This window comes from Crossiella sp. S99.2 (assembly GCF_023094165.1).
Taxonomy (GTDB): Bacteria; Actinomycetota; Actinomycetes; order Mycobacteriales; family Pseudonocardiaceae; genus Crossiella.
Genome location: NZ_JALMDK010000003.1, coordinates 846,874 through 904,376, shown reverse-complemented (window position 1 = coordinate 904,376; position 57,503 = coordinate 846,874). Strand labels below are relative to the sequence as shown.

General features: G+C 71.1%; 49 protein-coding genes and 1 pseudogene (2 of these 50 only partly in view). 22 read left to right on the top strand and 28 right to left on the bottom strand.

The genetic code is table 11. The features are described from left to right. Window positions 1-2,095 carry the 3' portion of a helix-turn-helix transcriptional regulator gene (locus MZC64_RS15395; protein ID WP_247756422.1) on the top strand. Its footprint begins 728 nt before the window's first position, so only the last 2,095 of its 2,823 coding nucleotides appear in the window; its start codon lies beyond the left edge, outside the window; its stop codon occupies window positions 2,093-2,095. On the opposite strand, the gene MZC64_RS15390 is transcribed toward MZC64_RS15395, so the two are convergent. Next, on the bottom strand, window positions 2,088-2,627 hold the full coding sequence (locus tag MZC64_RS15390; RefSeq protein ID WP_247756424.1) for a DUF2017 family protein: 540 nt from the start codon (window positions 2,625-2,627) through the stop codon (window positions 2,088-2,090). The genes MZC64_RS15395 and MZC64_RS15390 overlap by 8 nt on opposite strands. A gap of 148 nt (window positions 2,628-2,775) precedes the next feature. Here MZC64_RS15390 and MZC64_RS15385 point away from each other — a divergent pair, with 148 nt between their 5' ends. Further along, complete coding sequence (locus tag MZC64_RS15385; protein ID WP_247756426.1) at window positions 2,776-3,057, top strand: DUF3040 domain-containing protein; 282 nt, start codon at window positions 2,776-2,778, stop codon at window positions 3,055-3,057. Window positions 3,058-3,085: 28 nt separating this feature from the next. Here MZC64_RS15385 and MZC64_RS15380 read toward each other — a convergent pair whose 3' ends face one another. Then, entirely contained in the window at window positions 3,086-3,469 is a 384-nt protein-coding gene (locus MZC64_RS15380) for a glycine cleavage system protein H (protein WP_247756428.1), read from the bottom strand. 156 nt (window positions 3,470-3,625) lie between these two features. Here MZC64_RS15380 and MZC64_RS15375 point away from each other — a divergent pair, with 156 nt between their 5' ends. From MZC64_RS15375 to MZC64_RS15350, 6 genes are all read left to right on the top strand, one after another. Beyond that, window positions 3,626-5,017 carry an amino acid permease gene (locus tag MZC64_RS15375; protein WP_247756430.1) on the top strand — a complete coding sequence of 464 codons (1,392 nt, stop codon included), beginning with the start codon at window positions 3,626-3,628 and terminating at the stop codon, window positions 5,015-5,017. 61 nt (window positions 5,018-5,078) lie between these two features. Next, on the top strand, window positions 5,079-5,648 hold the full coding sequence (locus MZC64_RS15370; RefSeq protein WP_247756432.1) for a TetR/AcrR family transcriptional regulator: 570 nt from the start codon (window positions 5,079-5,081) through the stop codon (window positions 5,646-5,648). After that, entirely contained in the window at window positions 5,645-7,072 is a 1,428-nt protein-coding gene (locus tag MZC64_RS15365) for an amidase (RefSeq protein WP_247756433.1), read from the top strand. Before MZC64_RS15370 ends, MZC64_RS15365 begins: the two co-directional genes overlap by 4 nt. Before the next feature lie 11 nt (window positions 7,073-7,083). Further along, entirely contained in the window at window positions 7,084-7,980 is an 897-nt protein-coding gene (locus MZC64_RS15360; RefSeq protein WP_247756435.1) for an alpha/beta fold hydrolase, read from the top strand. Between the two features lie 358 nt (window positions 7,981-8,338). Beyond that, window positions 8,339-10,330, top strand: a complete 1,992-nt coding sequence (locus MZC64_RS15355; RefSeq protein ID WP_247756436.1) for a tetratricopeptide repeat protein — start codon at window positions 8,339-8,341, stop codon at window positions 10,328-10,330. Between the two features lie 50 nt (window positions 10,331-10,380). Next, window positions 10,381-12,348, top strand: a complete 1,968-nt coding sequence (locus tag MZC64_RS15350; RefSeq protein ID WP_247756438.1) for an NACHT domain-containing protein — start codon at window positions 10,381-10,383, stop codon at window positions 12,346-12,348. Here the strand turns inward: MZC64_RS15350 and MZC64_RS15345 are convergent. The 13 genes from MZC64_RS15345 to MZC64_RS15285 form a co-directional block, all read right to left on the bottom strand. Next, window positions 12,239-12,967, bottom strand: a complete 729-nt coding sequence (locus MZC64_RS15345; protein ID WP_247756439.1) for a hypothetical protein — start codon at window positions 12,965-12,967, stop codon at window positions 12,239-12,241. The genes MZC64_RS15350 and MZC64_RS15345 overlap by 110 nt on opposite strands. A gap of 19 nt (window positions 12,968-12,986) precedes the next feature. Next, window positions 12,987-13,949, bottom strand: a complete 963-nt coding sequence (locus MZC64_RS15340; RefSeq protein ID WP_247756441.1) for a class 1 isoprenoid biosynthesis enzyme — start codon at window positions 13,947-13,949, stop codon at window positions 12,987-12,989. Window positions 13,950-14,023: 74 nt separating this feature from the next. Further along, complete coding sequence (locus MZC64_RS15335) at window positions 14,024-14,806, bottom strand: DUF899 family protein (protein ID WP_247756443.1); 783 nt, start codon at window positions 14,804-14,806, stop codon at window positions 14,024-14,026. Between the two features lie 165 nt (window positions 14,807-14,971). Then, a complete protein-coding gene (locus tag MZC64_RS48665) occupies window positions 14,972-16,960 on the bottom strand; it encodes a tetratricopeptide repeat protein (protein ID WP_247756445.1) in 1,989 nt (662 codons plus the stop codon). A 55-nt stretch (window positions 16,961-17,015) separates the two neighbouring features. Then, window positions 17,016-18,479 (bottom strand): IS607 family element RNA-guided endonuclease TnpB, encoded by a 1,464-nt coding sequence (gene tnpB / locus MZC64_RS15325; RefSeq protein WP_247797704.1) that lies wholly within the window; start codon window positions 18,477-18,479, stop codon window positions 17,016-17,018. A gap of 51 nt (window positions 18,480-18,530) precedes the next feature. Continuing rightward, window positions 18,531-19,649 (bottom strand): ThiF family adenylyltransferase, encoded by a 1,119-nt coding sequence (locus tag MZC64_RS15320; RefSeq protein ID WP_247756449.1) that lies wholly within the window; start codon window positions 19,647-19,649, stop codon window positions 18,531-18,533. 172 nt (window positions 19,650-19,821) lie between these two features. Next, the gene (locus tag MZC64_RS15315; RefSeq protein WP_247756450.1) at window positions 19,822-23,007 is read right to left on the bottom strand and encodes a tetratricopeptide repeat protein; all 3,186 of its coding nucleotides are present in this window, start codon (window positions 23,005-23,007) and stop codon (window positions 19,822-19,824) included. A 190-nt stretch (window positions 23,008-23,197) separates the two neighbouring features. Then, window positions 23,198-23,557 (bottom strand): hypothetical protein, encoded by a 360-nt coding sequence (locus tag MZC64_RS15310; protein ID WP_247756452.1) that lies wholly within the window; start codon window positions 23,555-23,557, stop codon window positions 23,198-23,200. A 212-nt stretch (window positions 23,558-23,769) separates the two neighbouring features. Then, a complete protein-coding gene (locus MZC64_RS15305; protein ID WP_247756454.1) occupies window positions 23,770-25,143 on the bottom strand; it encodes an NAD(P)/FAD-dependent oxidoreductase in 1,374 nt (457 codons plus the stop codon). 255 nt (window positions 25,144-25,398) lie between these two features. Then, a complete protein-coding gene (locus tag MZC64_RS15300) occupies window positions 25,399-26,076 on the bottom strand; it encodes a hypothetical protein (protein ID WP_247756456.1) in 678 nt (225 codons plus the stop codon). A gap of 92 nt (window positions 26,077-26,168) precedes the next feature. Next, window positions 26,169-27,020, bottom strand: coding sequence for a cyclopropane-fatty-acyl-phospholipid synthase family protein (locus tag MZC64_RS15295; protein ID WP_247756458.1), 852 nt, complete (start codon window positions 27,018-27,020; stop codon window positions 26,169-26,171). Between the two features lie 122 nt (window positions 27,021-27,142). Continuing rightward, a complete protein-coding gene (locus MZC64_RS15290; RefSeq protein ID WP_247756460.1) occupies window positions 27,143-28,492 on the bottom strand; it encodes an acetyl-CoA carboxylase biotin carboxylase subunit family protein in 1,350 nt (449 codons plus the stop codon). Beyond that, window positions 28,489-29,697, bottom strand: a complete 1,209-nt coding sequence (locus MZC64_RS15285; RefSeq protein WP_247756462.1) for an MFS transporter — start codon at window positions 29,695-29,697, stop codon at window positions 28,489-28,491. Before MZC64_RS15285 ends, MZC64_RS15290 begins: the two co-directional genes overlap by 4 nt. Window positions 29,698-29,842: 145 nt before the next feature. Between MZC64_RS15285 and MZC64_RS15280 the strand changes: the two genes are divergently transcribed. Beyond that, window positions 29,843-30,928: a glycosyltransferase gene (locus MZC64_RS15280; RefSeq protein WP_247756463.1), complete on the top strand. Its 1,086-nt coding sequence runs from the start codon at window positions 29,843-29,845 to the stop codon at window positions 30,926-30,928. A gap of 22 nt (window positions 30,929-30,950) precedes the next feature. Then, window positions 30,951-31,436: a DUF262 domain-containing protein gene (locus MZC64_RS15275; RefSeq protein WP_308301006.1), complete on the top strand. Its 486-nt coding sequence runs from the start codon at window positions 30,951-30,953 to the stop codon at window positions 31,434-31,436. Here MZC64_RS15275 and tnpA read toward each other — a convergent pair. Next, a pseudogene (tnpA, locus tag MZC64_RS15270) lies at window positions 31,414-31,595 on the bottom strand (IS200/IS605 family transposase); the annotation flags it as partial. The gene MZC64_RS15275 and the pseudogene tnpA overlap by 23 nt on opposite strands. A 70-nt stretch (window positions 31,596-31,665) precedes the next feature. Here tnpA and MZC64_RS15265 point away from each other — a divergent pair. Beyond that, window positions 31,666-33,000 carry a transposase gene (locus tag MZC64_RS15265; protein WP_247756466.1) on the top strand — a complete coding sequence of 445 codons (1,335 nt, stop codon included), beginning with the start codon at window positions 31,666-31,668 and terminating at the stop codon, window positions 32,998-33,000. Window positions 33,001-33,164: 164 nt separating this feature from the next. After that, window positions 33,165-34,997 carry a DUF1524 domain-containing protein gene (locus MZC64_RS15260; protein WP_308301012.1) on the top strand — a complete coding sequence of 611 codons (1,833 nt, stop codon included), beginning with the start codon at window positions 33,165-33,167 and terminating at the stop codon, window positions 34,995-34,997. A gap of 5 nt (window positions 34,998-35,002) precedes the next feature. Here MZC64_RS15260 and MZC64_RS15255 read toward each other — a convergent pair whose 3' ends face one another. Together MZC64_RS15255 and MZC64_RS15250 are read right to left on the bottom strand one after the other, a co-directional pair. After that, window positions 35,003-35,578, bottom strand: a complete 576-nt coding sequence (locus MZC64_RS15255; RefSeq protein WP_247756467.1) for a DUF6292 family protein — start codon at window positions 35,576-35,578, stop codon at window positions 35,003-35,005. 144 nt (window positions 35,579-35,722) lie between these two features. Then, entirely contained in the window at window positions 35,723-36,499 is a 777-nt protein-coding gene (locus MZC64_RS15250) for a MerR family transcriptional regulator (RefSeq protein WP_247756469.1), read from the bottom strand. Between the two features lie 109 nt (window positions 36,500-36,608). On the opposite strand from MZC64_RS15250, the gene MZC64_RS15245 reads away from it, so the two are divergent. Then, complete coding sequence (locus MZC64_RS15245; protein ID WP_247756470.1) at window positions 36,609-37,631, top strand: NAD(P)/FAD-dependent oxidoreductase; 1,023 nt, start codon at window positions 36,609-36,611, stop codon at window positions 37,629-37,631. Here MZC64_RS15245 and MZC64_RS15240 read toward each other — a convergent pair. Together MZC64_RS15240 and MZC64_RS15235 are read right to left on the bottom strand one after the other, a co-directional pair. Continuing rightward, entirely contained in the window at window positions 37,613-38,377 is a 765-nt protein-coding gene (locus MZC64_RS15240) for a maleylpyruvate isomerase family mycothiol-dependent enzyme (RefSeq protein WP_247756472.1), read from the bottom strand. The two genes, MZC64_RS15245 and MZC64_RS15240, sit on opposite strands and share 19 nt — an antisense overlap. A gap of 97 nt (window positions 38,378-38,474) precedes the next feature. Beyond that, window positions 38,475-39,056, bottom strand: a complete 582-nt coding sequence (locus MZC64_RS15235) for a TetR/AcrR family transcriptional regulator (protein WP_247756473.1) — start codon at window positions 39,054-39,056, stop codon at window positions 38,475-38,477. A gap of 107 nt (window positions 39,057-39,163) precedes the next feature. Here MZC64_RS15235 and MZC64_RS15230 point away from each other — a divergent pair, with 107 nt between their 5' ends. Further along, entirely contained in the window at window positions 39,164-40,276 is a 1,113-nt protein-coding gene (locus tag MZC64_RS15230) for a nucleotide disphospho-sugar-binding domain-containing protein (RefSeq protein ID WP_247756475.1), read from the top strand. 1 nt (window position 40,277) lies between these two features. Here the strand turns inward: MZC64_RS15230 and MZC64_RS15225 are convergent, their stop codons facing one another. From MZC64_RS15225 to MZC64_RS15210, 4 genes are all read right to left on the bottom strand, one after another. Continuing rightward, window positions 40,278-42,368: a hypothetical protein gene (locus tag MZC64_RS15225; RefSeq protein WP_247756476.1), complete on the bottom strand. Its 2,091-nt coding sequence runs from the start codon at window positions 42,366-42,368 to the stop codon at window positions 40,278-40,280. After that, on the bottom strand, window positions 42,365-43,012 hold the full coding sequence (locus MZC64_RS15220) for a hypothetical protein (RefSeq protein ID WP_247756478.1): 648 nt from the start codon (window positions 43,010-43,012) through the stop codon (window positions 42,365-42,367). The genes MZC64_RS15225 and MZC64_RS15220 overlap by 4 nt, the downstream gene beginning before the upstream one ends. A gap of 77 nt (window positions 43,013-43,089) precedes the next feature. Continuing rightward, window positions 43,090-44,268, bottom strand: a complete 1,179-nt coding sequence (locus MZC64_RS15215) for a S8 family peptidase (RefSeq protein WP_247756479.1) — start codon at window positions 44,266-44,268, stop codon at window positions 43,090-43,092. A 405-nt stretch (window positions 44,269-44,673) separates the two neighbouring features. Beyond that, window positions 44,674-45,189 (bottom strand): helix-turn-helix domain-containing protein, encoded by a 516-nt coding sequence (locus tag MZC64_RS15210; protein ID WP_247756481.1) that lies wholly within the window; start codon window positions 45,187-45,189, stop codon window positions 44,674-44,676. A gap of 77 nt (window positions 45,190-45,266) precedes the next feature. Here MZC64_RS15210 and MZC64_RS15205 point away from each other — a divergent pair, with 77 nt between their 5' ends. Both MZC64_RS15205 and MZC64_RS15200 read left to right on the top strand, forming a co-directional pair. Next, window positions 45,267-46,649, top strand: a complete 1,383-nt coding sequence (locus MZC64_RS15205) for an MFS transporter (protein ID WP_247756483.1) — start codon at window positions 45,267-45,269, stop codon at window positions 46,647-46,649. Between the two features lie 75 nt (window positions 46,650-46,724). Further along, complete coding sequence (locus tag MZC64_RS15200) at window positions 46,725-49,709, top strand: BTAD domain-containing putative transcriptional regulator (RefSeq protein ID WP_247756485.1); 2,985 nt, start codon at window positions 46,725-46,727, stop codon at window positions 49,707-49,709. Window positions 49,710-49,727: 18 nt separating this feature from the next. On the opposite strand, the gene MZC64_RS15195 is transcribed toward MZC64_RS15200, so the two are convergent. Both MZC64_RS15195 and MZC64_RS15190 read right to left on the bottom strand, forming a co-directional pair. After that, window positions 49,728-50,213 (bottom strand): FBP domain-containing protein, encoded by a 486-nt coding sequence (locus MZC64_RS15195; protein ID WP_247756487.1) that lies wholly within the window; start codon window positions 50,211-50,213, stop codon window positions 49,728-49,730. 39 nt (window positions 50,214-50,252) lie between these two features. After that, window positions 50,253-50,522 carry a winged helix-turn-helix transcriptional regulator gene (locus tag MZC64_RS15190; RefSeq protein ID WP_247756488.1) on the bottom strand — a complete coding sequence of 90 codons (270 nt, stop codon included), beginning with the start codon at window positions 50,520-50,522 and terminating at the stop codon, window positions 50,253-50,255. 126 nt (window positions 50,523-50,648) lie between these two features. On the opposite strand from MZC64_RS15190, the gene MZC64_RS15185 reads away from it, so the two are divergent. From MZC64_RS15185 to MZC64_RS15170, 4 genes are read left to right on the top strand one after another with little or no spacing between them, the layout of a single operon-like run. Next, window positions 50,649-51,455 carry an SDR family oxidoreductase gene (locus MZC64_RS15185; protein WP_247756490.1) on the top strand — a complete coding sequence of 269 codons (807 nt, stop codon included), beginning with the start codon at window positions 50,649-50,651 and terminating at the stop codon, window positions 51,453-51,455. A 46-nt stretch (window positions 51,456-51,501) separates the two neighbouring features. Further along, window positions 51,502-53,262 carry an ATP-binding protein gene (locus MZC64_RS15180; protein ID WP_247756492.1) on the top strand — a complete coding sequence of 587 codons (1,761 nt, stop codon included), beginning with the start codon at window positions 51,502-51,504 and terminating at the stop codon, window positions 53,260-53,262. Between the two features lie 29 nt (window positions 53,263-53,291). Then, window positions 53,292-53,663, top strand: coding sequence for a hypothetical protein (locus tag MZC64_RS15175; RefSeq protein WP_247756494.1), 372 nt, complete (start codon window positions 53,292-53,294; stop codon window positions 53,661-53,663). A gap of 59 nt (window positions 53,664-53,722) precedes the next feature. Continuing rightward, window positions 53,723-54,454 carry a methyltransferase domain-containing protein gene (locus tag MZC64_RS15170; RefSeq protein WP_247756496.1) on the top strand — a complete coding sequence of 244 codons (732 nt, stop codon included), beginning with the start codon at window positions 53,723-53,725 and terminating at the stop codon, window positions 54,452-54,454. On the opposite strand, the gene MZC64_RS15165 is transcribed toward MZC64_RS15170, so the two are convergent. Both MZC64_RS15165 and MZC64_RS15160 read right to left on the bottom strand, forming a co-directional pair. Then, entirely contained in the window at window positions 54,418-55,125 is a 708-nt protein-coding gene (locus MZC64_RS15165; protein ID WP_247756498.1) for an RraA family protein, read from the bottom strand. The genes MZC64_RS15170 and MZC64_RS15165 overlap by 37 nt on opposite strands. A gap of 8 nt (window positions 55,126-55,133) precedes the next feature. Then, the gene (locus MZC64_RS15160) at window positions 55,134-56,021 is read right to left on the bottom strand and encodes a bifunctional helix-turn-helix transcriptional regulator/GNAT family N-acetyltransferase (RefSeq protein WP_247756500.1); all 888 of its coding nucleotides are present in this window, start codon (window positions 56,019-56,021) and stop codon (window positions 55,134-55,136) included. A 115-nt stretch (window positions 56,022-56,136) separates the two neighbouring features. Here MZC64_RS15160 and MZC64_RS15155 point away from each other — a divergent pair, with 115 nt between their 5' ends. Both MZC64_RS15155 and MZC64_RS15150 read left to right on the top strand, forming a co-directional pair. Beyond that, window positions 56,137-57,114 carry a TerC/Alx family metal homeostasis membrane protein gene (locus tag MZC64_RS15155; protein WP_308301005.1) on the top strand — a complete coding sequence of 326 codons (978 nt, stop codon included), beginning with the start codon at window positions 56,137-56,139 and terminating at the stop codon, window positions 57,112-57,114. Between the two features lie 20 nt (window positions 57,115-57,134). Next, on the top strand, window positions 57,135-57,503 hold the 5' portion of the coding sequence (locus MZC64_RS15150) for an HAD-IA family hydrolase (RefSeq protein ID WP_247756502.1). The gene runs 264 nt beyond the window's last position; only the first 369 of its 633 coding nucleotides appear in the window; its start codon is at window positions 57,135-57,137; the stop codon falls past the right edge of the window.

Here is a 57,503-nt window from a genome sequence, read left to right as displayed (position 1 = left end):
CCCGCACCAGCTCGCCGAAGCCGTTCCGGCCCCGGCGAAAACCGCGCTGCTGGCCGAATTCACCCGGCTGCCCGAACAGGTCCGCCTGGTCGCCAAGGCCGCCGCGGTGATCGGCGAACCGATCGAGCCGGACCTGGTCGCCGCCGCGGCCGGCCTCGGCCTGGCCGAGACCCTCGCCGCCGCACAGCAACTGATCGCGGCGGACCTGTTGCGCGCCAACGGTCCTGAGCGGGTGGTCACCTTCCGGCACCCGCTGCTGCGGGCCGCGGTGTACGAGTCGGCCAGCCCGCTCTGGCAGTCCACCGCGCACCGCAGGGTCGCCGACCTGCTGCGCGCCCGCGGCGCCCCGGCCACCCAGCTCGCCCCGCACCTGGCCCGCTGCGGCGAGATCGGCGACGACTCGGCCATCGAGGTGCTCACCCGCGCCGCGGAGAACCTGCAACTGCACGCCCCGGCCGCGGCCGCCGGCCTGCACCGCGCCGCGCTCCGGCTCACCCCCGAGAACGCCGGCCTGCCCCGGCTGCGACTGCAACTGGGCTATGCCACCAGCATCGCGCTGACCGGCAACGTGGAGGAGGCGCTGAGCGTCCTGCACGACATCCTGGCCCGCACCCCCGGCGACGACGACCTGCGGCAGACCGCCGTCGGCCGCTGCGCCCTGCTGCACCGATGGCGCGGCCAGCTCGCCGACTCCGAAATCCTGGTCCGCCGCGAACTGGACCGGGCCCCGATGACCGACACCGCCGCGGGCGCGGTGCTGTGGCTGACCAGGGGCCTGATCGAGTTCCGCCGCGGCGGCTACCAGTCCGCGCTGGCCGCCACCCGGCTCGGCTGGGCCGCCGCGATCTGGTGCAAGGACCCGTCACTGCAGATCGCCGCGCGCGCGATGGCCGTGCTCTTCGCCCCACCCGACGGCGGCGCGGAGGCCAGGGCCAACCTGGACATGGCCGCCACCGCACTGGACAAACTGCCCGACGCCCAGGTGCTGCCGCTGTGGAACACGCTGATGTGGGTGGCCATGGCCGAGCAGACCCACGACCGGCACGCCGACGCGGTGCGCCACCTCGACCGCGGCCTGCACCTGGCCCGGCAACGTCACCAGCACCTGCTGATCTGCGAGTTCCTCACCCCGCGCGCGGTGTCGCTGTCCGCGCTGGGCAGGCTGCCGGAGGCGGCGATCACGGTGCGGGACGCGATCGAGGCGGCCCGGCTGGTCGGCGCGCTGCCGCCTTACCTGATCGGGCTGACCGAGTCGCTGACCATCGCGCGCTGGCGCGGCGGCGTCGAGGCGGCCCGCGCCGAGGCGGCCGAGGTGCACCCGGATGTCTACGACAGCGATTTCCAGCTCGGCGCCTGGGTGCTGTTCCGCCGCACCGCCGCCCGGCTCGCCCTGGGCGAACCCGCCGACTTCCGCGCCGAGGTCCAGGCCCTGGGCGGACCCGAACTACCCGGTCTGCTGCACGCCTACCGGCCCGAGCACTACGAGACGCTGACCGAGGCCGCGCTGGCCCGCGGCGCGCTCATCGAAGCCTGCGACTGGGTCGAGCGCGCCGAGTCCACCGCCGAGCAGAACCGGCCGCGTGGCTGGGGATTCGCGCTACTGGCCCGCGCCAGGGTGCAGCTGGCCGAGGCCGACGGCCGGGCCGCCGCGCACACCGCGGTCACCGCCGCCCGCAGCTTCCACGCCGCGGGCGACCTGGTGCAGAACGGGCGGGCGCGGTTGCTCGCCGGCACCGGCTGGGCCGAGGCGGGCAACCGGGAGCGCGCGCTGGTCGAACTCGACCGGGCCGCCGCCCTGTTCACCGGCGCGGGTGCGGACCTGCTGCTCAAGGAGACCACCCGGCAGCAGCGCCGCCTCGGCCTGCGCCGCGTCCCGGCCGGCCCCGGCCCTGCGCACAGCGCACCGGGCGATCTGACCCGGCGGGAGTCCGAGGTCGCCGCGCTGGCGGGGGAGGGGCTGACCAACAAGGCCATCGCCACCCGGCTGTTCCTGTCCGAACGCACCGTGGAGACCCACCTGGCCCGGGTCTACCGCAAGCTCGGCGTGCCGCGCCGCTCCGCGCTGGTGGCGCACCTGCACCGCGGGGTCAGTTGACCGCGAAGGCGTGCAGCGTGTTCACCGCGTCCCACAGCCAGGCCGCGTGCTGGTAGGTGAGCTGGCGGTCCGCAGGCGCGTCGGGCAGCTCGCCGGTGGTGAGCAGTTCGGGCGCCCAGGTCGCGGTGTAGGCGATGCGCAGGTGCAGCAGCACCGAACTCCAGCCACGCACCGCGGCCGGATCGGCCGGCAGCGAGATCATCCCGGTGGACTCGTCCAGGGTGGCCAGAGTGCTGGTGACCCCCGCGCGCAGCTCGGCCAGGAAGTCCGGCTCCCACCACAACTGGATCTCGGCGGGATCGTCCCGGTCCAGCAACGCCGCGCGCAGCAACGTGCCCAGCACCGGTTCGCTGGGCAACTCCGGCGGCAACGGCATACCCAGCAGTTCGCCGAGCGGATAGCCGGTGGAGTACTGGGCGGTGCGCCAGTCGATCAACTGGGCCAGCTCGCCGAGCCGGGCGCGCAACCAGCGGATCCGGTGCGGCTGACCGTGACCGGCGAAGCAGGCGCCGGCCCGTGCCCAGCGGATCACCGCCGCCACCCCCATCCTCGCCAGAGCGCGCAGCCTACCGGTTCGTGTCCCCCGGCAGGGCGTGGGAGCTACCCGACCGGCTGATCCGGGTGGATACTGAGCGCTGATCGAGGTAGTACCCGTGAGGGCACACGGGCGGAGGCCGGAGATGGCACTACGAGATCACGAGCAACGCGCACTGGCCGAAATCGAGCGGAGGCTGGCCGAGGAGGATCCCCGGCTGGCGGAACGGTTCCTGGGACTGAGTTCGCCGTCCCTGCGCAACCGGCAGGCGGTGCTGGCCCTGCTGGGCGTGCTCGGCGCGTACGCGCTGGGCCTGACCGTGCTGGTGATCGGCGTGTCCGGGGCCTGGACCGAGTTGATCGTGCTGGGCGCGGTGATCAGCGTGAGCGTGCTGACCTGGTTCACCTGGAAACGGTTGCACCGCTGATAGTCCACTGTGGACAGTCGCGCTGGGCTCAGGTGTGCTGGCTGGTCAGCTCCAGATAGCTCAGCCCGTCGAGCAGTCGCCCCGGCTGGTCCTCCAGATCGGCCTCGAACAGCCAGCCCGCACCGTAGGGATCGCCGCGCACCAGTTCGGGGTCGTCGATTACCCGCTGGTTCACCGCGGTCACCACGCCGGTCACCGGGGTGAACAGATCGCCGGTCCAGCAGCTGGTGGCGAGCAGCCCGCACGGGGCCAGGTGCTGGACCCGGTCGCCGGGCCGGGGCAGCCGCACCTCACGTAACCCGGTCAGCCGCTCGGCGAAACACGCGGTGATCCCGATCCGCGCGGTATCGCCACCGAAACGAACCCAGTTGTGATCGGCGGTGAACTGGAGTCCCTCGAAGCTGACGATCATGTCGGCCAATTCTTCTCCAGTGAGTCGGCGACGCTGCCTGCCCTGGCTCCATCTTGCCCGAAAGTCCATCGCATCCTTCGCTAGCGTACGGACGTTGTTGAATTGTTAATGGGGTGCCGCTCCGCCATGGCGTGCCGAGTCGGAGGGGTCACTGCCATGGAGCCAGCGCGGGCCGCCGCGGCGACCGAGGACGAGGGCTACGCCAAGTCGCTGGGCAACCGCCAGGTGCAGATGATCGCCCTGGGCGGGGCCATCGGAGTCGGCCTTTTCCTGGGCGCCGGCGGCACGCTCAGCCAGGCCGGACCGGCGTTGGTGCTGGTCTACGCGGTGTGCGGGATCGCGGCCTTCTTCGTGATGCGGGCACTGGGCGAGCTGGTCACGCACCGGCCGGTGGCGGCCAGTTTCGTGGCCTACGCCCGGGAGTTCGTGGGACCGTGGGCCGGCTTCGCCAGCGGCTGGCTGTACTGGGCGAGCTGGGCGATGACCGGCATCGCGGAGATCACCGCGGTGGCCATCTACCTCCAGCGCTGGCTGCCAGAAGTACCGCAATGGGTGACTGCGTTAGTAGCATTGGCCGTTTTGCTGGTAGTGAACCTGGTGTCGGTGAAACTGTTCGGCGAACTGGAGTTCTGGTTCGCGCTCATCAAGGTCCTGGCCATCCTGATCTTCCTGGCCGTCGGCGCCGCACTGGTGATCGGCGCCGCCGACATGGGCGGCGGAATGTCCGCCGGAGTGGCCAACCTGACCGCCCACGGCGGCCTGTTCCCCTTCGGCCTGGGCGCGGTCCTGCTCACCATGCAGTCGGTGATCTTCGCCTACTCCGCGATCGAACTGGTCGGCATCACCGCCGGCGAGACCGCCAACCCCGCCACCGTCCTGCCCAAGGCCATCAACGGCGTGGTCTGGCGGATCAGCGTCTTCTACGTCGGCTCGGTCCTGCTCCTGGTCATGGTCCTGCCCTGGACGGCCTACTCCGGCGCGGAAAGCCCCTTCGTCACGGTCTTTTCTCGCCTGGGCGTGCCCATCATCGGCGACGTGATGAACGCGGTGGTCCTCACCGCCGCCCTGTCCTCCTGCAACTCCGGCCTGTACTCCACCGGCCGCATCCTGCGTTCCCTTGCCCAGCAAGGCGAAGCCCCGCACTTCACCGCCCGGCTCTCGGCCCGCCAGGTCCCGGTCGGCGGAGTCCTGTTCACCGGAGCCACCTTCGGCATCGGCGTGCTGCTCAACTACCTCGTCCCGCAACAGGCATTCGACCTCGCCGTCGCCATCGCCTCGCTGGGCGTGATCTCCACCTGGGGCACGCTGCTGTGGTGCCAGCTCCGGCTGCGGCGCGCGGCACTGCGCGGAGAGGTCCGCCGGCCGCTGTACCGGATGCCGGGCGCGCCGTACTCGGGGTGGATCACGTTGGCTTTCCTGGGTTTCCTGCTGGGGTACATGGGGTTCAGCGACGGGGTGGAGCGGTACGCGGTGTACTCGATCCCGGTGGTCGCCCTGGCCCTGTGGCTGGGCTGGCGAGTGGTCCGCCGCCGTGACCGGTTGACCTGAGGCCCCGCGACCCCTACCGTTTCCGCTACAAGTCGTAGCGTAATGGGGGTGTGCGGGCGTGATGGCGGGCCGACCACGGGATCTCGATCTTGAGCACCGGTTGCTGACGGCGGCGTGGGAGCTGCTGACCAGCAAGGGCTATGACGCCCTGACCATGACCAAGGTCGCGACCCAGGCGCAGGCGCACCGCAGCGACGTGTACCGCCGGTGGGCCACCAAGGCGGAGCTGGCCACCGACGCGCTCGCCGCGCACCTGCCGCCGGTGCGCGAGTTCAACGCCGGCTCCCTGCGCGCCGACCTGCGGGCCTACGTCGACGACCTGGCGGCGGCCTGGTCCGCCCCGTGGATCGACGGGCTGGTCGGGCTGCTGGGCGAGCTGCGCGACGGCGCCGAAACCAGGTTCCTCACGATGGCCTCGGGACGGATCCAGCCACTGCGGAACGCACTGGACCGGGCCGTGGCACGGGGCGAGATCGAGGTGGCGCCGCACGTGGACCTGGTCGCGGACCTGATCGAAGGCGCGCTGATGCACCGCAGGCTGATCGGGCGCGCGGGCTTCACCCCCGACTACCTGGACACGATCACCGGCACGGCACACCGCCTGCTCACCGGGACCATGGTGACGCCATGAGCCAGCCGCACGAGCTGTCCGCGGTGGCCCAGCTGGACGCCCTGCGCGCGGGCGAGATCAGCTCCCGCGAACTCACCGAGCACTACCTGGCGCGCATCGACCGCCTGGACGCCGGGCTCGGCGCCTTCGTCACCGTCACCCCGGAACTCGCCCGCCAGGATGCCGCCCGCGCGGACGAACGCCTGGCCCGCGGCGAGTGGTCGCCGCTGTGCGGGCTGCCGCTCGGGCTGAAGGATCTGTACGCGACCGCGGGCATCCGGACCACGTTCGGGTCGGCCGCGCTGGCCGAGCACGTGCCTGCCGAGGACGCCTGGTCGGTGGGACTGCTCCGGCAGGCGGGCGCGGTGATCCTCGGCAAGACGAACACCCCGGAGTTCGGCGCGGCCTGCTACACCGAGAATGACGTGACCGCGCGACCAGCTGTCACGCCGTATGACCCGGGCCGTTACGCCAGCGGGTCCAGCGGTGGCGCGGCCGCCGCGGTCGCCGCCGGACTGTTGCCGGTGGCCCATGCCGGTGACGGCGCGGGTTCGACCCGCACTCCGGCGGCGACCTGCCACCTGGTCGGTGTGAAACCCAGCCGGGGCCTGGTGAGTCCGGCGCCGGCGAGTTCCTTCCTCAGCACGGGCATCGAGGGGCCGATCGCCCGGACAGTGCGGGACGCGGCGCTATTACTGGACGTGCTGGCCCAGCCATCGCCGGGCGACCTGTACGGCTGGCGACCCACGACCAGCTTCGCTGCCACCGCCACCAGGCCACCCGCTCGTCCGTACAAGATCGCGATGTGGACCGAGACCGGACTTGACGGCGTGGCAGCACATCCAGAGTCGGTGCGGGCGGTGCAGCGGATGGCCGCCCTGCTCGGCGAACTTGGCCACGAGGTGCGGGAGATCGCGATCCCGGCGGGCTGCGACGGGCCGGTGCGGCAAGCGCTCAAGGACCTGTTCGTGTTCTCCCTCGGCACCACCGCCCCGACCCTGGTCCCCGCGGACCGGCAGCACCTGTTCCAGCCCTACACCCAGCACCTCATCGCCGCCGCCGAGACCATGACCGCGGCCGAGGTCGTCACGGCCCAGACCGTGCTCGCCCGGTATGCCAGCACCTTCCTGGCCGCACTCGACGAATTCGACCTCGCCCTGACCCCCACCACCAACGGCCCGCCGGTCCCGATCGGCCACTACTTCGCCAACGGGGTCGACGGCGAGGCGGACCTGATGCTCGGCTGGTCCTGTTACACGCCTTGGGTGAACCTCACCGGCCAGCCCGCGCTGTCCCTACCGTCGCATGTGGACGGTGACGGCCTGCCGCACGGCGTGCAGCTCGTGGGCAGGCCGCGACAGGACGTCGAACTCCTCGCACTGGCCGCCCAACTTGAGGACGCGGCCCCGTGGGCGGACGTCCACCCGCCCTGCTGGCACCAGTGAAAGGCCGCCCCATGCCCCACAACCGCCCCCTGGACCCCGGACCCGGCCTCACCGAAGGCAGGATCGTACTGCCCGATGGCCGCGCACTCCGCACTGTGGTGGCGGGCGAGGGCCCCGGACCGCTGGTCGTCTTCGAAGCCGGGATGAGCGCGCCCGCCGCGTCCTGGATCCATACCCAGCGCGAGATCAGCGCTCGCTGCCGGACCCTGTCCTACGACCGGGCGGGCTACGGCGGCAGCGACCTCGACCCGCACAACCGGACCCTCGAACGCATCGTCGACGACCTCACCGCCCTGCTCGATCTCCTGGGCGAGTCCGCTCCCGTCGTCCTGGTCGGGCACAGCTGGGGTGGACCCATCATCCGGCTGTTCGCCGACCGGCACCCGGAGCGGGTCGCCGGACTGGTCTTCGTCGACGCCACCCTCGCCGGGGTCATCCCACCGGAACACGCCGGCCGGATTCGCCGGTCCTTCCAGCTCATGTCGGTGCTGGCGCGCCTCGGCGGCGGACGCCTGATCATGCGGCTTTCCTTGCCACACGGCACATCCGCGGAGATCAGCCAGTCCGACCTGGCGATCATCCGGCGCGACTACGCCTCCAGCCGTGCCATGCGGGCCGGCGCCCGCGAGGCCAGGCAGATCCCGCCCGCGCTCCCGGTGCTGCAACGCCTCCAGGACACGGGCACGCCCGCGGTGCCCACGGTGTGCCTGCAGGGCGGGCGGATCGACCGCGGGATGGCCACGGTCCGGCCGGAGCTGAACCGGGTCGCGGCTGAGCTGATGTCGTTGGTGCCACAGGGAAAAGTCGTGGTAGTCGAGCAGGCGGGGCACCTCATCCCGCAGGAATGCCCCGCCGCCGTGCGGGAGGCCGTGCTGGGGGTGGTCGACGCCGTGACAGGGGTCCGCTGAGTCCCTGGCCCACTGCGTCGTTCGGAGTGAAGTGTCCGAAAGTACCTTGCCGGTAGTCCCTTTTCCGAATATCGCGTTGTCGAACGCCGTGCGGTTGGCTGATTCGGAGTTTTTCCCGATCCACGTCTTCTCGTATACGGTCATTGATGTGGTTGACCGGTGGTCATGCCGCACTTTTTCGGGGGAAGTTGTCTGGGCTTTCGCCAGCAGTGGGGAGACTTCAACGCATGGTCACCCGAGTGCGGCTGTAGCCGCGCCGGCCGGTACCTGTTTTTCGCTCGCACCTGATTCCGGAAGATGACGGCTCGTCTTTTGTCTGGACATGTGCCCGGCGCGCGCGAAGCGGGACCATGAACGGATGCAGGGGAGGCAGGAGCGGCCCGGTACCGAGAATTCGGTGTACGGCACGGTGCACGGAACGGTGGTACAGGCCCGTTCCATCGACCTGCGCCTGCCCCCGCCCCCGATACCCAGGCAACTCCCCAGCCCCGCCGCCAACTTCACCGGCCGCGCTCCCGAACTGGCCACCCTGGACGACCTGCTGACCAGGTCAGCCCCGGTGCTGGTGACCGGCACCGCGGGCGTCGGCAAGACCACTCTCGCCCTGCGCTGGTCCCACCAGCACGGTGCGGAGTTCTCGGACGGCCAGCTCTACGCCAACCTGCACGGCTTCGACCTGGACGACACCAAGATCGCCCCGGCCGACGTCCTGGAACGCTTCCTGCTGGCCCTCGGCCTTGCCCCGGAGGCCATGCCCGCCAGCCTGGACGGCCGCGCCGCCGAATTCCGCACCCGCACGGCGGATCGGCGCGTGCTGGTGTTGCTGGACAACGTCGGCACGGCAGCCCAGGTCCGCCCGCTGCTGCCCGCTGGGCCGCACAGCCGGGTATTGCTGACCAGCCGGATCCGGTTGCTGGGTTTGGACGCCGAGCACCTGTCGCTGGGCATGTTCTCGCCGGATGAGGCGATCTCGTTGCTGCGTGAGGTGATCGCGGGCCGGGTGGACCGGGATCGAGCGACTGCGATGCGGATTACCGAGCAGTGTGCGCGGTTGCCGTTGGCGTTGTGCATTGCGGCGGAACGGATCCGGCACCGCGAACACGACACCCTGGCCGACCTGGCGGCGGAGCTGGACGAGCAGCCGCTGGACGCACTGGCTCTGGCCGGGGACGAGTACCTGGCCGTGGGGCCGGCGATCGCATTGTCCTACCGGGCATTGCCGCCGGCGAGTGCCCGGATGTTCCGTCTGCTCGGGGTGCACCGGTGCGCTGACCTCAGCGCGGGTGCGGCCGCCGCGCTGGCAGGGATGACGGCGGCAGAGACTCGGGTGGCGTTGAGCGAGTTGGTCTCCTCGCACCTGCTGGAGGAGTTCCGGCGCAACCGGTACCGGTGCCACGACCTGCTCCGCGCGTTCGCCCGACGGCAGGCTGAGCAGGTCGACCTGAGCGAGGAACGGGCGGCGGCCGTCGTGCGACTGGTTCGCTGGTATGCGGCAATGGCAGACCAGGCCGACCACCTGCTGGCACCGCACCGTCCTCGCGGGCATCCGGACCTGCGCATCGGTTACCCCACGGAATTCGTGGACCAGGTGCAGGCGAGGTCCTGGTGCGAGCTGGAGTTGGAGAGCATCGTTTCCTGCCTGGCACAGGCGTGTGAACTCGGTCGGCCGGATCTGGCCTGGCAGACAATCGCGGCCCTGCACGGTTTCCTCAGTCTGACCAAACACGAGTCGAGTTGGATCCGCACCCATGACCTGGGCCAGTTTGCCGCGGCCGAGGACCGCAGCACGATGGGGCTCGCACTCATGCACTACGGACTCGGCAGTGCGTGCCGCTACTGGCAAAACCACTGGCGTGCGATCAGCTACGGGGACTTGGCGCTCGGCGAGTTCCAGCGGGTCGGGGACCGTCGGTTGCAGGGCATGGTGTTGAGCAATCTCGCGATGAGCTACTTCTACGTCGGACGGCCTCGGCACGCACTGGGTTGCCTGCGTCGGAGCCTGGTGCGGGTCAGGGAGTGCGGGGACCGGCACACCGAGGCGTGGGTGCTGTGCAACCTCGGGTCGATTCGCCGTTGGCAGGGCAAGTCCCAGCGGGCGCTGGAACAGCTGCGCGCCGCGCTGGAGATCAGGATCGAGATCGGTGATCTCGACGGGGAGGCATGGACCCATGATGAGCTGGGTTGCCTGTACCACGACCTGGGACGGCGCAGCGATGCCGAGGCGGCCTTCCGGCGGGCGATCGAGCTGCATGGCCTGCGCGGGAACCTGTACGGCCGCAAGCGGGCCCTCGCCCGGCTGGCCGAACACCTGGAGGATGACGCCGACAGTGGGTGGCCGGCAGCGCAATAGTTGACTGAATGTGATCCCCCAGGCACATACCGCGAGGGTTGAATGGACTCGTGACCCGACGCGCGACGCTGGCCCAGATAGCCGTATGGGGTGTGCTGGTACTGGGCCTCACCGTGATGTGGGTCCGGTACGGCGCGTCCAACGCGACCACCCTGCTCACCCTGCTCTCCGGCGGTGCCGCCGTGGCACAGCTCCTGGTCGCCACTCGCTGGCGCCCCGGTAGCCAGCCCAGCACGCCCGAGCAGCTCCAGTCCGCCGCCGATGCGCTCGGGTTCGAGGTGCGGCGGCAGTGGGCGGCGGAGGCTCGGCGGCGGATGCTGGAGGACGGGGATCGGTTGCCGGTGCGGTGCCGGGGGCTGGGAGAGTCGGGGTCGGTTGATCTGGGGGAGTTGATTTCCGGGTTTGGCGACGCGCCGCGGCGGTTGGTGGTGATCGGGGAACCGGGGGCGGGGAAGACCGGGTTCTGTCTGTTGTTGATCCTGGAGTTGTTGCGGCGGGGGGATCCTGGGCGGACGCCGGTGTTGTTGCAGGTTTCCGGGTGGCATCCGGCGGAGAACCTGGATGCCTGGTTGTTGCGGTCGTTGGTGTCGGCCTATCCGTTCCTGGGGAATGAGTCGCGGTTTGGGATGACGGCGGCCCGGGATTTGCTGGGACTGGGGCGGATTCTGCCGGTGTTGGACGGCCTGGACGAACTGCCCGCGGAGTTGCGGGAGGTGGCTTTGCGGGCCCTGGACAAGGATCTCGGGCAGCAGGAGCCGTTGGTGCTGACCTGCCGGAGTGCGGAGTTCGCGGCGGCCAACGCGGGTGGGGCGGTGCGGGAGTCCCAGGTGGTGGAGTTGTTGCCGTTGGCGGAGGAGGCGATCGCGGGCTACCTGCTCGACTCGACGCCGCGGGCCCGCCTCGAACTGTGGGAGCCGGTGCTGGACCGGTTGGTGGACGCCTCGGCGGATCCGTTGGCGCGGGCGTTGCGGACACCGTTGATGGTGTCGTTGGCGCGCACCGCCTATCGCGATCCGGGGACGGATCCGGGTGACCTGCTGGCCCTGGCCAGTGCGGAGGGAGTGGCGGCTCGGTTGCTGGATGAGTTCACCAGTCAGGCTTTCGCGACCCGGCCGCCCTCGCCGCTGTCGAATGAGGTGGATCCGGTGGGGCGGTGGGATCCGGTCAAGGCCGAGCGATGGCTGTCCTACCTGGCCCGCACGGGTGAGCGGGAACTGGACTGGTGGCGATTGTGGTTACGGGTGCCGCGGCCGGTGTTCCTGGTCAGTGGCGCGCTGGTGGGCGGATTCGCGGCGACGCCGTTGGGGTTGCTGTTACTGGGGTTGTTCGGGCGGCCGGGGCTGGGGGCGTTGCTGGGACTGGCGATCGGCGCCGGTGGCGGAGCCTTGCTGGGGTTGTTGCGGGCGGAGGCGCCGCGGCGGTTCGTGCCGAGGTTGTTGCGGCGGCACGAGTTGGGGCGGGATCTGGTTTTTGGTTTGGTGGGCGCGATTGCCGGGGGGATCGCGGTGGGGGTGGTGTACGGCGGGGTGTACGGGCTGGTGATCGGGTCGGTGTTCGGGCTCGCTTTTGGGGTGGTGCGGCGGTTTACCGAGCCGACCGAACCGGCGGAGGCGGTCACGCCGGCGAGTGTGTTGCGCGGGGATCAGCTCTCGGCGGTGTACGCGGCGGGGCTGGGTGCCGTGCTGGGATGTCTGACCGGGGGATTCCTGGCCGGAGTGGTGGGGGTGGCCGGACTCGGGCTGGCGGTGCCGGTCAGCAGTCCGGTGCTGATCGGGTTGCTGGGCGCGGGGGTCGGCGCGGTGCTGGGCGCCGGTGGGCTGGGGCTGACCGTGCTGGCGACCAGTGCGGCCGGGCGGTTCCGGACCACGCGGGTGTGGTTCTGGCTGCGCGGGCGGACACCGTTGCGGCTTATGCGGTTCCTGGACGACGCGCACCGGCTGGGTGTGTTGCGGCTGGCCGGGGCGAGTTACCAGTTCCGGCACGAGTTGCTGCGGGACCGGCTGGCCGGGCGAGGGTGAGCACCGCGCTGGCGCCCAGTCGCCAGAACGTGGTCCGGGCCGAGGGCTGCAACCCGTAGCGGGCCTCCGGGAAGCGGACCGTCGGTGTGCCGCCGGGGCGGGTCTCGATGCGCACATCCTTGGCGCGCAAGCGGATTCGCTCGATCCCGGCCGGGGGATGGGTGAAGTCGAGTTGCACCCAGTGCGCCTGGTCGAGGTCTGCTTCGGTGAGCTGGCGGAGCTGGCCGTCGACCAGGCAGCGGAGGACCTCGAACTCGCCGTCGCGCAGCCAGGCCGAGCGTTCGGCCAGCCAGGCCGGTTCGAAGGCGAGTTGCCGCCGCTCCAGCCAGACCAGGTAGCCGGTGCGCGCGGCCGCGTACACGGCCAGGGCCACCCCGGCCGCGGTGACCGGTCCGCGCAGCGGCGGCAGCACCGCCCACTGGCCCAGTGCCAGCACCGCCAGCGCGGCCAGCACCAGCCACAGCGTCTGGGTGTGCGCGGCGCCGAAGGCCGGCTCGCGCGGCGCGCTCAGGCCGCGGGCGAGCACGCTCGACCGGGCCACCAGCGGCGTCACCAGGTCGGGACGCGGCAGATCGCGGTCGTGGGAGCTTGGCGCGGCCACCGCACCACCATCCTCCACCCGCACGCTCCTGGACAAGTCATCGCCGCCGGTGTGCTGCCGGTTGCACCAGGTTGTCGCCGGGCCGCAGCAGGAAACCCAGCGGGCCGCGCGGAGTGCCGCCGCCACTGCCCAGGCGGGGCAGATGGCGGCGCAGGAAGGAGGCCCACAGGTAGGCGTAGACCACCGCGTACAGCGGGCGCACCCGGCCGTAGTGCGCGTACAACCGGGGCGCCAGCGCACGCAGTCCGGTGCAGACCTGGGCCAGGGTCAGGCCGTCGCGGGTGGCGGCGGTGACCACGCCTGCCCGGCGGTCGAGTTCGACGTCCTGGTAGTCGTCGAGCTGTTGCAGCACCCCGCCCAACTCGTGCACCAGCGCCAGCTCACGCTCCGGCATTCCTGGCTTGACCAGCGCGAACAGCACTACGGTGCCGAAACCGCCCTTGCCCGCGGTGATCCGGGCCAGCTCGGCGGCCGGGATGGCCGGATCGCCCTGGCGCAGCCGGGACTCGACCTGGCATCCGTGCAGCTCGCGCAACGCGGTGAAGATCGGATCGCCCCGGTCCCGGCCGAGCCGCCGCTCGACCTCGCGGAACAGCCCGTGGAAGAGCCGTTCCAGGTCCCCGGCAGGCTGGAAGTCCCCGCCCCGGAACAACTCCGCCAGGCGGCGATCCAGTTCAGGGCTGCCGAAGTCGTCGATCAGGTCGTCATAGGCCCTGGTCACCGCCCCGCTGAGGGCAGCAAGGTCACTGCGCAGCGGCAACCCCGCCATGGCCGCGTACCCGCCGAGCAGGAACCCCAGCTTCACACTGGCCGCCTTGAGCGCCCGGCCGATCCGCTCCCGCCGCGCACTGTCCACAGTGGACTCCATGATGGGCGCGATCACCCGGTCGTACTGGCCGGCGTACTCGGCGGCGCGGGCGGGCACCCGGGGGATGCGCCCGGCGAACCTGGTCCACCGGAGCAGCGCGCCGAGATCGGCGAGCAGACCTGCCCGCGCCACGCCAGCCGTCGCGTGAATCTCCGTGATCCTCTCGCCGAGGTTCCGCCCTGCCTCCTCGGAGGTTACCGGTGGCGTCAGTGGCAGTGGCCCTGCCGACCGAGGGTTTCCACCGGGGTCGCGCCGGGCCGGGTCCACTGCGGCACCGGGCGACCGGTCGGGCCCCAGGTGGAATTCCCGTCCGCGTCCGTACGCCAGGACCAGCAGGAGTGCCGTCCCTCGGGCCAGCCCTCGGGGTTGTCCTCCCACGCCTCGCCGCGGCCGTAGGGGGTCAGGTCGAGCAGGCCGAGGGCGGCATTGACCGTCTCGTTGCCGCGGGCGGTGCACGAATAGGTGCGGAACACCCGGTCGCCCACGCGCAGGAAGCAGACCAGGTAACCCATCTCGCCGCCGACCGGCCCGGCCAGGCCGCGCACCGAGTACCAGGGCTCGGTGTAGCCCATGAACTCGACGAACGGAGCCACCTCGTCCCAGCGGCCCTCGGTCAGGATGGCGAAGGAGACGCCGCGGGCGTTGAGGTAGGAGGCGTCCTGGAGGTGCCAGGCCGTGGTGGTGCAGCCCTCGCACTGCCCCTGGTGCGGCGCCCCGTCATGCCACATGTGCTGGTAGACCACAAGTTCCTCACGGCCCTCGAACAGGTCCAGGAACTCGACCGGGCCGTTGGGTCCGACCACCTCGACCGTGCCGTCCAACTCCACCATCGGCAACCGCCGGCGGGCCGCGGCCAGCGCGTCGCCCGCGCGGGTGTGCGCCTTCTCCCGGACCAGCAACTCGTCCCTGGCGGCCTGCCAGGTGGCCTGGTCGACGATCGGCGGGCGGCCGGGCAACGCGGTGGTCGAGTGCTCTGGCGTGGTGGTCATGGTGTCCTCCGTGCGGTCTGGTGTGACGGCTCTGCCGGCGAGTTGGGCCAACTGGTACGCCGGTTTGGCACAAGTGGGCGTACGAGTTGGGCCAAGTGGTACGGAACTTGCGTGGGTCACCAGGACAGACTCGCGCCGCGGCCGGAACTCATCGCGGCAGACCGGTCACAGCCCCAACTCGTCCCGGATCGCCGCCGCCTCGCCCCGGCACCGCGCGGCCTGGGCTGGATTGCCGGTGTGCGCCAACGACTCCGCCAGGGTCTCCAGACACATGGCCAGGGGCTCGCCGCCGCGCCCGAGGTCCTGGTAGCCCTGGATCGCTTCCTGGCTCAACCGGATCGCGGTGTCGTGCTCGCCGAGGCCCTGCCAGGCCAGCGCCGCGTCCAGCCAGGCCCAGGCTTGTCCGGAGCGGTCACCGGCCGCGCGGCGCAGGTCCAGTTCGCGTTCGGCGTGCCCGAGGGCCTCCTCGAACTCACCCAGGCGGGTGCAGATCGTGCTGAGGTTGCCCTCGGCCACGGCTTCCTGGCGCAGGTTGCCGGTCGTCCTGGCCAGTGGCAACGCGGCGGTGTAGTGCTCGCGGGCGGCCGCGAACCGCTGCTGTTCCAGGCAGCCCAGGCCGAGTTCGCACAGCGCGGAGGCCCGCCAGCGCGCGCTGCCGAGCTGCTCGGCCAGCTCCAGCAACCGATCGAGGTCGGCCTGGGCTTCCGGCCAGCGGCACAGCATCCGGCAGGTGGCCGCCCGCCACAGCCGCAGCAGCGCCTCGGCGGCGGGGTCCGGCTCGGCCTGGATACCCAGGGACAGCGCTTCGACGTGCTCCGGCAGCACATCGCGGGGCAGACGCAGGCGGAAACGGCTGGTGGAGGCCAGGTACCTGGTGAGGCGGTGCTCGCCGAGGTCGGCCGCGAGCCGGAGGGCGGCGAACAGGTTGGCGCGCTCGGTCGTGCACCAGGCCAGGGCCTGCCCGGGGTCGGTCAACGGGATCTCGGCGGCGGGGAAGTCCTTGGGCAGGAAGGGAAAACCGGGGAAGAGCAACTGGTCGGCGGTGGCCGAGACCTGCGCGTACCACTCCAGCAGCGCGTGCACGGCCTGCTCGCGGTCGGCGGGCGGATCCTCGGCTTCGGCGACCTCGGCGGCGTATGCGCGCAGCAGGTCGTGCAGGTGATAACGCTTGGGGCCCAACGGTTCTACCAGGTGGACCTCGGCGAGTTCGTCCAGCAACCGGTGCGCGGTGGTCAGGTCGAGTGCGGCCAGTGCGGCGGCGGCGGGCACGCTGATCTCCGGGCCCGGGTGCAGGCCGAGGCGGCGGAACAGGCGGGCCTGCCCGGCGGTGAGCTGGCGGTAGGACCAGTCGAACACGGTGCGCACCCCGCTCTGTTGATCACGCCGGATCTCCTCGATCGCCGCGTCCAGGTCGCCCCGGCGGCGCACCCGGCTGGCCGCCACCCGCAGCGCCAGCGGCAACCGCGCGCACACCCGCACGAGATCCGCGATCCCTTGCGGCGCAACCGGACCGAGTAACCGCGAGGCCAGTTCGGCGGCCTCCGCGGCGGAGGGCAGATCGAGGGTGACCGGCACCGCGGCCTCACCGATGACCAGGTCGGACAGCCCGGCCCGGCTGGTCACCAGCACCAGGCAGCCGGGCGCCCCGGGCAGCAGCGGCCGGACCTGGTCCGCGCCGGCCGCGTTGTCCAGCACGATCAACACCCGCCGCCCGGCCAGCAACGACCGGTACAACGCGGTCTGGGTGTCCAGCTCGGCCGGGATGCGTGCGTCCGGCAGCCCCAGTGCGCCCAGGAACCAGCCGAGCACTTGCCGGGGGTCCAGTGGCGAGCTGGGTCCGTGACCCCGGAGATTGGCGAACAGGGTGCCGTCCGGGAACTGTGGCTGCACGCGGTGCGCCCAGTGCACGGCCAGGGTGGTCTTGCCGACGCCCGCGGTGCCGTCCAGCACGGCGATGACGGTGGCCGCGGCCGGGCCGGGCAGCAGCGCGTCGAGCGTGTCCAGGGGTCCGGTGCGGCCGGTGAAATCCCGTACCGACGGCGGCAGCTGGCGGGGGACGGGCAGCTCGGCGGCGGGGCTGAGCACCACCTGGTTGATGGTGCCCGCCTGCACGACATGGCCGCCCACCCGGCCACTGATCTCGTTCGACCCCACGTCTAGCAGTGTGTTCCCGTTGCCGGTGGACCGCAGCCGGGGCCACCCGCTTGGCTCAGCAGGTTCCCGTTGCGAAGTGAGTGAACTTTGGTGAGTGCATCACTTGCGGCCCCGCCGTTACCAGCGGACGGTCCCCGTCGAACGTAGTTGGGGTGGACGTTTCACTGCCACCTGCCCCGCCAGGCGGGGTCTTACGGTCGGCTCCACGTCCGTTCACGCTTCGCGGCGTCAGGTCTCCGGCCACTCCGGTACCTGCCGTGCACGCCACCACGAGGGAGGCGAGGTTACGCGCGGCGTTGACGTCGCGGTCCAGGACCAGGTCGCAGCCGTCGCAGTGGAACACCCGGACCCGCAGCGGCAGTTTGGGTTTCACCGTGCCGCAGGCCGAGCAGGTTTTCGAGGAGGGGAACCAGCGATCGGCGACCCGCAGATCTCCGCCCCGCCAGGTGGTTTTGTAGGTGAGTTGGCGTCGGATCTCGCCGAACCCGGCGTCGGCGATGGCACGGGCCAGGCAGCGGTTGCGCAGCATCCCGGCCACGTTGAGGTCTTCGATCACGACGGTGCCGGTCGCGATGGCCAGGCCGGTGGTGAGTTTGTGCAGCCCGTCCCGGCGCAGATTCACCACCCGACGGTGGATCTTGTTGCGTTCCCGATTGGCTTTCCGCCACCGGTTCGACGGCTTCTGCCCAGTGCGCCGATCTGGTCCGCACCGGCGGGACACCCTGCGGGAGGCACGGCGCAGCGCACATTGTGCCCCGGTGAGGTGTTGTGGGTTCGCGACAAACCCGTCCTGGTCCGACACGCCCGGCACCGGCTCGGACAGGACCGCCAGATGATTGATGCCCAAATCCACGCCGACCACCGCCCTTGGCCTGGTCGGGGCTGGGTCGGTGCGCCGGACCTCGCAGTGGAAGGACACCGACCATCGCCCGGCCTCCAAGCGCACAGTCGCGGACAGGATACGAGCGGTGTCCTGCTCGATCCGGCGACCCAGTTTCCGGGTGGACTCGTGTGTCTTGATCAGCCCCAGCCTCGGCAGGGTCACGTGGTGGCGGTCGGGCTCGACACGGATGGCACCGGTCGCGAACCGGCATGAGGGTGCCGCGTTGCCTTTGCGTTTGCGGTGTGGGCGGCCGACACGTCTGCCCGCTCGGGTGCCGTTCTTCGACGCGGTGTAGTTCGTGAACGCCGCGCTCGCGTTGGCCAGGCCGGTGTTGTAGGCCTCTTTGGAGCACTCTCGCCACCATGGCGCGACCTCACTCTTGACCTGGTTCCATGCCTTGCGCAACGCGGGCAGCGACCACTTGACCCACTCGGTGGCCTGGTCATCAGGGATGCCGTAGGACTGTTCAGCCTTGCGCTGCGCCCAGTTCGCGTTGATCCGCGTGACTGCCCAGTTGTATGCCTTACGCGCCGCCCCGCAATGGCGTGCCAGGTCACGCTGCTGGCGCGGGGTCGGGTCCAGGGCGTACTTGTACGCCTGAACCACGAACCCCGGCCGGGGCTGGAACTTCCTCATGCCGTTGCCGCCACCTCGATGGCTATTTAGCTCCCTGTGCTCCATCACTTACTACCGCATACTCGCCACCGAGCAGTCCGGGGCCCCGTTTCCGCAAGCCGGGCAGTCCGGCCGACGCCGCCGCGGACCGGGCAGCGCCAGGTGCTCCAGCGTGACCAGGTTCAAGGCGTACCGCCGGTTCACCGGCAGCGCGGGCACCCCGGTGAGCAGGCTGAGCGCGGCATGCGCGACGAACTGCCCGGCCAGTCCCGCCGAGACCGCGTTGGCCGCGTGCACCTGCGCGCCGACCGGCAGCGGTGTCCACGGGTGGGTGGCATCGCGGCAGCGGCGGGCGGTCAGGACGCAGTCGTGGCAGGGGCCACCATCCGGTCGGTAGACGCCGAAGCTGACCTGGGGGCCGTGGTAGCCGCCGTGCGTCCAGGCGGTGCCGGTGGCCAGGCAGGCCCGGTTGGCCCAGGAGCGAATCTCGGCCGGTTCGTCCGCGGCCAGCACGAGCACCTCGGCCCGGCCGGCCAGCTCACGCAGGGCGGCCGGGCCGTCGATGCGGGTGCGCTCGCCGGTCACCGTGATGTCGGAGTTGTGCGCCCGCAACCGGGCCAGTGCGACCTCGATCTTGGGGTGGCCGATGTCGGCCTCGGTGTAGAGCGCCTGCCGGTTCAGGTTGGACAACTCCACGAAGTCCGGTTCCACGCAGTGCAGGTGCCCGACCCCGGAGCCGGCCAGGGCCAGCGCCGTCGTGCAGCCCACCCCGCCCAGTCCGATCAGCACCACCCGGGACTGCCGCAACCGCAACTGCGCGTCCCAGGCCGAGAGCCGCGGGGTCAGATCCATCCACCGGAACAACGCCCGCCCCCGCCCGTAACGCTCCCGCTCCCGGGCGGTGAGCCCATTCGGCACCGACTCGTCGGCCTCCTCCAGGTGCCCGGCCTGAGCGAGTTGCCGGATCGCCAGCCGCACATCCGCCGCGGTCCGGTGTGGACACTGCCGCACCACCTCCGCGACCACCTCGTCCATCGTCCGTCCCCCGTCCATGGCCGTCAGCAACGTCCACACCGAACCGTCCGGATCGGGCAGTTCGGCCGCGATCCCGGTCACCGAGCCGCCAATGCGCACCAGGCCGTCGGCGCGGCGGACCGGCCGGTGCTCGCTTTTCACCCGCGGTCGCAGCACGGGTCCCCCTCTCCCGGTCAACCCTGCTCGTCCCAGTCGCAGAAGATCTTCTTGGTGATCCGGCGGATCTCCACCATGGCCGCACACCTCCTCGTGTGATCGAGGCAAGGTTCTCCCGCGGGCGCGGACACCACTCCGGACAAGATCCAGGACAGCCCGGCAAAACACCTGGTCAGGACGGCAAAATTCGATCCAGTTCGGCCAGTTCCGCGGTGAGCAGCTTGGCCTGCGGCCAGCGGATCAGGGCGTAGATCGAGAGCGCCTTGCGCAGGTGCTCCCGGCCCTCCTCCATCTTGTTCAACCGCACCAGGCACCGCCCCAGCCCGGCCCCGGCCTCGGCCAGCACCGAGGGCGCGGCCATCTGCTGACCCAGTTCCAGGGACCGCGAATACAGCGACCGGGCCTCCTCCACCCGGTCCTGGCCCAGCCGGACCGCGCCCAGCCGCCACAGGGTGACCGCGGCGCCCAGGGGGTTGCGCATGTGCCGGTACAGGGCCAGCGCGGAGGTGAGGTCGCGGGCCGCGCCGGCCGGGTCGCCGGTGAGGCTGTGCAGGAAGCCCGTGGAGTTGAGCGCGTTGGCCTGGCCGAGCACATCGCCCAGGGCCCGGGACTGGGCCAGCGAGCGGGCCACGTCCTTGGCCGCTTCGGCCAGGTCGCCGGTGGTGATCCGGACCAGGCAGGAGTGGTTGAGCGCGCTCGCCTCGCCGAGTTCGTCACCCAGGGCCCGGTAGTAGGTGAGGGCTTCGGCGATGTCGAAGCGGGCGCCGGTGTGGTCCCCGGACAGGGCGCGCATCAGCGCGGTGTCCCGCAACGTGTTGGCCTGGCCCAGGATGTTGCCCAGGCGGCGGTAGAAGGTCAGCGCGTCGGCCAGGTTGCCGCCGGCGCAGCAGTTGTCGCCGTCCAGGAAGCGGGTCCAGCCGAGGTCGTTGAGCGCGTGCGCCTGGCCCAGGGTGTCGCCGATGGTGCGGTAGTGCTCGGCGGCCTCGTGCAGGTTGGTGGTGGCCGCGGCCAGGTCGCAGACCAGGTACCGCACCACGCCCAGTTCGTTGAGCGTGCCGGCCTGCCCGGCCCGGTCGTCCAGTTCCCGGTACAGCGCGAGGGCTTCGGTGAGGTGGCCGGTGGCCGCCAGGTTGTCGCCGTCCAGGCGGGCGACGTTGCCGAGGATGCTGAGCGCGTTGGCCTCGCCCCGGCGGTCGCCGGTGCGCCGGGCCACGGCCAGGGCGGTCTGGTTGAGCACCGAGGACTGCTGCCAGTTGCCGCGTCGGCGCAGGTACGGGTGCAGGGCGGTGGCCAGCGCGGTAATCAGGCCGGTGTGTTCCGGTGGCACCGGGGTGAGCACGCAGGCGGCCAGATTGCACCGTTCACTGTCCAGCCAGGACAACGCGTTGGCGCCGGTGATGGTGGGGCTGTGCGCGGGTGGCCGCGCGGGTGCGGCGGCCTCGGTGACCGGGGCGGCGACCAGGATCTGCGCGCTGGCGGCGATGGTGGTGTGCAGGTAGTAGCTCAGCAGGCGGCCCAGGGCTTCCCGCCGCTGTTGCCGCCGGTCCGGTGGGGAGAGCATCCGGGCGTACTCCTGCAAGAGGTCGTGCAGGCCGTAGCGGCCGGGCGCGGTCTCGGTGAGCAGGTGGTCGTCGTAGAGGTCTTCCAGGCCCTGACCGGCGGTGGCCAGGTCGGTCCCGGTCAGCGCGGCCGCGCCGTAGGCGTCGATCTCGGTGCCCGGGTGCTCGCCGAGTTGCTGGAACAGGCGTTGCTGGTCCGCGGACAGGCCCTGGTAGGACAGCTCGAAGGCGGCGGTGATGCACAGCTTCTCCGCGCGGATCTCGCTGAGCCGGTTTTGCTTGCAGGCCAGCAGGTCCACCAGGTGCCGCACGGTCCAGCGCGGGTGGTGCCGCAGCCGCCCGGCGGCCAGCCGGATGGCCAGTGGCAGGAAATCGCAGCGCGCCACCAGATCGGCCACCTCCCCGGCGGCCGCGCGATGTTGCTCACCGGCCAGGGTGAGGAACAGTTCGGCGGCGTCGGCTGGGGGCATCTTGGCCAGTTCCAGTGAGCGCAGGTGTTCCAGCGCGCCCAGCCGGCGACGGCTGGTGATCAGCACGAAGCAGCCGGGGCTGTCCGGCAGCAGTGGGCGGACCTGGTCGTGTCCGGCGGCGTCGTCGAGCAACAGCAGCAGCCGTTTGCCGCGGGCCCGGCGTCGCCACAACGCGGCGCGGGCCTGGCAGGAGGACGGGATGCCGCGGGCCGGGACGCCGATGGCCGCCAGCAGGTCGATCAGCGCGTCGGCCGGGTCCACCGGGCGCTGGCCGAGGGTGAAAGCGTTGAGCCGCAAGAAGAACTGGCCGTCCGGGAAGCGGGCGGCGAGCTGGTGCGCGGCGTGTACGGCCAGGGTGGTCTTGCCGACGCCGGGCATGCCGTCCACGGCGAGGATCCCGGTGCCGCCCGCGCTCTCGGCCGCCCGCAGCACCGCCTGGGTCAGCTCGCGCAGTTCGCCGGTGCGGCCGGTGAAGCTGAGCACATCCGGTGGCAGCGCGGCCACCACTGCGGCGGATTCGGCGAAGGACTCCGGTGGCGCGGGCACCGGTTCGGCGGTCGCGGGCGGGTTGGCCAGCAGGTGCCGGGCCAGCGCGCGCACCCCGGGACCGGGTTCGGCGGCGCAGGCCGCGCGCATCCGCTGGGTGGCGAAGTCCAGGAACTCGCGGATCGCGGTGTGCCGCCCGCACCAGGCCAGCGCGCGCAACCCGATCATGATCAGCTCGTCGGTGGGCGTGCACTCGTTGAGCAGCCGGGTGACATTGCTGGCCACGGTGGGGAAATCCCCGGCGTGCAACTGCTCGGCGAGCAGTTCGGTGTGCATCCGCAGCCGTTCCTGGGCGAGCATGAACCGCTGCCCCTCCACCCAGGTCCCGGTGACCGGGCTGAGCGGTTCGCCACGCCAGAGGCCAAGTGCGGCCTGGTACTCGGCAATCGCTTTCTCGTGCTCGCCATGACCGGCGGCGGTTCTGGCCTGCCGGGCGTGCGCGGCCGAGCGGTGGTGATCGACCAGCAGCGGGTCGAGGTCGAGCCGGTAGGCCCGCGCCCGGTCGGTGTGCGCGGAGCCGACACCCCTGGTGCGCAACCAGTTCTTGTCCCCGCCCGCGGTCTGGATCGCGGTGCGCACCCGCTCCACGTACTTGCCCAGACTCGCCGCGGCACTCGGCGGCGGCCCGGCAGGCCAGATGTGCTCGGCCAGGGTGTGCGCGTTCACCCACTCGCCGGGGCAGAGCGCGAGCGCGGCGAGCACCCCGCGTTCGGCCATCCGTTCCAGCCGAACCTGGCCGTCTGGCCCGTGGATACCGATCTCCCCCAGGATCCGGATCTCCAACCCGCGTTCCCTCCCTGGACCGCCGATGAAGGGGCGAGTCTGGCACGGGCCGCATGATCGATACTAGCGGTGTGCGGGGTTGTGCTGGGGATTGTCCGCGCAGGTCAACGGATGCACTGAGGGAAGGCTGTCCTCAGTGGACGGGTCGACCGATCGATGTATCCGGTTTCAGCGCGGTACTGACCGCGGGTCACACCTTGGGATCGCGGTAGCCGATGACCGAGCCGTTCTCGCCAACCTCGGTCACCTCCTGGGTGACTTCCAGCCCGGCGCCCGGCGGCAGTCCCTCCGCACCGACGATTTCGCCGCCCTGGACCCGGGTGGCGCGCTGGCCGATCCGGACCTGGCTTGGTTGCCCGGACTCAGTCGCGCCGGCCGCCCGCCACCACTCCAGTCCGGCCCACAACAGGACCAGCACGCTCACCCCGACGATGATCGTCCAGCCGGGACTGCTGGTGGCGATGTTGATGCCCGCGCTGACCGCGGCGGCGATCACGATGGAGAGCGCGGCGGCCGGTCCGCGGCCGAGCCGGACACGTCGACGCCGCACTGGACCTCCCTCTGCCGGGCGAAAGCCGTGCTCAACCCTACGCCAGCGCGACCCGCACCGTGTTGGCCGTTCTCGCACGGTGTGTTGGCCGTTGTGGACGCCGAGTTGGCCCAACTGGTACGCCGAGTTGGCTGAAGTGGGCGTACCAGTTGGCCCAAGTCGTACCAGTTCGGCCAAGACTGGGTACGACAACGGCCAACACGCCGGTGGGTTCAGCGTTGGCGGGCGCCCAGGACCCGGCGTTCGGCGGGGGTGAACGGGGGGTCCGGTAGCACCGGGCCGCCGCTGTCACCGCCGCGCACGGCTTGCCAGAGCACCCGGGGGCTGCGCATCCGGCTGGGTGGGGCGGTGAGGGCGAAGATGTCGGCCCTGATGTCGGTGACCAGCCGGCTGCGGCCGCTGCTGGCCGAGATCCAGTCGCCGAGCTTGTCGAAAACCCCGTCGAACATGCCAGGAGCCGGGCCGTTGGTGCCGGGGTAGCGGGCGTCCTGGCCGGTGGCCATGTCCCAGGCGTTCGCCGCCGCCTTGGCCACAACGCGTTGCAGGGACAGGGTTCCCGGCCTGCGCCGCCGCTCGAACTCGGTGCGCAGGGCCAGCGCGGACAGCGCGGCGGCGGACATCCCGTGCCCGTACACCGGGTTGAAGGTGGCGTAGGCGTCCCCGAGTGCGACAAAACCGTGCGGGCACGGGCGAAGTCGCTCGAAGTGCCTGCGGCGGTTGGCATCGGCGCGGAATCCGAAGGGCGTGCCGATCGGGGTGGCCGCCTCGATCAACTCGGCCAGCACCGGGTGCGGCAGCAGCGCGGCGAAGGCGCGGAAACCCTCGGCGTCCGTGCCCGGCCTGCTGCCCGGCCCGCCGGAGAGCGTGATCATCCACAGCCCGTCCTCGATCGGCAGCAGCGTCCCGTTGCGCCGCACCCCCGGTTCCCGCCGCGGACTCGATTGCAGGGTGACCGCCGGGAAATCCGGACCAGCGTCCTCCGGCGCCCGGAACACCCCGGTGGCATAGAAGATCCCCGGGTCCACAATGGACTCACGCACCGGCGGGAAACCCAGCTCGGTCAGCCAGCGCGGCGCCCGGGAACGCCGGCCGGTGGCATCCACCACCAGCTCCGCGGCCAGCAGGCCCGACCCGGTGCGCACCCCGGTGACCCCGGCCAGACTCCCTTGCAGCCCAACGACTTCGGTCCGCCCCAGCACGGTCACGTTGGGCAGCTCGCGCAACCGCCCGCGCAGCGTGGACTCCAGCAGTTCCCGGCTGCACCCGAGGATGAACTGCCGCCCGGCATAGCGCGGGAACCAGCCCCGCGAGGCCAGTCCGAGATACCGCCCCGGCAGGTTGATGTGCTGCGCCCCGGCCGCGGCCAGCTCCGCCAGCACCCCGGGCGCCAGCGCCTCCATTGCCCTGGCCCCACCGGAAACCAGCGCGTGCGTGTGCCTGGCCTGTGGCGCCCCCCGGCGCGGCACCGGCTCCCCGGCGAACCCGTCCTGCTCGACTACGGTGACTGCCTCGGCGTGCGGTGCGAGGGCGAACGCGGCCAGCATCCCACCCATCCCGCCGCCGAGAATCGCGGCGTGCTGCAGCACGACTGTCCTCCCCAGGGCTGTGTGCTCGGCGCCCTCCAGGAAACTCGTGCCCGCCACAGCTGGCGATCGGCTGTTCGGGGAGACTGCCCGAAACTGCCTGTGCTAGCCGGAAAAGTTCGGGAAAACCGCAGAACATCGGCCAGTACAGGTAAATCCGGACCGGAAGTATTGCGTTGTCGTCCTGCCTTGCTTGACCTGCCGCCCCCGCCACCGTGCCGCCGCGAGCGCCACAGCACTGGCGGACAACAAGATCGGCTACCAGTCCCGCGCCGCGTGCCGCCGCAACCGCACGATCCCGGCGATCAGCAGCGCCAGGGTGAGGCTGGCGCCGAGCACGATCAGCACGGCGCCGCCGCCGATCGACCAGCGCCGGGCCGTGGAGCCGGTGACCGTGACCAGTTCGCCCTCGCCGTCCAGCCTGGCCGGCTCGCGCGGCCCGCGCAGGTAGTCCTCCGGCGTGAGCAAGGTGTTGTCCCGCCGGAACTCCTCCAACTCGCCGCCGTAGTCCTGCCCGGTGCGGTCGAAGACCCGGGCCGGGCCGCCGGGCGCGCGGGCCACGTGCAGCGCGAGCACCTCGATCGCACCGTCCGCGCGCCGGATCAGCAGGTGGCGCTGGAAGACCTCGGTGCGGCCGGACTCCCGCATCGCGGCACTGGCCGCCTCACTGGGGGCGCAACCGACGCCGTCCTGGCACCGGCGGTGGGCGAACAGGGTGTTCTGCAGTTGCTGCGGGGAGAAGTGGGCGGCGAAGTTGGCCATCCGGTCCTCGGGCGTGCGGCTGTGCTCCCGGTACCTGGCCAGTGGATCATCGCGGACCTCGGCCGCCCGCACGTACTCCACGAGCAGGTTCGGCACCGGCCCTGGCGGCGGCTCCGGCGGGCCGCAGGCCCCCAGCGCCAGCAGCGCCCCCAGCAGTGCCCACCGAGCACGCATGACGAGCAGCCCCTCACCTGGTCGACGAATCGCCCCGAAGGTAGCCAGGTGAGGGGCCGCCCGGTCACCCTTGGCAGTTTGCGGTCACCGGTTCAACCGGGTTTGCGGGCCACGGCCAGGACGCAGTCCAGGAGATCCAGTTCGCGCCGGATCTGGTCCTGGTCCTGCCACCAGTCCGGCTTGCTCGCCCGGCCCGGGTCACCCCAGTGCCGGAACCAGCCCTCCCAGGTGTGCTCGCGGATCGACCGCACACCGACCTCGTCGAATCCGATCCCGGTCAGCTGCTCGGAGTAGGCGGCGCGGTCGTGCCAGTTCTCGTCCGGGATGCTGAACCGGTAGAGGCTGAACCGCGGCGAGCGGAACACATCCCGCGGGGTGTCGCCGTGCAGCGGCAGGGTGTCAATGGTGCCGAGCAGGCCGCCGGGCCGGAGCACCCGGTATGCCTCGGCGAAGAACGCGCTGCGCGGGTGGAAGTGGAAGGCCGCGTCCAGCGAGACCACCCGGTCGAAGCTGTTGTCCGGGAACGGCAACGTGGTCGCGCTGCCCAGGCGGAAGGCGAGCCGGTCGGTCAGCCCGGCCCGCTCGGCGCGTTCCCTGGCGGCCAGCACGTGCCGCGGGGTGACGTCCAGGCCGGTGACCGAGCGCGCCTTGTCGGTGCCCAGCCACAGGAAGTCCTGCTCGCCGTAGCCACAGCCGACATCGAGCACGTCCTGCTCCGGCCCCAGGGCCACCGCGTCGCCGAGACAGGTGGCCAGCGCCGCGCCCGCCTCGTCCAGGGTGCTGTCGGGGTACTGCCAATAGCCGATGTTGACATACCGGGTTTGCTGACCGGCGAAGTCGCTTTCCGGATCGCTGAACTCGTAGAACCGCCGTACTCGGGCAGCGGGGTCCCGAGTGGTGATGGCGCGGAGGATTTTGCCGAACGTACGGATGTCTCGCAGCATGCAGGCGGGCTCCCTGGGCGCGGAACTCGATCGGTCTGCCGCCGCGAACCGGGCATACACGACGACCTAGCGACCGTATCGCCGTGTATGTCCGGATTCTTCTAGTGTCGTATTGTCGCCAGTCAGGCGGGCAGGGCCGCTTCCAGGCCGTTGAGCACCGCATTGCAGTCCCGGCGCAGGGTTTCCGCGTCCTCGGCGGTCACGAAGAACACGCCAAGCCAGTTGCGAGATCCCCCGGACGGGTCATAAACCGGAACTGGATCGCCCTCGGGCATCTCGAACGCCTTCACCTGATCGGCCGTGGTGCCGGGGGAGAGCAGCGTGTTCCAGTCCACCCCCGAGGGGTTCCAGGGCGGGGTGGTGGCCCACGGGGCGCCCTGCGCGTCGGTGGGGATCACGGCCAGCGAGGCGGCGGCCCGCTTGCCCTCGATCATCATCGCCTCGGGGTAGTCCACCGGCTCGCCGAGCAGCTCGCGCACCAGCATGGCGATCGGATCGAAACCGAAGACCTCCTCGATCTGCTTGGTCACCATCAGCCCGGCGAAGCGGGCGCCGGTCTCGATCACCGCGCCGAAGCCGTCCGGGCCGAGCTTGATCTCGGTGTGCGTGCCGCAGGTCGAAAGCCCCAGCGCGTCCACCGCGCGGCGGGAGATGTCCTCCAGGTGCCGCTGCACCGGCTCGGGCAGCGTGCTCGGCATGGTGCTGGCGACCTCGGTGAACGGCGGGATCGCGGGCAGCTTCCCGGTGATGCACAACGGGTGGTAGACGCCGTTGGCCACGATGCCCTCGACGCTGACGTAGTCGCCGTAACCGGGTTCGGTGTACCAGCCCTCGGTCGAACCGGCCAGGATCTCCTCGACCAGCAGATCCCGGTCGGTGTCCGGCGCGTACAGCTCGTTCATGCCCACCTGATGCCCCAGCTCCAGGGCCTCGGCTACCTGCCGCCACGCGGGGGCCACGTCCTCGGCGGTGTGCAGCACCAGCTGAGCCACCGATCCGGCGCCCCAGGCCGGCTTGAGCAGCAGCGGCGGGGTCAGCTCGGTCATCGCCGCGGCCAGGTCGGCCTCGGAGTCCACCCGGCGGAACCGGGGGATCGGCACGCCCGCGCGCTCCCAGGTCTCGCGCATCAACCGCTTGTCCCGCGCGGTGATCAGGCCAGGACCGCCACCAGGCAGACCCAGCCGCTCGGCGACCTTGGCCACCAGCAGCACCGCGAACTCCGAGATCGACAGCACCGCGTCCGCACCCAGCGCCCTGGCGTGCTCGACCACCAGGTCCACCAGGGCCTCGCCGCGGGCCTCGGTGTCCAGCTCGGTGACGCTGGTGCAGGCGGGCCGCCACTCGGACTCACCGGCCTCCGGCAACGGCGTCAGCGCGAGCACGTGCAGCTCGCCCTCGCCCGCGATCCGCGGGAAGACGTGCTCCAGCGGCGCGCCGCCCTTGACGTAGAGGTAGAGGATCTTCTTGCTCATCGGGTGCGTCCTTCGCTCACGGCCTCCGGCGCGCGGCGGCGGTTCGCCCGGCGGAGGAATACGGCCAGCACGGTCATCAGCACGACGGTGCCGATGGCCAGGTGCAGGAGGAACAGGTTCAGCGCCCCGGCGGAGAGGTAGGCGCCCAGGGCGAGCACGACCAGCGAGCACACCAGTCTGTCCACAATGGACTCGACGGAGAGCACGGTGGCCCGGCGGGAGGGATCGGTGATCGCGTCGTTGACCAGCTGCCGCTGGATCGGGTAGGCCACCCCGGAGACCAGGGAGAACACGCACATCAGCGCGATGGTCGCGGCCAGCCCGGCCGGTACCAGCAGTGCGAGCAGCAGGGCGAGCACGGTGGTCAGCACGAAGATCGCCCTGGTGTCGCTGAGCCAGCGCCGCACCAGCGCCGAACGCGCCGCCCCGGCCACCTCGAAGAGCGCGTTGGCGGCCAGCACCGAGCCGAAGGCGGCCACCGGGAGGTCCTTGGCGGCCAGGATCGGCTGGAACAGGTTGGTCTGCAACACCCGGACCAGGGTGAACACCGCCACGCCCTGCACGATCAACAGCATCAGCAGCTTCGAGCGGGTGACCAGGCGGACCGCGCCGGTCAGCGCCTGGGCCAGCGGCTCCCGCTCGGCCTTGTCCGGCTGCCGCTGACCACCGGGCAGCGCGGGCAGGCGGGCGGCCAGCAGCACCGCGACGGCCGCGCCGGCGGCGGTGAGCAGATAGGGCAGCGGGGTGTGCCACTGCATGAGGAACCCGGCCAGCGGCAGACAGGCGACCCGCCCGATCAGACTGGCCGCCCGCGCGTTGCCCTCGGCTTTGCGATAACGCTCCGGTACGCCCGAACGGACGAGGTATTCGTACAGATAGGCGCTGCCCGCACCGGAGACCAGCGAGTTCGCCAGCGCCACCAGCAGGAAGTGCACCAGGAATCCCCAGAACACCGGCCAGAACACCGGCAACAGGTTCGCGACCAGCAGCGTGCCCGCCCCGGCGAGCAGGAACCGGCGATAGTCGAACCGGTCCGCGAGCGCGCCGGTGGGAATCTCCAGCAGGCAGAAGAACACGTAGTAGATGCTCTGGATGGTGAAGATCTGCTCGTCGGTCAGACCGGCGTTGCGCTGGTAGAGGTAGAAGACGGGCAGCCACCAGAGCAGTCCGGAGAACAGTTGGTAGCCGTTGTACAGTCGGGTCACATTCGCTCAACTCGGTTATTCGCGGAATCGAGTTCATCGCAAATGGCGGGGATGAACAACGGAGAAACAGAATGTTATCATCCGGTACCCTCATTGGCCAATCCGGCCGATGTGACTCTGCTCGCAACATTGAAGGATTTGATTCATGCGGGTCCTTTTCCTGGGAAGTCCCGGAGCCGGCCACCTGTTGCCGATGATTCCGCTGGCCACGGCATTCCGTGACCGCGGCCACGCCATCGCCTTCGCCACCCTGGACGGCGGCGAGGCGATCACCACACTCGACGTCCCGCACCTGCCCATCCAGCCCGGCCTGGACTGGCGGCACGAACTCCGCCGTCGGGGCGCCGAGGTGCACCCCGACCTGCTGGCCCGCACCGTGGCCACCAACTCCGCCGACCGGGCCGCCTTCGTCCCACTGGCCGCCCAGGTCAACCTGGCCGCCCTGCCCGCCACCATCAGCACGGTCCGCGCCTGGCGCCCCGACCTGGTGATCTACGAGTACCTCTACCCGGCCGCCCTGGTCGCCGCCGCCGAACTCGGCATCCCCGCCATCCAGCACGAACTCGGCTTCACCCGCACCGCCGGCCTGCGCGAGCTGATGCTCACCGAACTCGGCCACCCCGGCCTGACCCCCACCGGCACCCTGGAGATCGCCCCACGCGGCATGATCCCCGGCCCGGCCTATGGCAATCCGGTGCGCCCCATCCCCCTGGACACCCCCGGCGACCTCCCCGAGCCCACCGGCCGCCCCCGCATCGCGGTAACCCTCGGCACCGTGCCGCCCAAGGTCGACGGCCTCACCCGCCTGGACCGAGTGGTCACCGCCGCCGCGGCGATCGACGCCGACTTCACCCTGGTCATGGGCCGGATGGACATCAGCGAACTGGGTTCCCTGCCAGCCAACGTCCAACCGACCGGTTGGGTGCCGTGGCACCGGCTGCTGGAGACCTGCGCGGCCGCGGTGCACCACGGCGGCTCGGGCACCGCACTGGCCGCGCTGGCGGCCGGGGTGCCGCAGCTGGTGCTGCCGGACGGCTCCGACCGGTTCATCACGGCGGACGCGGTGCACGCGCGCGGGGCCGGGGTGAAAGCGGTTGCCGAGGAGGTGACGCCGGAGCTGTTGCGGCGGCTGCTGGCGGATCCCGGCTGGCGCACGGCGGCCCGCGAGGTCAGCGCGGAGATCGCCGCCATGCCTACCCCGGGTGAGGTGATCGACACGCTGGTGGTCTAATTCCTGCCGGGGGTGGGGACTCTTGCGTGCTTCAGAAACCACGTTGACCGGGCTGATCCAGGGCCAGCGCCAGTTCCAGGTGCCGCTGTACCAGCGGACCTACTCGTGGACGGACAAACAGCTCGAACTCCTGTGGGAGGACGTGCTCAGCCAGGCCGAGCCGCCACCGGCCGGGCCGACCCACTTCCTGGGCTCGGTGGTGCTGGCGCCCTCGCCGCGCAGCGAGGCGGGCTTCGAGCAGTGGGTGGTGGTAGACGGACAGCAGCGGCTCACCTCGCTGAGCCTGGCGCTGGCCGCGTTGCGCGACCATCTCGGCGAGACCGAGCGGATCAACGACCTCTACCTGCTCAACCGCTACAAACACGGCGACGACCGGCTGCGGCTGCTGCCCACCCAGGCCAACCGGGACAGCTACCGGAATGCGGGTCAGTGTGCCGGGCTCCAGCCCGGTGGTGAAGGCCCGCGCGGCAGGCCGGTCACCGCCGAGCGACCTTGGGCGGAAAGTTGACCAGCAGGTGCACGTGGGTGGCCTCGCCGTTGAACTCGGCCAGCTCGCACTCGAAGTCGCCACAGACGGGCCCGCATGATCTCCGCTAGCCGGGTCAGGTGTCGGCCGCTGAACACCTTGTGCCGGTACTTCGTGACGAACACCAAGTGTGTGAAGCATGAAAACACAGTGGCGACCAGCACGAACACCCTCATGATCGGCTATGAAACCAACTTCATAGAATGGCGTGGTGCAGCTGCGGTACAACTACCGCGTCGAACCGACGCCGGGCCAGCAGATCGCGTTGGCCCGCGCGTTCGGCTGCGCACGGGTGGTGTTCAACGACGGACTGCGGGCACGTCAGGAAGCGCGAGCCGAAGGGCTGCCGTACCTGTCCGAGGGCGAGCTGTCCAAGCAGGTCATCACCCAGGCCAAGGGCACGCCGGAGCGGGCGTGGCTTTCCGAGGTGTCCTCGGTCGTGCTGCAACAGGCCCTGGCCGATTTGAACGTGGCCTACCGCAACTTCTTCGCCTCGGTCTCAGGTAAGCGCAAGGGCCGCAAGGTCGCGCCGCCACGGTTCCGGTCACGCAAGGACAATCGGCAGGCCATCCGCTTCACGAAGAACGCCCGGTTCAAGGTCTTGGACAACGGCCGCCTGAGGCTGCCGAAGATCGGCGACCTGCCGGTGCGCTGGTCGCGTCGGCTCCCTGCCGATCCGTCCAGCGTCACCGTGATCAAGGACGCGGCCGGCCGGTATTTCGCCTCGTTTGTCGTGCAGGTGACGGAGGATCCGTTGCCATCCTCGGATTCTGCGGTGGGGATCGATCTGGGTTTGACCCATTTCGCGGTGCTCTCGGACGGCACGAAGGTTGCCGCACCGCGTTTCCTGCGGCAGGCCGCGCGCAGGCTCGGCAAGTTGCAGAAAGCTCTGTCGCGCAAGGCCAAGGGCTCGAACCGTCGCCGCAAGGCCGTCGTCGCGCTCGCCCGTGCCCATGCTCGGGTGGTCGACACACGCCGGGACTTCCAGCACAAGCTGTCCACGACGATCATCCGCGATAATCAAGCGGTCTACGTCGAGGATTTGTGCGTGGCCGGTCTCGGCCGGACCCGGCTCGCGAAGGCTGTGCACGATGCGGGCTGGGCCAGCTTCACCGGCATGTTGGAGTACAAGGCCGCCCGGTATGGGCGCACGTTCGCCAGGGTGGACCGGTTCTTCCCGTCCACCCGGATGTGCTCGGACTGTGGCCGGGTCGGCGACAAGATGGCGCTCGAGGTCCGGTCGTGGGACTGTCCGTGCGGCAGCACCCACGACCGGGACATCAATGCCGCCAAGAACATCAAGGCCGCCGGGCAGGCGGACTTCAACGACCGTGGAGCGCGGGTAAGACCAGCAGCGGTGCCGGCACCGCGCGGCGAAGCGGTAACCCACCCAGACGCTGCGTGTTCCACGCGCCGCGTGGAGGGAATCTCCGTCCTTCAGAGCGGAGAGGATGTCAACGGAGCTGTCTGCTGGACGGCCAGGCCACCGGCGAGGATCGGCTCGCCGCGGCCTACCGGTACTTCCGGCGGCGGCTGGAACGGCTGACCGATCCGGCCGCGCTGGACCGCGTCGAGCAGTCGCTGACCACCCGGCTGAGCCTGGTGCTGGTCACCGCGGACCGGGGCGACAACGTGCACCGGATCTTCGAGTCGCTCAACAACACCGGCCTGCGACTGAGCCAGGCGGACCTGCTGCGCAACCACCTCTTCATGTGCCTGCCCACCCAGGCCGAGCGGATCTACACCGACCTGTGGCTGCCACTGGAACGGGATCTGGGCGACCGCCTCGAACAACTCATGTGGCTGCACCTGGTGCTGACCGGCGACGAGCGGGTCCGGCGGCAGGATCTGTATGTGGCGCAACAGGAACGGCTGCACCGGGCGGGCGGCACCGAGGCGGCGGTCGAGTCCTACCTGCGTGAGCTGACCCGCCGCGCCCCGCACCTGCGCACACTGACCGAGCCCGACCGCGAGCCGGATCAGGCCGTCCGCGACAGCCTGCGGCGCCTGGCGAGCTGGCCGACTACCGCGGCCTACCCGGCGCTGATGGCGTTGCTGGAGAAGCGCGAACTCGGCGAACTGTCCACAGTGGACCTCGCCACCGCGCTGGGGTACATGGAGAGTTTCCTGGTCCGCCGGATGATCTGCAAGGTGGCGCCCAACAGCCTGGCCCGGATCTTCGAGGATCTGCCTGCCCAGCTGCCCGCCGACCAGCCGGTGGCCGACGGCGTGCGCTGGGTGCTCTCCGGTCAGCGCCGCTCCTGGCCGACGGATGAGGAGTTGCGCACCGCGATCCGGACCAAGCGGTTCTACCAGCAGGGCCAGCCGGCCCAGCGCAAGCTGGTGCTGCAACGCCTGGAGGAAAGCCACGAGCACCCGGAGCCGGTGGACTTCGCCAAGGCCAAGCTCACCATCGAGCACGTGCTGCCGCAGACTCCGACCCAGGAGTGGCTGGACGTGCTCGCCGAGGACGGCGGCGACCCGGTGGAGCGGCACCGGGAACTGCTGCACACCCTGGGCAACCTGACCCTGACCGCGGTCAACGCCACCCTGTCCAACCACCCGTTCCAGCGTAAACAAGACCTGCTGGCCGCCAGCCACCTGGAACTCAACCGGCAGATCGCGGGCACCAGCCGTTGGGGCGCCGGGGAAATCCTGGCCAGGGCGGAGGATCTGGCCGACCGGGCGATCCGGCTGTGGCCGGGACCGGTCGGCGCGCACCAGGTGGAGAAGGCCAGGGACTGGAGCCTGCTGCACCGGGCGCTGGCGGCCCTGCCGGCAGGCGGGTGGACGACCTACGGCGAGATGGCCGCGCTGATTGACTCGCACCCGCGGCCGGTCGGCGTGCACCTGGCCAACACCCCGGGTGTGGTGAACGCGCACCGGGTGCTCGGCTTCGACGGCCGGGTGTCGGCCACCTTCCGCTGGGCGGACGCGGATCGCGGTGAGGTCCTGGACGTGTTGCGAGCTGACGGCGTGCGCCTGGACGAGCACAACACGGCCGATTGGGATCAGTGGCTGTCCGCGGCCGGCATCGCCGAACTGCTCGGCCTGGACGCCACCGGCCTGGCAGGGGAGCCGGAGGATGCCGACGACTACGACATCTACTCGGGACGGTTCGAAGAGCAGCTGGAGATGTGCAACCCCGCCGATGAGGTCCAAGGCGTGGACGCCCTGCTCTCCTGCTGGCTGGAGCTGGGCGGCAGGTTCGGTTTCGGCGACGGAGCCAAGGTGACCAGCTGCTTCCTGTTGCTCGACCGGCCAGGGCGGAAACACGTCTGGCCGTTCACCATCTACCCGACCTACGGCGCCGCCGGGTACATCGAGGTCGTTTTCCTGCACCTGGCCACCCGGGAGCCGTTCACCGACCCGGCGATCCGCGACGAACTACGCCTGCGGCTCAACAAGATCCCGGGCATCGACATCCCGGCGAGCAAACTCGCCCTGCGCCCCAGTTTCCCGCTGACCGTGCTGGCCGACCCGGCCAACGTGCGAGCGCTCGGCGAGATCCTCCGCTGGTTCCGGGACACCGCCGAGCGCTGATCGGCTCAGCCGACCGAGTGCGCCGCCATCCGCTCGGCCAGGCCACGCCGGTCCGCACCGGCCACCGGGCCCGGTGAGCCGACCGCGGTCGCGCCGCCGGCCAGCGCATCGGTGACGAACCGGGCCACCAGCGCCGGGGCCGGGGTCAGGTCCGCGCCCAGGCTGGCGATGACCACGGGGGTTTCGGCCGGGTCGGTTTCGACCGCGACCAGCCAGCCGTGGCGTTCGGTCCAGGTGAGCATCAGGTCGTGGCCGGGCAGGCCGGGCCAGCGACGGGTGAGAGCCAGGTAGGCCGTTGCCGTGTCGGTGACCTCGCACAGCGCGCCGTCGGTGGAGACGCCCAGCGCGGCGGCCACGGCGTGCACGTAGCTGGACAGGGCCTGGGACAGCGGCGGAGGTTCGGGGGTGGGCTCGGGGTTGGGCAGACCGAGCATGGCCAGGAGGTCGTGGCGGTCCTGCGGATCGGTGGCGTGGCAGGCGACCGTGCGGGCGGCGCGGACCTGCTGACCGAACTCGACCCGGCTGGCGTGCGCCCTGGCTTCGGCGAAACCAGTGCTGGCTGGACGGGTGGACTCGCTCATGCTGGCTCCGTTTCCGGACTGGCCGGGTTCGCCAGCGTGTTTGATTGTGATGGGGAGACATTACCGCTGCTTGACCTGGGAGCAAATGCGAGTCCGCTCAGGTCAGCAAGCGGTAACCGTGCGGTAACGGTGTCGGCCCCGCCGTCATCGGCCCGGTATGGGCACGCCGGCGGCGCGGAGTTTGGCCTCGGTGAGCGCGGTCAACCTGGTCCAGGCCGGGGCCTTGTCCATGTTGTGGTAACTGATCAACCCGTGCCGGGCGGCGGGGTCGGTGCGGCCCTGGAAAGCGGTCACAATGGCCAGTCGCGCGGGGTTGGCGAGGTAGTGCTCGGCGGTGGCGGTGGCGAGTTCGTCCAGCCGGGGATCGTCCGGATCCCAGTCCGCGCTGGCCCAGCCGAGCCGTTGCAGTTCGACGAAGCGGGGGTCGTCCAGGGCCGCCGCTACGTTGCCGAGGTAGGTGTCGAAGTCCTCCGGGACCAGGGCCCTGGCCAGCACCAGGCCCTCCCGGACGATCGCCAGATCCGCCGCGGTCATGCCGAGTTCGGCGAGCCGGTCCAGCAGGGCGAGCGCGCGTTCGGGCAGCAGGGCCCGGTCGCCCTCGGTGAGCCGGTGCAGGGTGTCGCGGCGCGCGGTGAGGTCCTCGATTTGTTTGGTGAGGCGGCGTTTGACGTCGTCGAGGGCGGCGGCGAACTGCTCGGTGCCGGCGTCGAGCAGCGGCCTGATCTCAGCCAGGGGCACGCCGGCGGTGGCCAGCGTGCGGACCTGGACCAGGCGCAGCAACTCGGCCGATCCGTAGCGCCGGTAGCCGGAGCTGTCCCGTTGCGGCTCGTCGACCAATCCGTGCCGGTGGTAGTGCCGCACGGTCTTGATCGTGATGCCGACGAAGGCCGCTGCCTGGCCGATCGTGACGCCGTTGGTCATCCGGTGAGGATGGACCCTGCCCCGGGGTCAAGGTCAACCCGCGGCGCCCGACTTGCCAAAACAGCAAGGAACTTTGCCAAGTCTCCGGGGGTAGGCGCACGGTGGGGCCATGACAACCAACGTAGATGTCCTGGTCATCGGCGGTGGGGCGGCCGGACTCAGCGGCGCCCTCACCCTGGCCCGCGCCCGCCGCTCTGTGCTTGTGCTGGACGCGGGCGAACCGCGCAACGCCCCCGCCGATGGCGTGCACGGCTTCCTCACCCGCGAGGGCCTGCCGCCTGCCGAACTGGTCGAACTGGGCGCGGCGGAGGTGCGTGGCTACGGCGGGGAGATCCGCCAGGCCACGGTCACCGCCGCCCGCCGCACCACCACCGGATTCGAGGTCGACACCGCCGACGGCCAGCGGATCGGCGCGCGCCGGCTGCTGATCACCACCGGCCTGACCGATGAGCTGCCCGAGGTCCCCGGGGTGCGGGAACGCTGGGGCCGGGATGTGCTGCACTGCCCGTACTGCCACGGCTGGGAGGTGCGGGACCAGCCGATCGGCGTGCTCGGCGGCGGCCCCAACACGATGCACATGACCCTGCTGCTGCGGCAGTGGAGCGCGGATGTGGTGCTGTTCCGGCACACCGCACCCGAACTGAGCACCGCCGAGCGTGCACAGCTGGCCGCCAGGGACATCGCCGTGGTCGACGGCGAGGTGGCCGGGCTGGAGATCAGCGCGGACCGGCTCGCCGGGGTCCGGCTGGCCGATGGCCGGGTGGTGCCGCGGCGGGCGATCGCGGTGCTGCCGAGGTTCGCCGCCCGCGCCGGTTTCCTCACCGATCTGGGGCTGGCGCTGACCGAAAACCCGATGGGCGAACACCTCCAGGCCGACGGTCGCGGGGTGACCTCGGTGCCCGGGGTGTGGGCGGCGGGCAACGTGACCGAGCTGATGGCCAGCGTGGTCATGGCGGCCGCCGCGGGCATGGCGGCGGCCACCTCGATCAACGCCGACCTGGTCGAGGAGGACACCCGGCAGGCGGTCGGCCGCCGCGCGTTCAGCCCCGAGCACGAGTCCCGGCTGGCCGAACTGGTGCTCGGCGACCGCCGCCACGGCCTGGCCGGTCAGCTTCAGCCGAACCCGATGTGAGTCAGCCAGAACTCCAGCAACGCGGTATCGCCACTGAGGTCGATCCCGTTGCCGGAGAAGGACTTCCGCCGGTACAGCGCCAGCAGCAGGTCGGTCAGCGGGGCGCGGACGGTGACCGCCGCCGCGCTCCGCCCACGGCCGGAGACGATCACCTCGCCGGTGAGGTCGACGAACCAGGCGGCGTCGGCGTCGGTGGCCTCGAAGGCCAGTGTGCGACCGGGGGCGAGCAGCTCGCGCTTGCCCGGGTTGTAGTCGAAGTGCTGGGCCAGCGAGTCCAGCCACATCCACTCGTCGACCGTGTCCAGGGCGACCTCGGTGGCCACGGTGAACGGGATCCCGGCGGCCAGGGTCGCGTCGGCGCGGTGCATCACCGTCTCGTGCGCGAACCGCCGGGCCCAGAAGTCGGTCCCGCCGCCCGAGGTCAGCGGGGTCCAGACCGTGACGCCGGGTCCGGCTGAGCGCAGTGCCTCGGACAGTTCGGCCGCACCCTCGACCAGCCAGTCCACGGGCAGTGGCCCGGAGTCGTCGCCGTCGAGTTTGCGCATCAGGTCATCGGGCAGGAATTCGGTGGCCCGGGTGCGGATGATCTCCGCGGCCCAGCGGTGGCCGAAGCCGATGTGCCGCACCAGGCTGCCCAGGGTCCAGCCGGGGCAGGAGGGCACGGGGGCCCGCAGGTCGGCACCGGCCAGCTCACCGAATAGTTCGGTCTGGACGTGGATCTCGGCGGCGTGGCGGTGGAAGTCCATGGTGGCCTCTCGTGATCGGGTGGTTCTCACGAGCTGGTCGGAGCCGGCATGGCCGTCTCGACATCGGTCCGAAGACAATCTCCGGCCGGGACCCGCGCTATCGCCGCACCAGCGGCAACAGCACCTCGTCCACGATCTGCCCGCGCAACTCCGCCGGCATTGGCGGGCCGTGCAGCAGGAAGTGGTGCAGCACCAGCGCCGGACCGGCCGCCACGACCTGGGGCGTGATCGCCTCCGCGGGGATCTCCCCGCGTTCGGCCGCGCGCCGCAGGACCTGGGTGAGCAGGCGGTTGCGGCCGCTGACCATGGTCTCGCGCAGGTCCCTGGTCAGCTCGGGATCGCGCAGGGTGTCGGTCAGGATGCCGCGCACCGCCTCGCCGACCGGGCTGGTCAGCCGCTGGGCCAGCAGGTCGAGCGCGGCGAGCAGGTCGGCGCGCAGCTCACCGGTGTCCGGGATCGGTTCGGTGGCCTGCGCGGTGTGCCGGATGGCGGCGGCGACCAGGTCCTGCCGGGTGGGCCAGCGGCGGTACAGCGAGGCTTTGCTGGTGCGGGCGCGCTGGGCCACGCCGTCCATGGTCAGCCCGGCGTAGCCGACCTCGGCGAGTTCGGCCAGGGTGGCCTCGACAATGGCGTTGAGCAGCACCTCGCCGCGTCGGCGCGGACCGCGGCGGTGATCCACCGGCTGCTCCACCACACCCCCGCTTAGAGTCCGTTGCGTTCTCTATCGCGGCAGCCTACCGTGGGAGATAGTGAACTGCGAGTTCTCTATCTGATGGGGGAGTGGTTATGCGAGTGTTGTTCGTGGCCTCGGCGGGCGTGGGGCACGCCTTCCCGATGGTGTCGCTGGCCAGGGCGTTCGTCGCCGCCGGGCACCAGGTGCTGTTCGCCACCACGGGGGAGGGCCTGATCGTCGGCGAGGCCGGGTTGCCGGTGGCCGACGTGTCGCCCGGCATGAACCGGTCGGTGATGATCGCCAAGATGCGGGCCGAGCACCCTGAGTTGGTGCAGGCCATGCAGGCTGGCCGGATCGGCGATTTACGGGAGACGGCCGCGCTGATCGGCGTCCTGGTGCGGCTGCAGGTCGACGGGGTGATCGAGGTCGCCCGGCAGTGGCGGCCGGATCTGGTGGTGCAGTCCCAGGCCCAGCACACCGGACTGATCTGCGCCGGCGCGCTGGGCATTCCCTTGGTAGAGCACAACTTCGGCCTGGTTCGCGCGACCGGACTGGACGAGGCCCTGCGGGAGAGCCTCGCCGACGTCTTCGCCAAACACAGCGCGGAACTGCCCGAACGCCGCACCATCCTGGACGTGGCGCCGCCGAGCATGGTGGAGACCTCGGTCGGCCGCCCACTGCGCTACGTGCCCTACAACGGCGCCGCCCCCGCTCCCGACTGGCTGGCCGAACCGGCGCGGCGGCCGCGGATCGCGGTGACCCTGGGCTCGGTCGCGCCCACGGACAGCGGAATCGGCCCGGTGCAACGGATCCTGGCCCTGGCCGGGGAGATCGACGCCGAGTTCGTGCTCGCCCTCGGCGCGGTCGACCCGGGCCCGCTGCCCGCCAACGTGCGCGGCACCGGCTGGCTGCCGCTCAACGCCCTGCTGCCCACCTGCGCCGCGATCGTGCACCACGGCGGCGCGGGCACCACGATGACCGCGCTGGACGCGGGCGTGCCGCAACTCGTGCTGCCCAGCGGCTCGGACCGCTACGTCAACGCCGCCGGGGTGCACGCCAGGGGAGTCGGGTACGCCGCCGAGGAGTCCGAAGTGGACAGTGCGCTGCTGACCCGGCTGCTCACCGAGGACAAGCTGCGGGTCGAGGCGGCGGCGGTGCGGGCGGAACTGCGCGCGATGCCCGCCCCCGCAACGGTCGCGGCCGAACTCGCCGAGTGGGCCAGCTGACTCAACCCGGCCAGGGGCAGGCCAGATCGCCACCGCACCGGCAGGCCACCGCGACGCAGCGCGCGCACAGCGTCCGGTGGCAGTGCCCGCAGACCGCCAGCTCGGCGAGCTGTCCGGCCGCCCGGCAGTCCCCGCAGTGCCGGGTGCTCGCCAGCAGCGCGGGCGCCGGGGATCCGCTGTGCGCCAGCAGTTCCAGCGCCACCGGCGGCAGCCGCCCGGCCCAGCGCTGCGCCGCGATCAGGTCCAGGCGGAGCAGCGGATCATTCGGCCGGCCGTCGGCCACCCACAGCTCCGCCCGGTTGACCAGCCGCGCGGTCAGCCCGCGATCGGCTGGATCACGGTGCAGCGCAACGGCTTCCAGCATAGCGCGGTCGCGGTGGTGGACCGGCAGGCGGGCGAGTGCGCGGCGCCGGGCCAGCTCGGCGCGGCCGGCGGCGTACTCGTACTCGCCGCGCTGGAAGGCGGCCTCGGTGAGCAGCGCGAGTTTCGTCAGCGAGGTGCTGCTGCTGATGGTGCGGAAGTGCTCGCGCAGGCCCCGCCACTGCGCGTCGGCGGTCACCGGACCGCGCCGCCCGGCCAGCACGCAGTCGATCAGGGCGATCATGTCCAGGGGAGTCGGGCCCAGCACGTCGAGCAGGTGCGCGAGTTCCGCGTGCTCGTCCGCGGCCAGCAGATCGCCCAGCCGCAGCAGCAGCCAGCGCGTGCTTATCCCCGGCGCCGGGTCCCGCACCGGCTGGGCGGCGACCGTGGCGGCCATGCCGGGCTCGCCGGAGATCAGGTAGTACAGCCGCATCGCGGCCCGCGCCGAGGAGTTCTCCCGGTCCGCGGCGTAACTCCGGCGCACATACGGCAGTGCGCGCTCGGGATTGTCCAGCAGCAACCACGCCTGGGCGAGCACCGCGGCGTCCGGCTCGTGCTCGAACTCGCCCACCCGCTCCCACTCCTGCGCCGCCGCCAGCAACCGTTGCAGGTCAACGGCTTCGCCGGTCATCTCGACCAGCTCCACCAGCGCCTTGACCCACAGGCAGAGGAACCCCAGTGCCACCGCGTGCGGCAGGCCGGCCTCGCGCAGGGCACGGGTGCTCAGCTCCTCGATCCGCAGCAGCGCGGGCACGGTGCCCAGTTCGTAGAGCCGGTGGCATTCGGGCAGCCAGGCTGTCCAGCCCATCGACTGCCGGATCATGGCCACTCCGGGCCGCCGCGGCCAGGAGTCCAGGAGGTCCGGCAGGGTCTCGATCGGGTACCACGCCACCGGCCGGTCCGCCCCGAGCAGCGGCCCGTCCGCGGTGCCGAAACCCAGGTGCTGTCCGCACACCGCGATGATCCGCTCGACATCTGGCCGCGCACCCGGCTCCTCAGTCAGGGCCTGTCCGACCAGTTCGGTCAGCCAGTCCCAGCCGTCAACCAGGTCCAGGCCGTCGCGCAGGGTCCGGCCCCAGGCCCACACGTCCATCGCCGGATCGGCCGCCGCCCCGGCCAGTTGCTCGGGCGCGGCGTAGGCGGCGGTCAGCCGCCAGCTGGTCGGCCCGCCCGCCGGGACCATGGTCTCCAGGTCTGACAACACCGTGCGCCAGCGCGGTTCCCGCCCGGTGAAGCCCTCATCGCCGTGATCGAACAGCACATTCTCCGGTTTGACATCCCCGTGCACCAGCCCAATCCGGTGCAACTGGTGCAGCGCACAGGCCAGCGCCAGCCCGTGATAGGCCAGCTCATCGACGCTGATGTCCTTGCCCGCCAACCGATCCCGCAGGCTGCCGCCAGGGCAGTGCGGCAGGCACAGGTGCTGCACCGGCCCGCCCGGCACCCCCAGTACCTCCTCGATCGTCAGCACTCCGCCGAACCCGTGCCGGATCAGCCGCAGTGCCTCGGCCTCCCGCCGGGCCAGCTCAGCCGCCGTGACGACCTCGGATCCCTTGAGCACGAACAGTTTACCGTCCGAACGGCGTCCTAAAAGGACAGTCGGGGCCAGTTCCGCGACGATCTCGTAGCCGCCGATCCGGTCCAGCGCCGGGGCCTGCCGCAACGCCGCCGCGGTGGTCAGCGCGCGCGGGAAGTACGGCGCGGCGAAGGGATCGGCGAATCGTCCGCTCATGCGACGTGCAGGGCCGCGAAGGCGGTGCAGACCACGGCCCAGCGTTGCTGGTGGAAGGTGATGGTGTCCTTGATCAGCCCGCTCAGCTCCTGGCCGAGTTCCCCGTCCAGGGCGCGGTAGAGGTGGTCCAGCACCGCGGTGCCGGAGGTGCGGGTCGACACGGTGATGGCGGCCGCGGCGCCCTGCGGTGGCCCGGTGCGCGCGATCTCCCCGGTCGGGAAGTACTTCAGCACCGCCACCGCGAACGCCCGCTCCGGCGCGCTCAACGGCGCCTCGCTGAACGCCGCCGCCAGCGCGTGCACCCGCACCCGCACCGGCTCGAAGTCCACCCGCAACCGCCGCAACGACTTGGCCACCTTGCCGACCTGCTCCGTGAACCCCGCCTCGCCGTGCGCCCAGGCGTCCGGGGTCTCGTCCAGCACCGAGTTGAACATCAGCAGGTAATCCCGGTGCACCGCTTCCAGATCGGCCATTAGCCGCAGCAGCGCCGGCTGGGAATCGAATGCCTGGCCCAGCTCGGCCAGCGCCCGCCCCGCGTGCAGGTGCACCCCACCGTGCACCACCCCGGCCTGCACACTCGTCCCCGACACCTCACCGGTGATCGAGTTGTCGACCTCTGGTGGCTTGGCCCCGTCCGTGCTCATGGCGACACGGTAGTTGACCGAGACGTGGAAAACCCTGCCGCCGGAACAACTTCCGGCAGCGGGGTTGCCCAGGCAGGTCAGAGACCAGCGGTGAACAGCAGGCGGTTCACGGTGCCGCCGGTGGCGCCACCGGAGACCACGTTCGGGGTGGCGTTGCTGTTAAGCCAGTTGTGCACGGTGGCCGAGGGGGCGTCACCGAAACGGGCCTTGTACAGCGCGGCCACGCCTGCCACGTGCGGGGTGGCCATCGAGGTGCCGCTCATCGAGCCGCTGCCGCCGGTGCGCAGGGTGGAGATGATGTTGCCGCCGGGGGCGTAGAGGTCGACGCAGGCGCCGGTGCTGGAGAAGGAGGAGCGGGCGTCGCTGATCTCCGAGGAGGCGACCACGGTCGCGGTCTCCACCTTGCGCGGCAGGCGGTCACAGGAGTTGCCGCCGGTGTTGCCCGCCGAGGTCGCCAGGAACACGCCGGAGGAGATCATGTTGCGGATCGCGGTCTCCAGCGCCGCGCTGTGGTTGAAGTTCCACGAGGTGTTCGCCACCGCGGGCTTCTTCGCGTTCGCGGTCACCCAGTTGACGCCGTTGAGCATGGAGGTCGCGGTCGCGCCGCCGGAGCAGTTCATCACCTTCACGCCGTGCAGGCTGGCCTTCTTGGCCACACCGTAGGTCTTGGAGCCGATGGTGCCCGCCACGTGCGTGCCGTGGCCCTGGCAGTCGGTGTTGTTGGTGTCGATGGCGTTGTGGTCGAAGGTGGCCCGGCCCTCGAAGTCCGGGTGCGAGGGCGTGATGCCGGTGTCGATGATGTAGGCGTGCACACCCGCGCCGGTGGCGTTGTAGGTGAAGCTCTTGGACAGCGGCAGGTTGCGCTGGTCCACCCGGTCGATGCCCCAGGACGGCGGGTTGAGCTGGGTGGCGTCCAGGGCGTCGGTGACCAGCACGTCCTGCTCGATGCTCTTGACCGACGGGTCGCGGCGCAGCTGCCGCAGCTGGCCGGGGGTCAGCTTGGCGGAGAAGCCGGTGACCGCGGCGCTGAACTCAGCGGCGGGCTTGATGTCCAGCGAGCTGGTCAGGCTGCGACCCCGGGACTTGGCCGGATCGGTCACCACGATGTAGGTGTCGGCGATGGGCTGGGTGGTCGCCGAAGCGGTGGCCAGCGAGAGCGGCGCCTGGTAGGCGGGCTCGGCCAGCGCGGTGGCGGCGGTCAGGGTCGACAGGGCCGCAGCCGAGAACACGGCAAGCACACGATTGAGCGGATGCACGTAGTGGCTCCTTAGTGCACCAGCGACCGGGCGTGTCCACCGCAGGGTTGGTGAACGGACTGCCACCCGATCGTGGGTCATCCAGCAGACTGACGAGTTGGTCTGCGCAGGTCAATGGGCCTGATCAAATGTCCATCACGGTCCATCCGTTCTGCGGTGCCGCTGCCATCTTTCGGCCGAGGTGGTTCGGGGGATTGCGGGGACCGCCCCCATAAGCAGGTCCCAACCCACCCGCCCGGCCACGCTCCGTCCCCGCGTCAGCAGCCCCGCACCACTTGGGCCAACTGGCACGCCCACTTGGGCCAAACCGGCGTACCACTTGGGCCAACTCGCCGTACGAGAACGGCCAACACGCCGTCCACAACGGCCAACACGCCGTCCGGAACGGCCAACACGGTGGCGGGGCTAGGGGAGTGGGGTCAGGAGGGTGTGGCCGTCGCGTAGGGCCTGCTCGACCTGGTCTGGGTTGGGGTGGTGGGGGCGGCCTGGGCCGCGGCGGATCTCGATCTCGGTTAGCGGTGGGACCGTTTCGCAGGTCTGGCATGGTGCGCCGGGGCGGAGGTCCTGGCCGCAGACGGTGTGCCGTTGCAGGACGCGGGGGCCGTTGGGGGAGAGGTGTTTGTCGCCCCAGGCGAGCATCGCGGTCAGCACCGGCCACAGCTCCTGGCCGCGTTCGGTGAGCAGGTATTCGTGCCGCCCCGGCTGGTACTCGCTGCGTTCCAGCACGCCCGCGCCGACCAGGGATTCCAGCCGGGCGGACAGCACCGCGCGGGGCAGGCCCAGGTGGCGGTGCAGGTCGGTGAAGCGGCGGAGGCCGAAGAAGCAGTCGCGCAGGATCAGCGGGGTCCAGCGCTCGCCGATGATCTCCAGCGTGCGCGCGATGGCGCACTCCTGGTTCGCGTAGTCCGACTTCAGCGCCATGTCCCCATGCTAGCTGTCGGTTCAGTGAATGAACCACGCCTGCTACGGTTCATTCACCAGACCGAGGGAGGCTCGTGGTGACCGCCACCGCACAGTCAGCTCCGCCCGCACCCGGACTGCGCCGCACGGTCGCGGTCGCCGGGTTCGGCACCCTGCTCGTGATGGCCGTCTTCACCGCGCCACTGGCCACCCCGCGCGAACTCGCCGCCGACCTGGGCGCCGGACCGGCCGGGCAGACCTGGATCCTGAGCGCGATGAGCCTCGGGCTCACCGTGGCCATGCTGACCGCGGGCGCGCTGGCCGACGATTTCGGCCGCCGCCGGGTGTTCCGGCTCGGCGCGGTGGTGCTGCTGCTCGCCTCGGTGGTCTCCGCGCTGGCCACGGTGACCTGGCTGTTCGTCTTCGCCCGGATCCTGGCCGGACTCGGCGCGGCCGCGGTGCTGGCCTGCAGCCTGGCCCTGATCGGGCAAGCCGCCCCGTCCGGACCACACCGCGCGCAGGCCATGGGCCGCTGGGGTGCGAGCCTGAGCCTCGGGCTGGCGCTCGGCCCGGTGCTGGCCGCACTGGCCACGGAGTTCCTGGACTGGCGGGTCATGTACTGGGTGCTCGTGCTCGGCGGCGCCGTCCTGGTGACCGCCGCCCGTGGACTCACCGAATCGGTCTCCGGCCACCGTCGCCCGCTCGACCTGCCCGGCGTGCTGCTGCTGGCTGCCGGACTCGCCGCGCTGCTGGCCGGACTCACCCTCGGCCGCGGCGGCTGGCTGGCCCCGGCCACCCTGACCCTGCTCGGCGGCGGCCTGCTCCTGCTGCTCGGTTTCCTGCTCCGCCAAGCCTTCGCGGCCGAACCCATGATCGAGTTGAGTCTGTTCCGGAGTCGCGGACTGCTCTCGGCCACCGTGGCCTCCTTCGCTGCCGGCGCCGGGGTCACCGCGCTGATGTCCTTCCTGCCCATCGTGTTGCAGCGCGCCCTCGGTCTCGGCCTGATCACCACCTCGGTGCTGGTGGTCGTCTGGTCCGGCACCAGCGCGGTCGCCGCACTCGCCGTCCGGCGGCTGCACCGGCTCGATCTTGACCTTCGGCTGGGGCTCGGCATGATCATCCTGGCGGTGGGACTGTTCGCACTGGTGGCCCCGTCCCGCGTCGGGCAGGGCCTGGATCTGTTGCCGGGCTTGCTGATCGCGGGCATCGGCACCGGCATCAGCAACGCCAGCCTGGGCGTGGCCGCGGTGGCCGGCGTGCCCCCGGCCAAGGCGGGCCTGGGCGGCGGCCTCAACCAGACCGTGCGCTACCTGGGCGCGGCGATCGGGGTGACCGTGGTCTTCGCGCTGAGCGTGCGCTCGGCCGGGGCGCCGATCAGCGAGTTGCTCGACGGCTGGCGCGCCTCGGTCTACGTCTGCGCGGGCGTCACCCTGCTCGGCGGAGTCGCCGCCCTCGCACTGCGTCCGCGAGCATCGCGATAACGGGTTTACCATCGCAGTGCCGGTCGGATTACTCCGATCGGCACTGTCTGCCATTACCCGGAAGTAGGGCGCTGAGTGAGGCCAGGACTGACATTCGCGGTGCTCGGGCCGGTACGGGCCTGGCACGACGGGGTCGCCCTGCCACTGGGCTCGCCGCAGCAGCGGCTGACCCTGGTGGTGCTGCTGCTCGCCCAGGGACGACTGGTCAGCACCGAGGAGATCGCCGCCGCACTGTGGGAAAACGAGGTGCCCAGGGCCGCTCGCGGCACCATCCGCACCTACGTGCACCGGCTGCGGCAGACCCTGGAAATCGGCGGTGGCGAACCCGTGCTGACCTCGGCCACCGGCGGCTACGCGCTGCGGGTGAATGCCGACGGCCTGGACCTCAGCCGCTTTCAGACCTTGGCCCGGAATGCCGAGAAATCCATTTCTCAGGGGGATCTGGAAAGCGGTCTCCAGGACCTGCACGCGGCCCGGCTGGAATGGCAGGGTGAGGCACTGGCCGAGTTGCCATTCGAGTACGCGGCCAGGGAACGGGCCCGGCTGCGCCAGCGCAGACTGGCCGTGATCGAGCAGCTGGCCGCACTGGAGATCGACCGCGGTCGCTGTGCCGGCCTGCTGGACCAGCTCGCCGCCGAGGCCGCCGCCGAACCCCTGCGCGAACGCCTGCAGGAACTGCTCATGCTCGGCCTGTACCGGGCGGGCAGGCAGGCCGAGGCCCTGGAAACCTTCGACCGGGTGCGCCGCGACCTGGCAGGCGAACTCGGCATCGACCCCGGCCCGGCCCTGCGCGGCCTGCACGAGCAGATCCTGCGCGCCGACCCGGCCCTGCTCGGCGCCCGAGTCGAACGGCACCGCGCGCAGCCCCCGCCACCCGCCCAGGTCACGCCCGCCCAGCTGCCCGCCGACCTGCCTGTGTTCACCGGCCGGGACGCCGAACTCGCCCAGATCCGCGCCCGGCTGCGCCCCGGCCCCGGCAGGCCCGCGGTCGTGGTGGTGCACGGCATGCCCGGGGTCGGCAAAACCACCTTCGCGGTCCGCTGCGCGCACGAACTGGCCGCGGACTTCCCGGACGGCACGCTGTATGTAGACCTGCGCGGATTCGAGGCCGGGGACTCCGCGCTGGACCCGGCCGACGCGGTCCGCTGGTTCCTGGACGCCCTCGCCGTGCCCACCCAGCACTTGCCCGACCGCCTGGACGCGCTCACCGCGCTCTACCGCACCGTGCTGGCCGAACGCCGCTGCCTGATCCTGCTGGACAACGCCCGCGACACCGCCCAGGTGTTGCCGCTGCTGCCCGGCGGCTCCCGCTCGCTGGTGCTGGTGACCAGCCGGGTCGAACTGTCCGGCCTGGTCGCGGGCACCGGCGCGCTCACCGTCTCGCTGGACTTGCTCGGTCACGCCGAAGCCAGGCAGTTCCTCGCCCGCCGCCTCGGCGCGGACCGGCTGACCGCCGAACCCGAGGCGGTCACCGACATCATCACCATCTGCGGCCGGCTCCCTCTCGCCTTGGCCGTGGTGGCCACCAGGGCCGCCGCCCATCCCAGTTTCAGCCTGGCCGAGGTGGCCGCCGAACTCGCCGCGGCCAAGGGCGGCCTGGACGCCTTCACCTGCCCGGACAGCCTCACCGACGTCCGCACCGTGCTGTCCTGGTCCTACCGGGCCCTGTCCGCCCCCGCCGCCCGGCTGTTCCGGCTGCTCTCGCTCTACCCCGGCCCGGAAATGGGGGTGCCGGTGGGAGCCAGCCTGGCCGGTGTGCCCAGGGCCAGGGCGGGCGTGCTGATGCGCGAACTGGCCGCCGCGCACCTGGTCACCGAACCCCGCCCCGGCTGGTACACCTGGCACGACCTGCTGCGCGCCTACGCCGCCGAACTGCGCCAGACCGAGGACAGCCCCGCCGAACAGCAGGCGGCCCGGCGCCGCGGCCTGCACTGCCACCTCCGCTCCGCGCACGCCGCCACCCAGACCCTGTCCCGGCAACAGGACGGCCCGGAACTCGGCGAACTGGAACCACTGGTCTGCCCGCGCACCTTCACCGGCCACCAGGACGCCCTGGACTGGTTCAGCGAACGGCATGGGGTGCTGCTGAGCATGATCGAGCGGGCCGCCCGGGACGGCTTCGAGTACGAGGCCTGCCGACTGGCCTGGTGGATCCGGCACTTCCTCGATCTGGGCGGGCACTGGCGGGACCTGGAGGTGGTCAACGAGACCGCGTTGCACGCCGCCCAGCGGATCGGCGACAAGATCGCCATTGGCTACGCCTCCCGCGGCCTGGCCAGGGTCGCCGCGCACCACGGCCGGTACGAGTCGGCGCGCCAGCACCTGGCCCAGGCACTGGCCTGCTTCGAGTCCGAGGGCGATCTGCTCGGCCGGGCCTACACCCACCGCCAGCTCATCGGTGTGCGCCAGCTCGAACGCGATATCGAAGGCTCGCTCACCGAGTCCGCCGCCGCCCTGGAACTGTTCCGCCGGGCCGGAAACCCCCTCGGCGAGGCGGGCGCCCTGGTCGCCGAGGCCGCCGGGCTGACCCGCCTCGGCCAGCACGAACAGGCCCTGGAATCCGGGGAACGCGCACTGGCCCTGCTGGCCGACTCCGGCGAGCCCTACGACCTCACCCTGGCCCTGGAAACGGTCAGCCGCAGTTACTTCCACCTGGGCCGCTACCAGGAATGCGTGGCCTACCGGGAACGCGACCTGGCCATCAGCCGCACCCTGGGCGAACACGGCGACATCGGCACCTCACTGGTGCACCGCATGATCACCAGCTGCCTGATCCACCTCGGCCAGGCCCGGCACGCCGCCGGCCAGCACGAGCGGGCGCAAGAGGATCTGCGCGCGGGCCTGGCCAGCCTCACCGCGGAGCTGTCCGAGGTCTACCGCACCATTGGCCGCTACCACGAGAACCGGACCAGACTGCGGGACACCGTCACCGCCCTGGAAACCCTGCTCGCCGAACCGGACACCGGCGCGGACTGGTACGACCGCGCCACCGAGGTGCTCGACACCTCGGTGACCGCGGCCGTGGAAATGGGTTTCGGCGCCTACATCCTGGAGTACTGACCCGGCCAGGCAGCGCGCTCAGTCGGAGAGCACCTCATCGGCGAACTTGTTGAGGTTGGCCAGCATCCGCTCCGTGCGCTCCTGCGTGCTCAGTGATTCCTTCGGGTTGGGCACCGCCGGCTTGCGCAGCCCACGCACGTAGAGCGAACAGGCCAGATCGGCGCACAGGTAGGTGCCCACCGTGTTGCCCAGCTTCCCGGCCGCCCCGACCCGGCGCGCGGCGAACAACGCGACGTCCCCGGTGCCGTGCGTGGTCAGGCAGAAGGCGCACATGGACTGCTTGATCCGCCCCGAGGCCGCCACCAGCGCCAGCCCGACCGGCCCGTCTGCCCGCGGAACGACGACGTACCCGTTGTTGACCGCCTTGGGATCCCGCCAGCCCAGGAAGTCCAGGTCACCCCAGGCCACCTCGGCCAGCTTCCCCGGCAACGCGAGCCGCTTGGCCTCTCCCTTGGAGCAGTTGGCGAAGGAGGCGCGAATGGTGCTCTCAGCTAGCGGTTCCACGGCCCGATCATCGAACGACGGCAGGGCAGCGGCAACTTATTAAGCCTGAGGGTGACCGACGCCCCAGTCGTGCAACGCGGTCAGCACCGGCCACAGCTCGCGCCCACGCTCGGTGAGTTCGTACTCCACCCGCGGCGGGATCTCCGGGTACAACGTCCGGGTCAGCACCCCGTCGTGCTCCAGCGCCCGCAACCGGTCGGTCAGCGTCTTCGCGCTCGGATTCCCCAGCGCCGCCCGCAGTTCGCCGAACCGCAACGGCCCGCACAGCAGCTCGCGGACCAGCATCGCGGTCCACTTCCCACTGAGCACCCGCAGCGCCACCTCGACCGCACCCGGCCGCGCCTGTCGGCAAACCCCCTGCTCAACCCCAGTAACCACAACCCAACTATGCCACTTCCTGGGTACTGTTGGCGGCCCCGGCCTAGCGTCGAGGCCATGATCATCGCAGTGCACGGCCCCACCGGCGTCCAGGGCGCCCCCGTCGTCAGCCAGCTCCTCGCCGCAGGCCACCAGGTCCGCGCGGTAGCCCGCAACCCCCGCGACCTGCCACCCGGCGCCCAGCCCACCGTCGCCGACCTGACCAACCCGGATTCCCTCATCGCCGCCTACCAGGGCGTGGACGCGGTGGTGGTGCAACTCCCACTCGGCTTCGACCACACCATGCACACCCAGGCCGAGTCGGTGCTGAAAGCCTTGTCCACCAACACGATCGAGCACGTCATCTTCAACACCAGCGGCCCCTACCCCACCCGCGCCAGGGGAATCCCGTTCCTGGACGCCCGCTTCCAGCTCATCCGCGACCTGCCCGGCGTCACCCCGACCGCCTCGATCATCGGCCCCGCCGCCCTGTACAACGAGATCCTCGCCGACCCCGCGACCACCACCGACACCGAAGTCCGCCTGCCGCTTCCGGCGGAGATGCCCGTGCCCTGGACGGCCGCGGCTGACGTGGCTTCGGCGATTGTGGATCTCTTGGCCAATCCGGTTCCGGCTCAGCTCATTGCCGGGCCGGAGGACCTGACGGGGCCGGAGGTGGCGGCGGTGCTTTCTAGCGTGCGGGGGCGGGAGATTCGTTGGCGCACTATTGATCTGGCTGAGCATGAGCAGCTGATGACGCCGTATATCGGGGCTGAGCTGGCGGCGGGGGTGGCGGGGTCGTTCGCGGTGGTGGACGCGGATGAGGTCGATCCGGCGTTGATCCGGCCGGGCACCACGACGTTGCGCGACTGGGCGGCTGTTTGACGCATTCCCGCTCCGCATGGTGGCTGACCGGATACAGTCAGTCACCATGACGGAGCACGAGTTCGTCGCACCCATCCCCGACCCGACGGGCGGCAGGAGCCTGCAGGGCACCCGGCCGCCGTTTCAGGGCCGGAACGCGGAACTGGCCAAGCTGACCAAACTGGTCAATCGCGGCACCCCGCTGCCAATCGTGATCAGCGGTGCGGCCGGGGTTGGAAAGACAAGCCTGGTCCTGCACTGGGCCGAGAGCAACGCGTCGCGAATTGATGGTCAACTGATCATCCTCCACGCCACGCGATTGCCAATGCGCCGGATACTGACCGAGCTGGGTGTGGCACACGCGGCCGTTCCGGAGGGGTTGTCCGCGCAACTGCAGCTGTATCGGGAGGTGGTCGGGACCCGGCGGGTGTTGGTGGTGCTGGATGGCATCGAGGATCCGGCCCCGGTCTGTCGCCTGCTCAGTGGCATGCAGGGCAGCACGGTGCTGATCACCAGCCGGGTCGCGCCGCGCAACGCGGTGACGTTGGAGCTGGGGCCGGTCAGCTATGCGCGGCACTCCAGAGTCTCCGCGTGGGGCACGGTGGGCACGGTCGGCATGGCCCTGCTTGATTGGCTTCGCGCCTCGCCGGGACTCAACATCAGCCTGAATACGATCACCGCGCTGACCCCCGGTGTCAGGTCGGCCATGTTGGCGATAGTTGAGCTGATCACTACCGGCCTGGTGGAGAAGCGGGGGTACCGACTCCGGGCCTTGGTTCAACGCCGCACCCAGCCCCAGGAGTCGCAGATCGAGCACGGTGTCTTCTCGCCGCGGCGGATCGCCGAGTGTTACGTGTGCACTGCGATCGACGCTGACAAGCTGCTCTCCCCGTTACGACCGCCGCAGGTCATACCGAGGGCAGCCGAGATCGCCCGCGAACCCATTGCCGATGCCAGGGCGGCGCTGGCCTGGTTCGACGCCGAACACGCCAACCTCCTCACCATTCAACAGCTCTGCCTCCAGGAGACCTGGTTCGAGGAGGCATGGCAGCTGGCCTGGGCGCTGGAGACCTACCACCGACGCCGGGGCCTGCTCCGCGATCCGGCGACGACCTGGCGCTCGGCCATCAATACCGCGCTGCTGCTCGAAGACGATGTCGGGCTATCCGTCGCGCGCCAGGCGCTCGTCGACCTGGAAGATCAGGTCGGCGAAGCCACCTGGGAAGTGGTCGCATTGGAGGGGATCGCCGCAGTGAACGCCGAACTCGGCGACTTCGAAGGCGCTCGCCTCAACTGGAACCGTGCGCAGGATCTCCGTCGTGGCCCGGTCACCGAGGTCACCGTCTACACCAGCGACAACGTCGGCGAGCCCCTGCGCGACGCCGTGGTGGAACTGCTTCAGGTAGCCGGGTTCGCGGTGGTCGGCAAGGACACCCCGATCCGGGGCTCCTGGTTCCAGCGGCTGCGGGTGCGCGGTGACGACCAAGCCGTGGACAAGCTCGGCGAACTCGCCGGCAAGCTCGAACGCGCCGCCGAACTCAAGTACATCGCCACCCCGCGCTCCGAGAACGACGAACGTGAGGCCAACGCCATCGCCAAACTCGCCGAGGCGATGAAGGATGTCGACGAGGTGGTCATCCGCACCTCCTCCGTCCTGTTCGTCAAGACCGCGGGCTGCGTCATGTCGATCGTGCTCAGCGAGGAGCAAATCCGTTGCCTGGACCGCAATCCGCAGCTCATGCAGGCCCCGGCCAAGGTCCTGGACGCGCTCGCCGAGCTGGTTCGTGGGGAGCCGGTGCCGCTCGCGGTCGAGGGACAAACCGGATAGTGGCCGGTCGGATCGGGTAAACCGGGAGTATGCGAAGTCGAATTGTGCCGGTTGCCGGGTTGGTGCTGTTGCTCGCGGGGTGCGGGGGCAGTCCGACCGCGCCTGGGGGCACCTCGCCCGCGCCCACATCCGGGCCGCCCGCCAGCAGTGTGTCGCCGACGCCCACCCCGCCGACCTCGGTGCCGGGGCAGTTGACGTTGCAGGGCAAGGTCAGCGCAGGGGTGGAGTCGGGTTGCCTGGTCATGGAGTCAGGGGGCAAGCAGTACCTGCTGGTCGGCGGGGATCCGGCGGTGGTCAAGCCCGGCGCCGAGGTCGAGGTGCGTGGGGTGCTCAAGCCGGAGCTGGCCTCCTTCTGCCAGCAGGGTGAACCCTTGGAGATCAGTTCGGCCAAGGGACGCTGAGCCGGGTGTGGGCTGGTGGGGCGGCCTATGACGGGTATGTCGGGCGGTGGAGCCGGGCGGTGGCGACGGAGTTCGTCGACTGGCTGGGCGTGCCAGCCGGGCAGCGGTGGTTGGATGTCGGGTGTGGCACGGGGGCGCTGACCTCGGCGGTGCTGGCGACTGAGCCGCATCAGGTGCTGGGGGTTGATCCCTCGGCCGGGTTCCTGGGGGTCGCGCGGGAACGGAACTCGGGGGCCGTGTTCGTGGCGGGGGACGCGGGGGCGTTGCCGGTGCGGGACGGCGGGTTCGGCGCGGTGGTCAGTGGGTTGACGTTGAACTTCGTGGCGGCGCCGGGGCGGGCGGTGGCGGAGTTCGCGCGGGCGGTCGCACCGGGTGGGGTGGTGGCGGCCTACGTCTGGGACTACGCCGACGGGATGCAGTTGATCCGGCGGTTCTGGCAGGCCGCGGTGGAACTGGATCCGGCGGCCCTCGCACTCGCCGAGAGCCGCCGGTTTCCACTGTGCCGGCCGGAACCGTTGCGGCGGTTGTGGCTGGATGCCGGACTGGTCGACGTGTCCGTGCGGGCGATCACCGTGCCGACCGTGTTCACCGATTTCGACGACTACTGGACGCCGTTCCTCGGCGGCCAGGGACCGGCCGGGCAGTACGCGGTGCAGGGTGATCGCAGCGCGCTGCGCGAGTTGTTGCGGGAGCGGCTGCCGACCGCCGCGGACGGCTCGATCCCGTTGACCGCCACGGCCTGGGCGGTGCGTGGTCACTCCTCGATGGCGCCGCCGACCGCGCGCAGGTGATCGCGGAAGGTCAGGTCCGGATTCTGTTGCCGGGCAAGCAGATAACCGTCGAAGCCGACCTGACTCCGCAATGACTCCCCGGCGCGGATCCGGTCGGCCTGCGCGCGTTCGGTGTCCCGGATGCCCTCGGCCAGGGTGAGCAGTTCGGCGGCCCGGTCGGCGGGGGCGAAGAGCACGCCGTCCTCATCGCCGAAGACCAGGTCCGCGGTGCTCACCGTCCACGGGCCGACATTGGCCGCGGTCAGCGCGTCGGCGGGGCGCGGGTCCAGGCGCAGCGGGCCGGTGGACAGGCTGCCCTGGCTGAACACCGGCAGGCCGATCGCCTGGATGTCCGCGGTGTCCCGGTGCAGGCCCCAGATCACGATGCCCTGCACCCCGGCCAGCTGCGCCTCCAGCACGACCAGGTCGCCGACACAGGCCTCGTCGATCCGGCCGCCGTTGTCCACCACCAGCACATCGCCTGGCTCGGCGTGCTCGAAGGCCTCCAGGAAGATGTCCACACTGCCGACGTGCCGCGCGGGCAGCACCCGGCCGGCGATCCGGGCGCCTGGGACCAGCGGGCGCATCGGGCCGGGCGCGCAGTGCACCGGCACCTTGGCGCGCACGCAGGCGTCGGCCAGGTGCGCGGTGGTCAGCGTGGCGAACCGGCGCTGCAGTTCGTGCGTGTCCATGATTGTCCTTATCCGGCAAGGGTTTTCGCGAACCAGTGGTGAGCGTAGGGCTCGTCGTTGAACGCCGGGACCTCGCGGAATCCGGCCGCCCGGTACAGGCCGATCGCCTCGGCCAGGCTCTGGTTGGTCTCCAGCCGCAGCGTGCGCATCCCGCGCGCGGCGGCCCTGGACTCCAGCTCGGCGAGCAGGCGGCGGCCCAGGCCGAGACCGCGCACGACGGGGGAGACCCACATCCGTTTGACCTCGGCCCAATCAGGCTGGTGCAGTTTCAGCGCGCCGCAGCCGACCGGCTCCCCGTGCAGCGTGGCCACCAGCAGCAACCCGTGCGGCAGGGTCAGTTCGGCGTCCTCGGCCGGGATGCCGCGCGCCGGGTCGAAACCGCCGTCGAAGCGGGCGGCCAGGTCGGCGAAGTAGGCGGCCAGGCAGTGCCGTGCGCCGGGCGAGGCCGGGTCGGCCACCGCCACCTCGACCATCGAGGCCGCCAGCAACCGCTCCACCTCGCCCATCGCCGCGCTCAGCCGATCCCGCTGGGACCCGTTGAGCGGCGCCAGCATCGAGGCCGCCAGCTCATCGGACAACCGATCCAGCTCGGCCCGCTCGGCCAGTCCGGCCGCGGTCAGCCGGACCATCCGCACCCGCCCGTCCACCGGGTCCGCGCCGACCTCGACCAGCCCCTCCGCGCCCAGCGCCCGCAACATCCGGCTCAGGTAGCCGGAGTCCAGGTCCAGCCGCGCCCGCAGCTCCCGCACCTCGCGCCCGCCGGGGCCGATCTCCCACAGCACCCGGCACTGCCCGAGTGGCCGATTGCGGGCCAGGTACGCCTCATCCAGGGCGCCGAGCCGCTGGGTGACGGTGCGGTTGAACCGCCGCACCCGCTCGATCAGCCCGGGATCCATTCTCTGACCCTAGTCAGCGAATCAAGTCCTTTGCTGTGCTCAGTCGCGCGTCTGCCGGCACTGGAGCTGATCAGTGGTAGATAATGATCGAGACCCAAGAGGCCGGAGGATCGGGATGCTCCTGCAGGTGCCCGGCTGGCTATGGGCAGCCACCATCGCCGCCTTGATCGCGCTGCTCGCGGTCGACCTCACCCTGGCCGTGCGGCGGCCGCACGCGGTCGGCGTGCGCGAAGCCACCGCCTGGCTGATCTTCTACTTCGGGCTGGCGGTGATCTTCGCCGCCGGGGTGTGGTACTTCGGCAGCGCCGAGTCCGGGATCGACTTCGTCACCGGCTACCTCACCGAGTACTCGCTCAGCGTGGACAACCTGTTCGTGTTCGTGGTGATCCTGTCCACCTTCGCCGTGCCGGCAGTGCACCAGCAGCGGGTGCTGTTGTTCGGCATTGTGATCGCGCTGGTGCTGCGGGCCGCGCTGATCTTCATCGGCGGGGCGGCGATCAACCAGTTCAGCTGGGTGTTCTGGATCTTCGGCGGGTTCCTGGTGTTCACCGCCGTGCAGCTGGCCCGGCAGCGGGAGACCAGTCACGAGTACCAGGAGGGCGCGCTGGTCCGGTTGCTGCGCAGGCGGTTCCGGGTCACCGAGGACTACGTGGGCGGCCGGGCGCTGGTGCGGATCGACGGCAAGCTGTGGCTGACCCCGATGTTCGTGGTGATGGTCGCGGTCGGGTCGGCCGACCTGCTCTTCGCGGTGGACTCGATCCCGGCCATCTACGGCATCACCCAGGACACCTACCTGGTCTTCGCCGCCAACGCCTTCGCGCTGCTCGGCCTGCGCCAGCTCTACTTCCTCATCGGCCACCTGCTCGACCGGCTGGTCTACCTCTCCTACGGCCTGGCCGTGATCCTCGGTTTCATCGGGGTCAAGCTGATCTTCCACGCGCTGAAGAAGAACGAGCTGCCCTTCCTCAACGGCGGTCAGCCGGTGAGCTGGGTGCCCGAGATCAGCAACTGGTTGTCGCTGGGTGTGGTGGCCGGAGTGCTCGTGGTGACCGCGGTGGCCAGCCTGGTCGCCACCCGCCGCCGCCCTGGTTGAGGCCAGGTAGCGTGCGGCCCATGACCTCGCGACACATCCCCTGCCGGGCCGTGCTCTTCGACTGCGACGGCGTGCTGGTGGACTCCACCGGCCCCGCCGAGGACGCCTGGGGCCAGTGGGCCCGCGAGTACGGCCTGGACCCGGCGGTGGTGCTGGACGGCATGCACGGTGTCCGCTCGCAGGACACCGTGGCCACCTACCTGCCCGCGGAACAGCGGGCGGAAGGGCACGCCCGGATCGAGCAGATCGAGATCGCCGGGGCCGAGGGCACGGTGCCGATCCCTGGCATCCCGGACCTGCTCGCCGCGCTGCCCGGGAACTGGGCGGTGGTCACCTCGGCCACCCTGCCGCTGCTGCGCGCCCGGCTGGCCGCGGCCGGCCTGCCGCTG

Excerpts from the sequence above, each read along its gene's own strand:
- MZC64_RS15385 (WP_247756426.1), top strand. The coding sequence starts at position 2,776 with ATGGCACTACGAGATCACGAGCAACGCGCACTGGCCGAAATCGAGCGG.
- MZC64_RS15380 (WP_247756428.1), bottom strand. The coding sequence starts at position 3,469 with ATGATCGTCAGCTTCGAGGGACTCCAGTTCACCGCCGATCACAACTGG.
- MZC64_RS15375 (WP_247756430.1), top strand. The coding sequence starts at position 3,626 with ATGGAGCCAGCGCGGGCCGCCGCGGCGACCGAGGACGAGGGCTACGCC.
- MZC64_RS15370 (WP_247756432.1), top strand. The coding sequence starts at position 5,079 with ATGGCGGGCCGACCACGGGATCTCGATCTTGAGCACCGGTTGCTGACG.
- MZC64_RS15365 (WP_247756433.1), top strand. The coding sequence starts at position 5,645 with ATGAGCCAGCCGCACGAGCTGTCCGCGGTGGCCCAGCTGGACGCCCTG.
- MZC64_RS15360 (WP_247756435.1), top strand. The coding sequence starts at position 7,084 with ATGCCCCACAACCGCCCCCTGGACCCCGGACCCGGCCTCACCGAAGGC.
- MZC64_RS15355 (WP_247756436.1), top strand. The coding sequence starts at position 8,339 with ATGCAGGGGAGGCAGGAGCGGCCCGGTACCGAGAATTCGGTGTACGGC.
- MZC64_RS15335 (WP_247756443.1), bottom strand. The coding sequence starts at position 14,806 with ATGACCACCACGCCAGAGCACTCGACCACCGCGTTGCCCGGCCGCCCG.
- tnpB (WP_247797704.1), bottom strand. The coding sequence starts at position 18,479 with ATGAGGAAGTTCCAGCCCCGGCCGGGGTTCGTGGTTCAGGCGTACAAG.
- MZC64_RS15300 (WP_247756456.1), bottom strand. The coding sequence starts at position 26,076 with ATGCGTGCTCGGTGGGCACTGCTGGGGGCGCTGCTGGCGCTGGGGGCC.
- MZC64_RS15295 (WP_247756458.1), bottom strand. The coding sequence starts at position 27,020 with ATGCTGCGAGACATCCGTACGTTCGGCAAAATCCTCCGCGCCATCACC.
- MZC64_RS15290 (WP_247756460.1), bottom strand. The coding sequence starts at position 28,492 with ATGAGCAAGAAGATCCTCTACCTCTACGTCAAGGGCGGCGCGCCGCTG.
- MZC64_RS15280 (WP_247756463.1), top strand. The coding sequence starts at position 29,843 with ATGCGGGTCCTTTTCCTGGGAAGTCCCGGAGCCGGCCACCTGTTGCCG.
- MZC64_RS15260 (WP_308301012.1), top strand. The coding sequence starts at position 33,165 with ATGTGCCTGCCCACCCAGGCCGAGCGGATCTACACCGACCTGTGGCTG.
- MZC64_RS15255 (WP_247756467.1), bottom strand. The coding sequence starts at position 35,578 with ATGAGCGAGTCCACCCGTCCAGCCAGCACTGGTTTCGCCGAAGCCAGG.
- MZC64_RS15250 (WP_247756469.1), bottom strand. The coding sequence starts at position 36,499 with ATGACCAACGGCGTCACGATCGGCCAGGCAGCGGCCTTCGTCGGCATC.
- MZC64_RS15245 (WP_247756470.1), top strand. The coding sequence starts at position 36,609 with ATGACAACCAACGTAGATGTCCTGGTCATCGGCGGTGGGGCGGCCGGA.
- MZC64_RS15240 (WP_247756472.1), bottom strand. The coding sequence starts at position 38,377 with ATGGACTTCCACCGCCACGCCGCCGAGATCCACGTCCAGACCGAACTA.
- MZC64_RS15230 (WP_247756475.1), top strand. The coding sequence starts at position 39,164 with ATGCGAGTGTTGTTCGTGGCCTCGGCGGGCGTGGGGCACGCCTTCCCG.
- MZC64_RS15225 (WP_247756476.1), bottom strand. The coding sequence starts at position 42,368 with ATGAGCGGACGATTCGCCGATCCCTTCGCCGCGCCGTACTTCCCGCGC.
- MZC64_RS15220 (WP_247756478.1), bottom strand. The coding sequence starts at position 43,012 with ATGAGCACGGACGGGGCCAAGCCACCAGAGGTCGACAACTCGATCACC.
- MZC64_RS15210 (WP_247756481.1), bottom strand. The coding sequence starts at position 45,189 with ATGGCGCTGAAGTCGGACTACGCGAACCAGGAGTGCGCCATCGCGCGC.
- MZC64_RS15185 (WP_247756490.1), top strand. The coding sequence starts at position 50,649 with ATGATCATCGCAGTGCACGGCCCCACCGGCGTCCAGGGCGCCCCCGTC.
- MZC64_RS15180 (WP_247756492.1), top strand. The coding sequence starts at position 51,502 with ATGACGGAGCACGAGTTCGTCGCACCCATCCCCGACCCGACGGGCGGC.
- MZC64_RS15175 (WP_247756494.1), top strand. The coding sequence starts at position 53,292 with ATGCGAAGTCGAATTGTGCCGGTTGCCGGGTTGGTGCTGTTGCTCGCG.
- MZC64_RS15165 (WP_247756498.1), bottom strand. The coding sequence starts at position 55,125 with ATGGACACGCACGAACTGCAGCGCCGGTTCGCCACGCTGACCACCGCG.
- MZC64_RS15160 (WP_247756500.1), bottom strand. The coding sequence starts at position 56,021 with ATGGATCCCGGGCTGATCGAGCGGGTGCGGCGGTTCAACCGCACCGTC.
- MZC64_RS15155 (WP_308301005.1), top strand. The coding sequence starts at position 56,137 with ATGCTCCTGCAGGTGCCCGGCTGGCTATGGGCAGCCACCATCGCCGCC.